This window comes from Paenibacillus sp. MY03, from assembly GCF_002165585.1.
GTDB classification, from domain to species: domain Bacteria; phylum Bacillota; class Bacilli; order Paenibacillales; family Paenibacillaceae; genus Pristimantibacillus; species Pristimantibacillus agaridevorans.
On record NZ_MXQD01000064.1, the window covers coordinates 1 to 47,269 of the forward strand.

A 47,269-nucleotide genomic window follows, 5' to 3' on the forward strand; every position below is an offset into this window, starting at 1 on the left:
GTCGGACTCCGCAACGGGGACACGTTCCCGGTATCTTATTCGACTACCGCTACCGAGGTCAGTGGGGTCGGGACCTATGCAATTACGTCAAACGTGACGGATTTGGACAATAAACTCAAGAACTACGAGGTGCAATCCGTTCCCGGCACGCTTGCCGTAACGAAAGCGCCGCTAACCGTGACGGCTGATAATCAAACGCGAGAATACGGCGAAGTTAATTCCGACTTCACGGGCACGAGCGTAGGTCTTCGCAACGGGGATACATTCCCGGTGTCTTATTCGACTTCCGCTACGTCGGACAGCGCCGTCGGCAAGTACGACATTATCCCGTCCGTCGCGGATCAGGGAGGCAAGCTGGCGAATTACGAGGTCCAGACGGAGAAGGGACAACTGACGATCACGAAGGCGCCTTTTACGGTGACGGTCGATGATAAAACGCGCGAATACGGAGATCCGAATCCTATCTTCACAAGTACTAGTGTTGGTCTTCGCAACGGGGATACATTCCCGGTATCTTATTCGACTTCCGCTACGGCGGACAGCGCCGTCGGCGAGTACGACATTATCCCGACCGTCGCGGATCAGGGAGACAAGCTGGCGAATTACGAGGTCCAGACGGAGAAGGGGCAGCTGACGATCTCCAAGGCGCCTTTTACGGTGACGGTCGATGATCAAACACGCGAATACGGAGATCCGAATCCCGTCTTCACGAGTACCAGTGTCGGTCTCCGCAACGGAGACACGTTCCCGATAACTTATTCGACCGAGGCTGCGGCACGTAGCGCCGTGGGTCAGTATGACATAACCCCGACCGTTGCGGATCAGGGGGGCAAGCTGTCGAATTACGTAGTCCAGACGGAGAAGGGGAAGCTCACGGTTACCCAAGCGCCGCTAACGATTCGGCCTGCCGATGCCAGTCGGTTATACGGCGAAGTTAACCCTGCGTTCACGGGAACGCTCGACGGGCTGAAAAATTCGGATGACATCCCCGTCGCTTATACGACGGCGGCCACTGCCGAAAGTCCCGTTGGGGATTATTCCATTACATCGGCTGTGACGGAGCCGGACGGAACGGCGAGCAATTATCGGATTACGTTGCAGCAGGGGAGTCTTGCTGTCGGGAAGGCAGAGCTCAGCTTTGCCGCCACGGATGCGGAGCGTGTATACGGACAACCGAACCCGTCATTAACCGGAACGTCTTCCGGGCTTAAGAACGGCGATGCGATCACGGCCGACTATACCACCGCCGCCTCGGAGGCCAGCTCCGTCGGCAGCTATGAGATCAAAATCGGCCTGAACGATCCGGATGGCAGGCTGGCCAATTATAACGCAACGCTCGTTCCGGGCACGTTGACCGTTACGAAAGCGAGCTTGCTGGTCACTCCTCATAACGCTGTCCGCTGGACCTCTCACCCGAATCCGGATCTGACCGGGGCGCTATCAGGCCTGGCCAATCAAGACGAGATAACGGCGCGGTACCGTTCAATCGCGGTCGAGGACAGTCCTGCAGGGGAATATCCGGTCACGGCGGAACTCGACGATCCGGACGGCAAGCTGAGCAATTATGACGTTCAATTGATGGAAGGAACGCTTAAGGTATACGATCCGCCGCGCATCGGGTTCTCGGGTTCGGACGGACCGCATGAGGTGACGGGAGATATCGCGCTGCCTTCGCAAGACGCCGAAGGGTACGAGGTCGTCTGGACGTCGTCCTCCCCTGATACGGTGGTCACCGCTACCGGGAAGGTCAATCGTCCTGCATTCGTGCCCGGAGATTCGGGCGATGTCCGCGTTATAGTAACCGCGGAGACGAGGATAGACGGTTCGGATTACTCGGTCGAGTATGAGATCGTAGTCAAAGAAGCCGATTTGACGAATGAACAAGCAGTGGAGTGGGACTTGGATGCATTAGAAATCGGCTATGCGGATGGTGATAGCACGGATCAGGTGACGGGTCCTCTGCAGCTTCCGGTTACCGGAGAATGGGGCAGCGACATCATTTGGACATCATCCCGTCCGAATATCGTAAATGCGGAGTCCGGAGAAGCGAGCCGGCCCGCTTACACGGAAGGAGATGTTTCCGTCGAGCTGACGGCGACCGTAACGAAAGGCACGGTAAGCGGGACGAAGAAGTTTGCGGTCCGGGTGCTTCGCCTCGATCCCGTCGCGGTGAGCTTGCATACGGATCTATCCCGGTACACGATGATTTACGGTCAAGAGAAAACCATTGAGGTTACGGCAACGTATTCGGACGATACCGTCAGGAGCCATCTATCCGGGGTAACCTATACCGTGCTTGACGCTTCGATCGTCGAGGTCGATTCGAACGGGCGAGCGCAAGCTAAGACGCCAGGCACGACCAAGGTGACGATAGGCTATGAAGGGCTGACCATCGAGGTCGAGCTGACGGTTTACCTGCCGTATACGGGCACGCCTCAAAATCGTCCGACCGCAACGATCATCCGGCCCGACGGGACGGAGACGACCGTCGACATCGGAATCGACCGGATAGAGGAAGGCGTCGTGACGATTAAAGAATCCGGCATGGTTATACTGGGTCAAACGACAGTCGACAAATTGCTTGCCATGAATCCGGAGGCGGCGCTCCTCCTTCAAGGAGACAGCGCGACGATTGGCGTAAAATTGGCGGGCCTTCAGTCGGCAACGGAGTCGGAAGCTCGGACGACTTGGACGTTCGGGGCGGAACGACTAAGCGAGGCTCCCGAATCCGTTAAGGCGAGCGGATCGCGCAGTGACTTGCTTACGGATTACGTACGTTTCTCGGCCGGCTTGAACGACGAGGTGCCTTTCCAGATGCAAACGCTGCTGCTTGGCGATGGCGAAATGCCGGACGGCGCGGTTCTCGTTCGCATCGACGAGCAGACGGGACAATTCCGATTCGTGCCGGCGAGCTTCGCGATGAAAGACGGACGGTCGGTTGCCGAATTCAAGGTGACTGGCCCCGGCATCTATGCCGTCTTGAACCATCAGGTTTCCTTCAAAGATATGGACGGACATTGGGCGGGCCGGGAAGCCGAGCTCTTGGCTTCCAAATTGATTGTTCAGGGACGTGGCGACGGAGGTTTCGATCCGGAGGGTCGGCTGACTCGCGCCGAAGCCGCGGCGCTGCTCGTACGGGCGCTGGGGCTTCGTCCTACTGCATCGGGCCAGGGGGATGGAACGTTCTACGACACGGCCGGGAAGTGGTACGAGGACGAGGTTGCGGCGGCTTATGGCGCCGGTTTGATTCAAGGTTACGCAGCCGGGGAGTTCCGCCCGGACGAAGGCGTCTCCCGCGAGCAGCTGGCCGTCATGATTATGCGTGCCGTTCGTTCGGCGGGAACGGACTTTGGCAATGCCCGTCAGGGAGTCCGGCTTACCGATGCCGCCGACGTTTCCGATTGGGCCGCGAATGCGGTCCGGGAGGCGGCGGAAGCGGGTATCGTGCAGGGCAACGAGAGGGGAGAATTTCAGCCGAATCGTTCCGTTACTCGGGCCCAAATGGTTGTTATGCTCTACCGGATGTTATCCGGCATGCAGTACATTTAGAATGCCTATGAAAGAGGAAAGGGCCCTGCGCGTCAATCATGATGACGCGCAGGGCCCTTTTGCCATTCTGACTGATCGCAGCGCCTTATCCATGAACCCCTGAATCCTATCACCACGGAATCGAAAATCGGTAGCGGGCGTTCATCCAGGTCAGCGTCCCCGTCAAGATCAGCGCGGCTAGATAGATTAGCAAAGAACAGAGGATCGAAGTGATGACGGACCAAACTTGCGGCATACCCTGGCCGACAACGTAAGTATAGGTCCAGTGTCCGCCGATCGCCATGAGCATGGAGCAGATGCCGACCTTGATATAAGGGCGAATGCTCCAATAAAAGCCGATCGAGCTTGAGATGGACGCAAAGTTCAGGAGCGTCTGCATCACAATGCCGATACCGATGCCGTAGGCAACGCCGCTGATGCCGAATTGGCTGCCTAATACGAAGATCGAGATCCCTCGGAATACGGTGGCGATGACATAGTTCCATAACATCGTTGTCGCGCGGCCGAGTCCGAGCATGATGGCATGAAGCGGGGCGTCGAAATAATGCAGGAAAAACATCGGCGCCAAAATGGCCAGAAGCACGCCTGCTTCGGGCGCGTTGTAGATCAGCGTCGTGAGCGGAGTAGACCATTCGTAGAGGATAACGGTGGCCGGGGCGCCGATTAGAAGTCCCAAGTTGATCGCCTGATTCATCCGTTCATGGATGAGCAGACTGTTTCTGTTCGCCGCAGCCTCGCCAATCGCGGGGATGAGGGCGGTGGACAAGGACTGCGTAATGAAGCTCGGCATAAAAAGGAGCGGGAACGCATAGCCGGCGAGCAGGCCGAACTGCTTCGTCGCCGCAGCCGTCCCAATGCCGGCCAGCGCCAGGCTGGTCGTAATCAGCAAGGGCTGGAACGTGTTGTACAGCGAATGGACGACGCCGTGCCCCGTCGTCGGCAGTCCGATCTGCAGCAGCTCTCCGAGCGTGCGCCGGCCATGCTTGAGGTGGCGCGCCCAGGTCTCGCCCGGCAGCTTGGACTCGCCGTACAACTTGTAGCTTAGAGCCAGGAAAGAGAGGCTGATCAACTCGCTGACGACCGAAGCGGCCATGGCTCCGGCAGCCGCATAAGCAACTCCGTATGGCATCAATAGGTGAACCAATGCAAGTACGATAGCGATCTGGACGGTATGCTCCAGCACATCGGAAGCGGCAATGGTTTTCATCTGCTGCATCCCGCGGAAGTAGCCCTTTAATACGGCCGATACCGCAACGATCGGCGCGATTGGCGTGATCGCAAGCATCGCGTAATAAGCGCGCTGATCGCTTAACAGGATGGAGGCGATCCACTCCGATCCAAGCAAGACGACGGTCGTGAGCGTGACGCTCAAGAAGCCTGTGACAGCAAGCGAAACATGCAGGATGCGCCTTACTTTCTCGCGTTCGCCGCGAGCGTGCGCTTCTGCGACCAGCTTCGAAATCGCGACCGGTAATCCAAGCTCCGTAATCGTAATGACGAGCGGGACGAGCGGATGCGCCATCATCAGGATGCCGATGCCTTCCGCGCCCAGTACGCGAGCGATATACATGCCGCTGATAAAGCCAAGAATGCGGTTGATAAAGGCAGCGGCAGACAAGACCAGCGTACCTCTCATAAACGATTGCCCGTGTTGTGACATGATGGATGTCCTCCTGTTTCTCGAATATTCTAATGTATTCAAAAATCGGAGAAGCATGCGAACAAGCCGGTTGCCGGATAAGCCCGGCAACGCCAAAAGCACCGTACCTTCAGCAGGGACGGTGCTTTTGGGCTGCATATTTATGGGAATTCTTTATTTCGACACGGATTGGAACCACTCGTTAACTTCCTTCGTCACTTGCTCGCCGCCATTGGCTTTCCAATTGGCAACGAATTCGTCGAAGGCGTCAACCGGCAGTTTGCCGTAGATGATTTTGTTAAACGTCTCCAGCTCGGATTGGCGGAGCAAGTTCCACTTCTCGATCATCGCCGGCGTAGCCGCACCAGTAAAGTAGTTTTGCTTGCGGATGTCGATTTGGTCCATGACGACTTTCGCCGCGTACCAGTTCTCAGGTTTGCGGAATGTCTCCTGCTGCTTCTCGTAAGGCGTCTCCGCCTTCTCGCCGTTCGCGAGCTTAACAAGCGACTCCATGTAGAGGCCGGGAATACGTGCCGGTCCGGTGATGAACGGGAACTTATCAAAGAAATCTTTGATCTTTTCTTTGTCGTTGGTTGGCTGGCCATCGATGATATCCCAGTCGTAGCCTTGGGCGAAACCGTATTCGTAAGGGCTGCCTACTGCTGGATTGGCCAAGTTGTCGAGCAAATAGTTGTAGTACAAAATAATGGCTTCCGGATGTTTTGCGTCTTTATTGATCATAAAGCTGCTGTTGACGCCGGAGTTCTGCCATTTGGTGCCGATCAAGCCGTCCGGTCCTGCAGGAATCGGGTATGCTTTGTATACCGATCCCGGCACGTTATTAATCAAATCCGGTGCCGGCCAGTCCGGAACCCAGTTCGCGCCAGGCAAGACGCCGGCGTTGCCTTTGGTCCAGATTTCAGCCGATTTGCCTTCGTCCCATAGCGCGGAGTCCGGGTGAATGTAGCCTTTGTTCATCCATTCCTGCAGCTTGGCCAGCGCCTGCTTGGCGCCAGCATTCACGGAACCGTATTCCAGGTTGCCGTTCGCGTCCAGGTTCCATTGCTCTTGCACGGCGCCGTAGGCGCCGAACAGCCAGTCCAGTCCGCCCATCCAGGTATTGGTGTTGTTTTTCAAGGAGATCGCCAGCGGATAGACGTCTTTCGGAGCCAATCCGTCCGGGTTCTCGTTTTTAAATTTATCCATAATGACTTCGAGCTCGGCAATGGTGGTCGGAGCCTGGAGCTTCAGCTTCTGCATCCAGTCTTCGCGGAGCCATAGCAGCGTGTCGTCATTGTCGGTGTATTCCATGATCGGAAGGTTCCACTTCTTGCCGTCCTTCGTGAACGGGTACCACAGCTCAGGATTGTTCGCGGCATGCTCCTTCCAGATCGGGCTGGCGTATTTTTCGAACAGCTCGTCGACCGGAATGAACTGCTCGGAATCGATTAGTTGGTTCGTCAATACCGGGTCGGTAGGGACGAATACGAAGTCCGGCAGCTTCTCGCCCGATGTCAGGGCAAGCTGAAGCTGCTGTTTGTATTGATCCGCGCCGGCAGGATACCAGGTGCCCTTGTGCTTCATGCCGAGCGTCTCTAGCATCCAACGGTCATGAACGTTGTTTTCGTTGGTTTCGCCTTTCGTATATTCCTTCGGCATAATAACCGTGCTGATCTCGATCGGCGGATCGTATTTGCCTTTGTCGAATGCGGCATCGGATTCGGACGTCGCGGCGCCCGGACTAGCCTTAGGGTCGGCCGCACTCCCGCTGTTATCGGCATTGCTGCTGCATGCCGATGCGATGAGCGTCATCGCGACAAGCGGCAGCCATAACTTCTTCATGTTCCCCATTTCGAATATCCCCCTGCTGTGTAAGATGTGGTTACAATAGCTACTTTACCAACAGGCACGCGGGGTCTTCTATAGGATTTTCTCAGTTTCCATAGGACTCTGTCATGTTGTTAGTGACCTTCGCGGAATTCTTGCGGCGTCTGTCCGTACTGCTTCTTGAACACTTTGATGAAGTAGGCGGGGTCCAAATAACCGATCTCCATGCTGATCTCGTACACCTTCTTATCGGTCGTCTTCAGCTTGTGGCAAGCCGTCTCCATGCGGAGTCGGTAGACAAAATCGCTGACCCCTTCGCCGGTCTCGATCTTGTACAGCTTGGAGAGATGCGTCGGATGCAGATTGACATGATCGGCAAGGGCGCGCAGCGAGACGTCGAGATGCAGATTCGCTTCGACGAAGCTCTGAATTTTCCTGACGTAGACGGAACGTATGTCCTTGACATCGTTCGAAGCCGTCTCTTTCAGCTTGCCCAGCGCGCCAAACGCCCAATTGCGGAGCTTGCCGATCGAAGCAAATGCTTCTCCGGTACGCAGGAGCTCGATGTCCCCGCCAAGAAGACCTTGCAGCGTATGGCCGTGGCGATGGCAGTAGTTCGTAAAGGAGGAGGCGATCAGATACCCGGCCTCCAGACAATGCTCCCAGGAATCGGACCATCTCTCGTCGAGCTCCGCGAATACTTCCGTCAGCTTCTCCTCGGCGGACTCCCATCTTCCGGCCTCGAGCAGGGCCCCCAGAACTGGCGGCGCATGGATGACATCAAGCACCCCGTTTGTCGCTCCGCCGCCCAAGTCGCCCGCGCGGATAACGAATTCTCTTTCGTCCCCGACAATCTGCCTGAAGTAGGCCAGCGCATGGCGGTACCGATCCGACAGCTTGTTCGGGAAGTCGAAGGAGTCCGTCATGACGATGGACAAGGAACCGTTTAAATATTGTTTCACCTTCGCTTGCAGGTGCATGGCAGCCTTCTCCAGACTGCTTTCTTTGCCCGCAATCGCCGGATTCTCTTTGAACTGAAGCAGGAAGGCCAGATAACCGTGTTCTTCCTTCACGCCCCACGCGTGCGCGAAATCGCCGAATATCTCCTCGGCTATATTCATGATGGCGTATTCCATCAGATGCTGGCCGTTGTTGCGGTATTGTCCGAATTCCTCTTCCATGCGGACAAGCATGAGCGCGCATTCCCCGAAGCGGTAGGGAAGCCCGTAACTATCGAGCCGCCGCTCCCACTCGTCTAGCGGCAGTCTCTCTCCGCGAAAGGCGCTCAGCAGAAGCTGCCCGCGCAAGAACGGCATATTTTCCCGCAGAATATGCCGGGTACGCTCGAGCGAACTGACCGTTCCCCACTCGGTTTCCAATTGCTCAATGGCCAGCTTGACCGCTCCGAGCAATTCTTGATCCGTAGGAGGCTTGAGCAAATAATCCACGGCTTGGTTGCGCAGCGCTTCCTTGGTATATTCGAAGTCGGAATATCCGGACAAAATGATGCATTTTACCCTTTGATCGGACTCGCGGATTTTCTCCATGAGCTCGATTCCGGTCATCTCCGGCATAAGCACGTCGGAGATCACGATATCGATGGGATGCGACTCCATGATTTGCAGCGCCTCCTGCGCGGAATACGCTTTATGAACGACATCAATGCCCAGCGTATGCCAAGGCTTGGTCGTGGATAGATTGTCTACCCAGTGGGCTTCGTCGTCAACGATGATCATTTGCATGTACTTGTTCTCCTCCTTGTGCGTATGGAACCGGCCCCGCGTCAGCGGAAGGAAGCTCCCATATCATCTCCGTCCGGAGTCCGCCCAGCCCCGATTTCGTAAATGCGATCCGGGATTTCCCGCCGAATTGATGCATGATCCGCTGATTCGTATTCCAGAAGCCATATCCCGTATCATCCTGGAGCGGCTGCCTCATCTTGTGGTTCAGCACGTCTAATTGCTCCTCGGACATCCCGGGGCCGTCATCCTCCACATAAAGCTTGCAGAACCCGCCCGACATCTCGCCGGTGATGCGAATCTCTCCGGACGAGTAGGTTTTGCCGACGCCGTGGATGACGGCGTTCTCGACGATCGGCTGAAGCATGAGCCTTGGAACATGCTGCTTAAGCATCTCCTCGGGTATATCGATATGGTAATGAATGCGTCCATTGCGGAGCTTCTGAATATCCAGATAATTGACGATCAACTGAACCTCCTCGCTCAAGGAGGCGGTGGGACGTTCCAAACGGGTCATATACCGGTAGTAGGCGCTTAAATTGTGACCCATCGAAACGACGGCCTCTTCTTCCTTCATTTGGGCCATGTTAATCATGTATCCGATGCAATTGTACAGAAAATGCGGGTTAATCTGGGCCTGCAGCTGCTTTAACGTTGCTTCCCGCGCCTGCAGCTTCTCCTTCAGGACGTTTTCGATCAACTCTTGAATTTGGTTGGACATATCGTTGAACCGGTAAAACAGGAAGGCGAATTCGTTGTTGACGTTCGAGTTCATCCTGACCGAGAAGTCGCCCCGCTGCACGCTTTGCAAGCCGAGTATGAGCTTGCGGATGGGACGCTGCACGTTGCGGTACAAGAGCACGGAAGCGGATATGCCTACCGCGAATAGCAGCGCCATCGCCGCGTAGAACAGGTTGCGGCTAAACGAGATCGGTCCGAGAATGCGGTCGAGCGGCACGATGTCCACCAAATGCCAGCCCAATGGGGCGGACACTACCGAGCTGACGAGGTACCGCTTATCGTCGAGCTCCACGACTTCCTGCATGGTATCTCCCAGCTCCTGTTCGTCCAGCAAGCGGACCAACTGATTCGCGAGCTCCGCATCGGCGCTTCGATTAAGGATTAAAGCCTCGCCCTTGCGATAGAGCATGGGATCGCCTTGCCCGCCCGCCTTATAGGTATCTAGCATATTCTGGATGTTGGCTGGATAGAAGCTGGCTTGTACGACCAGATTGCTGCCGGTAAGCGAGCCTTGCTGCCCGAACGAGTCGGCATAGAACCAATGAAATGCCTTCGGCTGCTCGGGTGTTGCGGTCGTCCCGTCTCCGTACAGCCATCTGCCCGTCCCGTTCCGTCTCAAATAATCTTCGTCGTACACCGCTATGCTGTCCGTATTGGAGAGCGCCTCTTTGTTCTGCTGCGAGTAGACGGTGAACTGCACCGGCCAAATGTTCATGACGCCGGATTGCAGCGCCATTTTCTCCTGAATGACATATCTCGTCTGCATGCGGTCGTACAGATCGTCCCAGACATTAAGACCATTAAACTTCTGGACGTTCGGGTCCTTCGAGAAGGTCAGGACGAAGTCCATCGTCTGGTCGACGCGCGACTCGATCTGACTGGACAGGAACGAAAGCTGCTTAATATTCGACGACTTGAGCTCCTTGTCGATAACGTTCGAGGAGACGCCGTTGGAGTAGGCAAAAAAAAGGATAACCGGGACGAACAGGATGATAAGCAGCCCGTTTATTTTTGCGAACAAACTCATTTTGGAACTTACTTTTTGTCTGACCATGCTTATGCCTCTTCCGAGCCCCATTACCGATACTCCCTCCGCAATTTCCATAACAAAACCCTATCGATCCTAACAATGTCCTATAGTTCGGTTATCGTACCTGTTGCTATTATATAAAGCAAGACTACGACCCGGATACAAGAAATGTTTAGAAAGGGAGAGAACCATGGACTCAATGACTTCAACAGATCCCAATCGCAGGGCCAAAAGGAGAGCGGGAAAAAGAACGGGATACCGGGTGCCTTGGGTATTGCATCTGATGGTGCTGCCTGCCGTGCTGTCCGTTTTCGTCTTTTCCTATCTGCCGATGGGAGGCATCGTGATGGCCTTCCAGGACTACAAAGCGAGCTTGGGGTTTACCGGTTCTCCGTTTGTCGGCCTGAAGCACTTCCGATACATGTTCGAGAATGATTATTTTATGAAAATAACGATGAATACGCTCATATTCGCCTGCTCCAAGATCGTATTGAACCTCATTATTCCGTTCTTGTTCGCCTTGCTGCTGAACGAAGTGAGGAATATGGGCTTCAAACGATCGATTCAGACGCTGGTGTACTTGCCGCACTTTCTATCATGGGTGACGCTTGGCGGCATCCTGATCGATCTGCTTGCGCAGACAGGCATCGTCAATCAACTGCTCATGTTTTTGTTCGGCACCAAACCGATCTTTTTCCTCGGAGACGGCACCTGGTTCCGCCTGACGATTATCTTTAGCGATGTCTGGAAGGAGTTCGGCTTCAATACGATTATTTTCCTCGCTGCGTTATCCGGCATCAACCCGGCTCTGAACGAAGCGGCGGAAGTCGACGGCGCAAGCCGGCTTAAGCAAACGCTGCATATTACGATTCCGTCGCTCACGCCCATTCTTATCGTGGTCGCCACGCTGGCGCTCGGCAACGTGCTGAACGCGAACTTCGACCAGGTGTTCAACCTGTATAGCCCGATGATCTATCAGCAGGGCGATATTATTGACACGTTTGTTTACCGCGAAGGTCTGCTCAGCGGCCAATTCAGCTTTGCGACGGCGGTCAGCCTGTTCAAGTCGATGATCAGCCTGGTGCTTATCGTCATATCGTACCGCTTGGCCTACCGATACGCGGGTTACCGCATTTTCTAGCTATGAACGACCGAATTTGCTTAATTGGGAAGGGTGATCCGCGTGTACCATAAAACGCTGTCTTACCGTATCTTCAGCGTATTCAATTACATTCTGCTTGCGATAGTCTCCATAGGCTGCTTGCTGCCGCTGTACCATCTGCTTATGGTGTCCTTCAGCGATACTTCCGCGGCGAACGCGGGACTCGTGACGCTCTGGCCCATCGGATTTACATGGGATGCCTACGCCCAGACGTTCGGCAACGACAACTTCGTCACATCGCTTTGGGTTTCGCTTAAGAGAACGGTTCTCGGAACGGCGCTTGCTCTGGCCGTGAATTCGGTTGCCGCCTACGCGCTCTCGAAGGACAACCGCGTATTCCGCGGCAGGAACGTTTATCTCTGGTATTTCGTCATCACGATGCTCTTTAGCGCGGGACTCGTGCCCGGCTACATCCTGATTTTGAAGCTGGGCTTGCTTAACAACCTGCTTGCGCTCATCCTGCCGGGTCTCGTGGCGGTCTACAATATTATTTTGCTGCTTAATTTCTTCCGGTCGGTGCCCAAGGAGCTCGAGGAAGCAGCCTTTATCGATGGAGCGGGATACTTCCGCAGCTTCGTCTCCGTCTTCCTCCCGGTATCGTTGCCGGCGATCGCGACCATCGCTTTGTTTACGATGGTAGGCCATTGGAACGCTTATTTCGACGGCCTCATCTATATGAAGGGCGTGGAAAATCTGCCGCTTGCGAGCTTTATGCAGACGTTAATCGTGCAAGGGAGCACGACGGGATTCGATCCGAGCGTCATCGCCAATATGTCGCAGCGAACGCTGAGAGCATCCCAGATCTTTATCAGCGCCTTGCCGATTCTGCTCGTCTATCCGTTCCTGCAGCGTTTCTTCGTAAAAGGCATCGTCATCGGCGCCGTCAAGGAGTAGACAGGTTCTACTATCCAGAGATAACGCAAGGGTGACCGTTCGTTCAAGAGCGGTCTATAGATCGCAAGAAGAGCCGCTTCCTTGACAGGAACGGCTCTTCTTGCGATTGTTCCGTATATTATGTACGCTATCCGATATACTTTCAGGTAGGAGATGAACAAGGATGGCGGACCAAAGCGTATTGCAGACGCTGCGTTTGAACTATTTATTTTCGGAGCAATATTCGTTTCCTATTAATTGGACGTACTTCGAATCGACCATACCGTACGCGATGATCCGGTTGATTCGCAAAGGAAACGCTACGTTTGTCATCGATGATACAGTTTATCAGCTGCAGAAGGACGATATTATCTATATCCCGCAAGGCTGCAAGCTTCAGTGCGAGGCGCATACCGATGATTTTACTTTCATCAGCATCCGGTTTACGGCGGCGTTCCCGTCCAGCGACATCGATATGTGGTCCAAGCTGGTCGGCTACGATATGAAGACCCAGTGCCAAGATCCGCAAATCATCTACTATTTTAATTGCATCATTCGGGAAAGGGACAGCTCGAAGCTAGGCAAGTTTTTGTTGCTCAGAGGGTATTTGGAGCTCATCCTGGCTTATTTGATCGACTCCTCGGACGGATCTGCTCCGGAGAGAACGGCGAAGCCGAGGACGGTCAATACGGACAATAAAAATGATAATCGAGCCCAGTTTATTGTTGATTATATGATCAATCATTATGATACGGCTCTTAACATAGAGGAGCTTGCCAGGATGGTCAATGTCAGCTCAACGACGCTCAGAAGACTGTTCAAGCAGCACACCGGCAAGACGCCGAGCGAGTTTCTGCTGGATTTGAAGATGATGGTTGCCGCCAAAAAAATCGTGGAAACCAACGAGCGGATATCCGATATCGCGTATATGGTCGGCATTCATGATCCGAATTATTTTACTCGGATATTCAAAAAAAATTTTGGAGTTACTCCCTATACTTACCGCGAACGTGTGAGAGGCTTGTAAGGATTCCATCAATAGTGATCGATTTGTGCTACTTATGGTCGGTTTGCTATGTTTAAACTCCTCTTTTTTTTCGTTATTGTTAATAGTGTAAGCGGTGCCGAAAATTGTTGAATGAGGTAATGACGCGGGAAAAAGGGGTGTTTTCGAGCGGCCGAAGGAGATGCCTTTTTTTTAGGCTACTTTTCCGGATTTGGAAAACCAGCATTTTTCGGTAGTGCGAATGATTGGAAATCTGTTTGATTTGTACGAATCCATAACAGAAAGAGGTCATGATTGATGAGAAGAAAAATGACGATGATGATGTTCGCCTTCGTAATGGCGTTCAGCGCAGCTTGCGGCAATGGGGGCGGCAATGGCGGGGAGTCTTCAAACGCTTCCGGTGATCATGCGGAAGCCGAGCAAGAGCTGAAAGGCGAGATCGTACTGTGGCATTCCTTCACTCAGGGTCCCCGCAATGACTTCATGAAAAAAGCAGCTGATGAATTTATGGCGGCGCATCCGGGCGTTAAAATTACGATTGAAACATTCGCTTGGGCGGAGTTCTATACCAAGTGGACGACTGGACTGCTGTCAGGCCAAGTACCGGACGTTAGCACGGCGCTTCCGAACCACGTCGTAGAGATGCTGGATGCCGATGCGATCATCCCGATTGACGACGTTATAGACAATATCGGCAGAGACCGCTTTTACGAAGCGCCGCTTAAGGAAGGCAGCATGGACGGCAAAAGCTATTCAATCCCGTTATACTCCCATGCGCAAGTCATGTGGTACCGCAAGGATCTGCTGGAGAAGGCCGGCCTCGAAGTTCCTAAGACATGGGCCGAGCTGAAGGAAGCGGCCGTGAAGCTGAGCAGCCCGCCGGACGTGTACGGTATGTCAGTGCCTATGGGAATCGGCGACATGTTGTCCACGCGCTTCCTGAATTTCTATGTCCGTTCCGCTGGCGAAACGCTCATAACGGAGGACGGAAAAGCGAATTTGACGAGCCAGGCGGCGATCGACGGCATCAAATATTGGACGGATCTGTACAAGGCCGTATCGCCGACGGGTGCCCTGAACTTTAAGACGCTGGATCAATCGACGTTGTTCTACCAAGGCAAGACGGCATTCGACTTTAACAGCGGCTTTCATATCGGAGGTGTAGAGACGAACTCGCCTGCGCTTCTGGATCATATCGATGCGGCGCCGATTCCGAAGGTGAACGCTTCCGATCCTGACCAAGGCATCGAGACGTCCAACATTCCGATGGTCGTATGGAAGGAAAGCAAACATCCGGAGATCGCGAAGGCGTTCGTGGAGAGCCTGTACGAGAAAGAGGAGTACATCAAGTTTCTGCATTCAGTACCGGCGGGCATGCTGCCTGCGCTGAAAGATATCGCGGAGGAGCCGGCGTATCTTGCCGATCCGACGATCGAGAAATTCGGCAATGCCGTAAAGATTATCGGCGAAGCCGTGGATAAAGGGACGGCTATCGGCATGGAGAACGGTCCGACGCTGCAATCCGGCATCATTACGAGCCAGAGCATTATCGAGACGATGTTCCAGGATATCGTTCTGAAAAACGAAAAGGTGGAGGAAGCCGCGGCCCGCGGAGAGAAGCAACTGAACGACCTCTTCCGGGTGGCTCAATAACGTATAAGCATAACGGAATAACGGAGGATGCGCATCCTCCGTTTCCTCCCTACACCGAGGAAAGGAGAGCGAGTGATGAAAGGCAACAGCTTGAAGCCCAAAAGCATAAACGTCACGGGACTGCTCTTCATCTTGCCGGCGGTTCTCATCGTCGTGCTCCTGCTGATTTACCCGATATTCTCCAGCATCTATTTCAGCTTCACTTCGAAGCACTTGCTCAGAGCGACCTATGACTGGGTATGGCTGGATAACTTCAAGTTCGTATTGACCAACTCCGATTTCTATATAGCATTCGCCAATTCCATCAAGTGGACGGCGTTTTCCATCGTAGGACAGCTGCTTATGGGCTTTGCCCTTGCGCTAGCACTGAACAAAATTCCGAAGTATTCCGGAGTATTCCGCACGCTTCTTATTATTCCATGGGCGTTCCCGGCGATTGTCATCGCGTTCTCATGGAAATGGATTTTTAATGACGTATACGGCTTTGTGCCGAATATGCTGACGAAGCTCGGCGTGACCGAGCACAACATAAATTTCTTCGCCGATCCGAACTTCGTATTCGGAGCGGTCGTATTCATCAACATTTGGTTTGGCACACCGCTCTTCATGGTGAACATCCTGTCCGCGCTCAAGACGATTCCGATGGAGCAATACGAAGCGGCCGTCATGGACGGAGCTACTGCATGGCAATCGTTTTGGTCCATTACGGTCCGCCATATACGGGGTGTTATCGGCCTGCTGCTCATCTTGCGCACGATCTGGATATTCAATAACTTTGACCTGCTCTATCTGATAACGGGCGGAGGTCCATCGAACTTGACCACAACGCTTCCGATCTTCGCGTACAAGGCGGGATGGGGGATGAAGCAGCTCGGCGTCGCTTCGGCGATTACGGTCATCCTGCTCATATTCTTGCTCATGATCTGTATGCTGTTATTCAGGCTTCTTAACAAATGGGAGAGGGAGGATCACTAATATGAGAACAGTAGGCAGAAGCAGAATGGGCATTAGCATGCTGTATGTCTTTCTTATCTTGGCATCTATTGTTGCGGTCTTCCCCCTCCTATGGATCATTCTCTCGTCGTTTAAAACGTCGGGCGAGATGGCCAGCAATCCGCTCGCCTTCTTCCCGGAGAAGTGGACGTTCGACTATTACAAGAGAGTCATGACGAATCTGAATTTCGGCACCAATATTAAAAACAGCGTGATCGTCTCCCTGCTGGCGACGGCTATCACGATTGTCATTTCATCCCTCGCCGCTTACGGCATCGTACGTTTTTTCCCGCGTGCGGGGAAAAAGATGACGAAGCTGCTCATTACGACGTATATGTTCCCGCCGATCCTGCTCGCAGTTCCATATTCCATCATTATCATAAAAATCGGTCTGGTGAACAGCTTTACGGGACTTGTCATTACGTACTTGTCCTTCTCGATTCCTTACGCGATATGGATGCTCATCGGGTTCTTCCAAACCGTTCCGCTGGAAATCGAGGAAGCAGCCAAAGTGGACGGAGCGGGCAAGATGCGCGTATTCCTGCAGGTTGTGCTGCCGGTCGTATCACCGGGCATCGTGGCGACGGCCATCTATACGTTCATCAATACCTGGAACGAATTTCTGTTCGCATTGCTGCTTATTAACACTTCCGCCAAAATGCCGATTTCCGTTGCCCTCTTCTCATTGACGGGCTCCGAAATATTGGATTGGGGCGAAATGATGGCAGCATCGGTCATTGTCATATTGCCTTCCGTCGTGTTCTTTATGATCATCCAGAAGAAGATTGCTGGCGGTCTGGCGGACGGATCTGTCAAGTAAGACCTATACACCTAAATAGAGCGTGCATCATGGAGAGGAGAAGTTTGACATGAAAACAATTAAATACGGGATCGTAGGCACAGGATATTTCGGAGCTGGACTGGGCAGGCTGCTGCATGCTCAAGAAGGGGCAGAGGTTGTGGCGGTATACGATCCCGCTCATGCTGGACCTATCGCTGAAGAGTTGGGCTGCGACATGGAGGCGAGCGTTGAATCGTTATGCCAAAGAGCGGACATCGACGCCGTCATCGTAGCTTCCCCGAACGGTTACCACAAACATCCGGTGCTCTGCGCGGCAGAGAATGGCAAGCATGTGTTCTGCGAGAAGCCGATCGCTCTAAGCTATGACGATTGCAACGACATGATCGCGAGAACGAAGGAGAAAGGGCTGATCTTCATGGCCGGCCACGTCATGAACTTCATGGATGGCGTACGTACGGCCAAGAAGTTGATCAACGATGGCCGAATCGGCGAGCTCCTGTTCTGCCACGCGGAGAGAAACGGCTGGGAGGAGCCGCAGCAAGAGGTAAGCTGGAAGAAGCTGCGCCATATTTCCGGCGGACATTTGTACCATCACATCCATGAGCTCGATTTCATCCAGTTTCTAATGGGGCCTGCGGAGCGCGTCAGCATGATCGGCGGCAACGTAGCTCACCAAGGCGAGCAATTCGGCGATGAGGACGATATGTTGTTCATCTCGCTTGAGTTCGCGGGCAACCGCTTCGCGACGCTGCAATACGGTTCCGCCTTCCGCTGGAGCGATCATTACGTAAAAATACAAGGCACCAAAGGCGCCATTTTAATCGATATGCAGGATGTAAAAGTCGTGTTGAAGACGCCCGAAGGCGAAGAGCGGTTCCTGTTGCATGAGAGCAAAGAGGTGGACGAGGATCGTACCCGCATCTACAAAGGACTGGAGATGGACGGAGCGATCATGTATGGTAAACCTAGCGCGACGCCTCCAAAGTGGCTGCATGGCATTATGAAGAAGGAAATGGCGTATTTCCACGGGATTATGCAAGGCGTCGAAGCGGAGGAAGAATTTAAGCCGTTGCTGGACGGCACGGCTGCCAGAGCGGTCATCGCGACAGCGGACGCCCTCACGAAGTCGCTGCGGGAAGACCGGAAAGTCAGCGTGAAGGAGATTATGGAGAAGGAAGCCGTGGCGAAATGATCTACGATAAAATGACGAACGCGGGGATATATGCCTTCCAACATCCTGGACTCGCAAGCGCGATGGAGGATTTGAGATTCAATCTGCTCGGACAAACGGATTCGGATGCCTTCAGCAAAAATACCGCGCAGTTCGTTACGGTTCCGAAGGAGCGGAAGCAATACGAAGCGCATAAAAAATATATCGATATCCACATTGTGCTGGAGGGCAAAGAGTATATCGAGGTTAGCCACATCGGTGCTCTCGTCAATGAAACGGCTTATGACGAAGAGAGAGATATTTGGTTCGGCGAAGTACAGGCGGATTCAAAGCTGAAGGGAATGCTTGAGCCCGGCTACTTCCTGATCTGCTTCCCGGAAGACACGCATTTGGTCGGCGCGCATGAACAGCATGAAGAGGAAGTTAAAAAGATCATCTATAAGATCTCTGTGTAGAGGTAACCGATATATTCAGAATTTTCTTGAAATAAAGGAAAGGCCGTGACGGGAAATGCAACGATATATTGCGCTTGATGTTGGAGGTACAGAGATCAAGTACGCCGTTATTGACAATAACGCAAACCTAATCGTACACGACCGGATGATGACGCCTCAGGGGAATGCCCGTCTCCGGATCACGGCACAGGCGGCCGGTATAATCGCGCATTTGCTCCAGCATTACAAGGACGTGCAAGGCGTTGGAATCAGCACCGCCGGGGTTGTCGATCCCAAGAGCGGGGAAATTGTGTTCGCGGGAGGCACGATACCCGATTATAAGGGGGCCAATCTCAAAGCGATGGTGGAGGATCGGTTCGGTTTGGCGGCGCTTGTGGCCAACGACGTGAATGCAGCAGCTTGCGGAGAGAAGTGGATGGGAGCTGCCAAAGGCTGCGACAGCTTCTTCTGCCTAACACTTGGTACCGGCATTGGCGGAGCTTTGTATTGGGGAGGCTCCCTCGTCATGGGCGAGCATTACCGGGCGGGCGAGCTAGGGCACTCTCTGTACGACAAATCCACGGGAACAACGTACGAGCAGCGGGCTTCCATGTCCGCCTTGATGCGTCGGGCAAAGGATGAGCTTGGAGGGTTCTCCGGCTGTGGGCATGTGCTGTTCCAAGAGGCGCGAGGCGGCAATGAGGCGTATGACGCCTTGATCGAGAGCTGGGCGGAGGAGATCGCGAAGGGTATCGCCCAAGTAGCCCTTATAGCCGATCCGGCTATGATCGTGATCGGCGGCGGCGTATCGGAGCAAGGCGATTATTTGATAAGCAAGATTCGCCGGCATACCCGGAGTTATTTGCCGGAGGGAATATCCGAGACGCCGCTCCGAATGGCCGAGTTGGGCAATCGCGCGGCTTTGTTCGGGGCCGTATATCCTTATTTCATACAAGAACGAGGGAGTTGAGCAAGATGACGGCAGTAGCTGATTTTAAAGGCATATACGTCGCGATGTATTCGGCTTACGATACTGCGGGAGAGGTTAACCGTGAGCGGGTCAAGAAGCTGGCGCGTTATTACGCAGGCAAGGGAATCAAAGGATTGTACGTCGGGGGGAGCTCGGGAGAAGGCATCCTGCAATCGGCGGAGGAGCGCAAGAAGACGCTTGAAGCCGTGATGGAGGAAGTGAAAGGCGAGCTGAAGGTTATCGTGCATGTCGGCGCGAATTCTACCCGCGAAAGCGTGGAATTGTCGAAACATGCCGAGCGCTGGGGCGCGGATGCCATATCGGCGGTGCCCGCGATCTATTACCGGCTGCCGGAAGCGGCCGTGGAGCAGCATTGGCAGCAGATGATCGACAGTACGGGACTGCCGTTCATCATTTATAACATCCCGCAGACGACGGGGTTCCATCTCAGCGCGAGCCTATGTCGCAAGCTGGCGAAGCAGGACAAAGTCATCGGAGTCAAAATGTCAGGCGAAAGCACATTCGAGCTGCAGCAGTTCAAGGAAGCGGGAGGCGAGGACTTCCTCGTGTTCAACGGTCCGGACGAGCAGTTTCTGGCAGGACGAATCATGGGTGCCGACGGCGGCATCGGCGGAACGTATGGCGTTATGCCTGAGCTGTTCTGCGCTTTGAACGAGCTTTACGAGCATGAGAAACTGGCAGAGGCGCAGATCCTGCAAGTGACCATTAACGGCTTCATCAAGAAGCTGCTGGGTTATCCGTCCCTCTATGGAGCATGCAAATATATTTTAAGCTTGCGGGGTATCGAGACGGGCGAGCCGCGCTTGCCGCTTCTGCCGGTTACGCCGGATCATCATGAATCGCTTGCCGCGCTGAATGCCGAGATCGAGGCATCCATCGCAGGCTGCAGATAAGACCAATCTCAGGGCAAGGGAGTCGAGGGCCAATGTTGGAACAGATTAAAGGCGGCCTCGTCGTATCGTGCCAGGCGCTTCCGCATGAGCCGCTCCACAGCCCGTTCATTATGGGCAAGCTGGCGTTCGCGGCGGCGCAAGGCGGGGCGCTTGGCATCAGGGCCAATACGAAAGCCGATATCGCCGCGATCAAACAAGAAGTGTCGCTTCCGGTCATCGGGATCGTCAAGCGGGATTACCCGGGCAGCGATGTATTTATTACCGCAACGGTTAAGGAGCTCGACGAGCTGCTGGAGAGCGGCTGCGAGATGATCGCGATGGACGCTACGGAACGCGGGAGACCGGGGGACTTGAAGCTGAGCCAACTGGTCGCTTATTGCCGAGAGATGAATCCTTATGTTCAGCTCATGGCGGACATCTCGACAGTCGAGGAGGCGATGAACGCGGAGCGGCTGGGCTTCGATTGCGTATCGACGACGTTGTATGGCTACACATCTGATACGGCTGGCGGCAAGCTATATGACGAGGACTTTGTTTTTCTGAAATCGGTGGCTGACGCGGTTGGCATTCCTGTCATAGCGGAAGGAAACGTATTGACGCCGGAGATGTACAAGCGCTGCCTGGCCGTAGGCGCCGCATCCGTCGTGGTCGGCGGAGCCATTACCCGGCCGCTCGAGATTACGAGACGGTTCGTAGAAGCCGGGACGAGCAAGCAAGCCACTGCAAAAGCGTATGAAACGTACTTTCAAGAGCCGATGAACCGGCATCAGTAGCCAGCTGTATTTGAGAAAGAAAATACCAGTCGCCGATAAAAGTGGCGACTGGTATTTGCTATGATTCCAGAAAAAGTCGACGACTGATGACCTGCATGCCCAGCTGTGGAGAAGGCAGCATGATGCAAGCGAGTGGCCTGTGCTATAATTGAATCAAAGTTTCGATTTATGAATTCACCATAGAACAGGATGGGATCCTTTGAATAAAAACGAAGTGGAAAATGAGTTGCCTCCCCATTATGATCAATTAAAAACAGCCGCGAACCGGACGTCCAATTGGAGAGAACGACTAGCTGCCGTTGAAGAGTTAGGTCAGTGGAAAACGAAACAAACCATTGATGTGCTATTGCATAGACTGAATAACGACAGCGTGTATAAGGTTCGGGAAGCTGCCTTTGGCAAGCTCAAACAATTCGGTGAAGATGTCCAGCTTCCGCCAAGAAAAAAAGGCGCCTTAAGCAGAGAGGTTGCCAAAATTCTGGTAAGAATAAAGAAAAGCTTGCCGAAAGGTCATGCTTATCCAGATTTCAAAGAGAAGTTCAAAAAGATGAGACTTGATATTTATGATACCTGCGAAGGCGAAAAGGGCGACGACTTCGATAAGTGGCTTGAAGACGCGTGGGCTTCGTTAGCGACAAGGTAGTCCGGAACTGAGTATGCGGGATATTACAGAAATGCTGGAAGCAAGAGCGGCGGAGTAACAGGAAGTGCAAATAGCGGTGCAGGGATTTCCAATCCTGCACCGCTATTTGCATGTAGGCGATTGGCGAACCAATCAACTTCGTATTAATTGGGTTGAGACAACGCGACAGAACGTTTCTCCGCGCTCGAGCGGATGACGGCATCCAGCACCTCTTGATTGCGGTACCCGTCCATGAAGTCCGGCAGGCCGTCCGGGGCGAGGCCGTCCAGCAGCGACAGGAAGTCGCCGTACTGCGACACTTTGCATCGTTCGGGAACGTCGATGACCGCCTTGGCAAGCTGTCCCGGAGCTTCTTCGCGAATCCATACGAGCTGATCGGGATTTAGCGTGGACGCATGCAGCGTTCCGAGATCGCCATAGACCGATACCTCATGCTGATTGCCCGAGCCGATCGCGTTGCGCGACGATTGGAAGATGCCGACGGCATCGCCGGTCATCCGCGCCTGAAAGCTTACGAAATCATCGACCTCGACCTTGACCATCTCCCCGGTAGCGGGATCCCGCCGCTCGGGAACGAAGGTGCGCAGCTGCGCCGACAGCTCCTGAAATTCACCGAACAGAAACCGCGCCAGATCGATCATATGCGAGCCCAGATCGCCGAGCGTTCCCGTGCCGGTGATGTCCTTGTCGAAGCGCCACAGATACGGCGTGTCGTTCGGAACGGCTCCCCAGCTTTGCAAGTACTGGATCGAGAAGCTGCGCACCGTGCCCAACTTGCCTTCCCGAACGAGCTCGCGCGCATAGCGGAAGGCCGGCGTGTAGCGATAGCTAAAACCAACCATGCCGGGCACCGGCTCCCGTTCGTACAGCTCCAGAAGCTGCTCGGCCTCCTCAAAGACGCGGGTGAACGGCTTCTCGGCGAGATAAGGTTTGCCTTCCGCAAGACAAGCGCGCAGAATATCCGAGTGGACGTTGTTCGGTGTTACGGATACGATCGCGTCGACTTCGGGGTCCTCGATGAGACTAACAAAATCAAGGTACCTTTTGCCGTCCTCAATGCCGAGCTGTTCTCCCTTCTCCGCCAACGCCCGTTCATCCACGTCGCTTACCGCTACAACTTTATAGCGGCGCTCATCCGCCATCCAACGGATATGCGAATGCGCCATGCCGCCGAGTCCGATCAATCCGATTCGATATGTCCTCATAGCTGCTCCTTTAACTGGTTGAGTATTTTCATTACTGTATATTGTCGTAACGCTCGTAAGCATCCGTATAAATCTTTATCAGCTTCTGCAAGCCCATGTCGTTCAGCTTTTCGACGTAAGCGTCCCATTCTTGATCGACGCCGCCTTTGGTGATCCACTTGGCGCGCGTGCTCTTAATATAGCTCTCGATATCGGTGGTCAGCGTCGGAAGCTCCTCGTACTCCTCGACCGTGTACATGACTTCCGGATAGGGCTCCGTCACATAGTCCTTGCTCAGGCCGTCGAGCTGCAGCTTCAAGCCGTCGCCGCTTGACGGGTCGAGCTTGATGTTTTTCTCGAACTCGGGGCTGACGTATTTCGGGCCGAAGTCGCGCAGGGAGCTGTCCCAGTACCAGGCGTCCGCGCTTGTGCCGTCCGGCGGATCCATAAGCGTGTACGTGCCGTCGGCGTTTTTCTCGATTGAGGTGCCGATGGCGCCCCAGAAGTTCTGGATGCTGGCTTCGCCGGTGTAGAACTGATCCGCCCAGCGCGCGGAAATTTCGGGATATTTGTTGCTTGTCGTAATGAGCACCTCGTTGCGGCGGAAGCTGAGACCGTTGGGGTCGCCAATCTGATATTTATTGCCGTCCGGTCCGGTAATCGGCACGATCGTTTCGTATTGATCGCTCCACTGGCCGAATACGGCATCCGGCGTCCACTGGTAGGAGAAGCCGACCAGCGCCGCGTCGGGATTTTGGCGTTTGGCCGTCAGCATCGTGTTGTCCTGAGTAAATGTTTCCTTATCGATCAGCCCTTCGGAGAACAATTTGTTTGCCCACTCGATTCCCGCTTTGTACGCTTCGGAGGTTGGGAAATATTCCAGCTTGCCGTCCCTGACGATCATATGATTGCCGCGCATGTCGGTTATGCCGAACGGTGCGAACAGATTCATGTCGACATCCTTGGAGTCGCTGTACGGAATTTCGTCCGCCTTGCCGTTGTCGTTCGGATCCTGCTCTTTAAACGCCTTCAGCACATTGTACAGGTCGTCAAGCGTCTCCGGCGCCTTCAAACCCAATTTGTCCAGCCATGCCTTGTTGATGACCGGCTGTACGGAGGAGTAGGGGCGCGACGGCAGCCTTGCGGGCAGCGAATAGATTTTGCCGTCCGGGAATGTGCTCAGTTTTTTCATATCCGGCATTTCGGCCATCGCGGCTTTCAGATTCGGCATATATTGCTCGATGTAGTCGTCCAGCGGACGGAACAAATTGAGGTTGTTTACGATATCGGAATCGCCGAAGGCCATGTTGCCGATAATGATGTCCGGCATTTTGCCGCTTGCCAGCATGACGGATTTTTGCGTTTCCCAATCGCTGTTGGAGATGACCTGCCAATTGATCTTGACGTTGGAGTTTTTCTCGAGCTCTTGCAGCCAGGTATTTTTCGTAAACGTATCTCCCATGTTGCCCCACCGAATCGTCAGCGCATTCAACGTCACCGGTTTGTCCGTAATCGGCAAACCTTCTTTGTTAAAGCCGCTTCCGGGCTCGCTTGTCGATTTGCCTCCAGCCTCGTTCGATCCGCCATTGTCGGGATCCGCTCCGTTGCTGCAGCCTGCAAGCACGGCCGTTCCCAATACAGAGATTAGAGCCAAGCCGGATAACATTTGTTTCATCTTCGCCATGTCGAACTCCCCTTTAATAGAATTAGTGTAACACGCCATGCATTCCTGTTAGTTCGAGTTCAAAAAGTCCGGTTTTCAGCACCGAGAAGATTGAAAGAAGGTAGAAACTGAGGAGCGGAGCGTAGTGGAAGCTACGTGAGCACCGGAAGTTTCGCCTGAATTCAAGATTCGATGCCGAATAAGCTTCTTGGCATACTTCGTGATGGGAAGCGGGCTTTTTGAACTACCTCTATTGCTGTTCAACTCTTGACGGCGCCGATCATCACCCCCTTGTTGAAGTGCTTCTGCACGAACGGGTAGAGGCACATAATAGGGAGCGTCGCGACGATAATGACGGAGTAACGAAGCAGATTGGCCAAGCGCAGCGCGATCTGGGCCGCTTCTCCCGTTCCCAGCGCGTTCTGCATCTGATTGGTGACCAAAATGTCCCGCAACACGAGTTGAAGCGGATGGAGATCTTTATTCTGCAAGTAGATAAGCGCGTTGAAGTAGGAGTTCCAATGGCCGACCGCGAACCATAAGGCGAGCACCGAAATGATGGCTTTGGACAGCGGCAGCACCATGAGCGCAAAGAAACGTAGATTGCCGCAGCCGTCGATCTGCGCGGCTTCCCATAGCTCGGCGGGTATGCCCGTGCGGAAGAAGGTGCGCGCCACGATGATGTCGAATACGGCGACCGAGAAAGGAAGCACCATGACCAGGAACGTATCATACAGATTGAAATCGCGGATCGTCAGAAAGGTGGGCACCAGGCCGCCGTTGAAGAACATGGTGAAAATAAAGAAAAACGACAGCGGCTTGATGCCGACCAGATCCTTCCTTGACAAGGCGTAGGCCGCCGACAGGTTGACCGCGAGCCCGATCGCGGTGCCGACAACCGTGTAGGCTATCGTGTTCCGGTATCCGATCCATATATTCGAATGATTGAACAGCTCCTTGTAGCCGTCCCATGTAAATCCTTGAGGCCAGAGCCACACTTTCCCGTTGCCTACGGCCGACGGATCGCTGAAAGACGCGATAACGATAAAATAAAGCGGATATAATACAAGGATAAGCACAATGACGGACCAGGTATACAATAACGTTTCCAGCAGCTTGTCGTTATCGCGCTTTCTTTTAATAGGCAGAACATGATTCGTTGCAGTCTCCATGGCTGTCTGTCCTCCTTTCTGTTACCAGAGACTATTCTCCGAATATTTTTTGGCTATTTGGTTGACCAGGATGAGCAGCGCAAAATTAATGAGCGTATTAAAGAGATTAATGGCTGCCGAGAAGCTGTACTGCGAGCTGAGCAATCCGATTTTGTACACGTACGTCGAGATGACCTCGCTGCCGGAAATATTCAAATTGTTCTGCAAGAGGTAGGCCTTCTCGAAGCCGACGCCGAGCAATCCGCCGACTCGCAGGATCAATAGGGTAACGATCGTCGGGATGAGCATCGGAATGTCGATATACCATATTTTCTGCCAGCGCGTTGCGCCGTCCACCGTCGCCGCTTCGTACAGGCTTGGACTGACCGCCGACAACGCCGCAAGGTAGATAATGCTGTCCCAGCCCGTATGCTGCCAGACGTCGGACCAGACGTAGATGCTGCTGAACAGACTCGCCGAGCCCATGACATTTGGCGCCTCCGCGCCGAATAGTCGGAACAGATTGCCCATGAGACCGTTGCCGGGAGACAGCAGAATCATCATGAGACCCGCGATTACAATGGTAGAGATGAAATGCGGCATATAAGTGATCGTCTGGAATACCCGCTTGTACCGGTTCGCTCGCAGTTGATTCACCAGGATGGCGAATATAATCGGAATCGGAAACATCGCGAAGCTGTACAAGCTGATCAGTACCGTATTTTTGATCGTGATCCAGAATTGATAGGACTGGAAAAACTTTTCGAAGTATTTGAGTCCCACCCAGGGACTCTCCATAATCCCCAAAGCCGGCTTAAAATCCTTAAACGCGATAATAACCCCGTACATCGGCTTATAAGTAAAACATAACAGCAGCGTGACTGCCGGGAGCAAAAGCAAGTACAGCCCCCAGTTTTTGCCGATTCGGAGCATATACCGCTGCAGATGGGCCTTCGATGAACGATTGATCAAGTGTCCGAACCTCCTATTGCTGTGTGATGGGTCATCCCTGTTCAATTTCTTCCCCTCGCCCTTGATTATACGGACCCCTGGCGATACGATTTGGACCATCTTAAGGGGATATCTGGACCTTTGCGGAGCCGGAGTTCCTTTTCTCGGGACGGTTCGGCATGAAATATAGCCTAATCCAGACTTTTTACTGTCCATTCCGGACATTTCGCGGCAGGGGCGGAGTAGCCGGGTTGCATTTTCGATTTCCGGTATTATAATCATCTGACAACGCTATACATGGCGGTGACGCGAGGACGATCGAAGGGAGCTGCGGAGCAGGTGGCGGAACGGGCCGAGAACAAGCTGTATCCGATCAAACATTATGTCAGGATCATTATTATCATCTCCATATCCGCGCTGATTCTGGACCTTATCATCAGCTTCGCGACGATCGCGATCGTCAAGCAGCAATCCGCGCGGGATTTGCGGGACACGGCGTATTTGTACATCAACAGGATTAACGGAGATTTCTCTTATATCAACCACTTCATGGGATGGACGCTGGCCAACGACGATAATGTCAATATCATGAACACGCATGAGTTGAACGACACCGAATTCATCAAAGCCAACGATATGTTATTCCGAAGATTCGTCGAGCTTCAAAAAAGTTACGACCGCAATTACAACTTTTTTCTCTTCTTTAGCGAGAAGGACATCATGCTCAACGTGGCGCCGATGGGCTTGACGTACAAGGAATTTCAAGAGCTGAAGGGGCAGATGAACACTTACATGGATAAGAGTGTAGGTTACGATCCGTTTTATTCCCGCTGGTCGACTGTCCAACTGGACGGGACATTTTATATCCTTAATGTTTTCCTTTACCACGGCAACTATATGATCTGCCTGATCGCGGCCGACGATCTGATTGAGCCGCTGCGCCAAATCAATCTGGGCGAAAAAGGTTACGCCTCCCTATGGACCGAGGACGGGAGCCTCGTAACGAGTCCGATGTCGAACAACGGAAAGCCTGCCCATATCGAGCAGGATCGTTACGCTTGGCTCATGCCGTTCCAGACCAAAACGACCGTTAAAGGCGAGTTCGACAACGCATCGTTTTTCGTCAGGCTGGTCATTCAATTCGGCGCTTTCGAAAAAATCATGATCGCCCAGCTGCTCATCATGTTGATGGCCGTTATTGTGGCCTGCTCCTTAAGCTTCATCATGCTTTATTTCCGAAACAAGGTGCTGCAGCCGATCAAGAGCTTCTCGTACAATCTGGCCTTTTGGACCGAGGATGGCGAACCGATCGACATCGCGAGCAACAATATCGCCGAGCTGGAGAAAGCCAATAAACAGTTCACGGGGCTGGTTCAGCAAATCAAAACGTACAAAATCGACATTTACGAACGGGAAATCGAGAAGCAGCGCATTCAGCTGGATTATATGAAGCTGCAGATCAAGCCGCACTTCTTCCTGAACTGTCTGACGACCATACACAGCATGGCGCAGATGGACATGACCGAAGAGATCCAGCAGATGGCGATGTCCACGTCGATCTACTTCCGATACATCTTCCAGAACGGCCAGGACTTTGTCCGCATGGAAGACGAGATCGAGCATGTCCGCATCTATCTCGAAATTCAGAAGAACCGTTATCGCGACGCCTTTCTTTACCGAATAGAAGGAGCGGAGCATGTGCCGGATCTGCCGATACCGCCGCTTGTACTGCAAACCTTTATCGAGAATGCGATCAAATACGCGGTCTCGCGGGATCAGAAATCGCTCATAACGCTGATCCTCAGACGCCGCCGGATCGGGGGCGAGATCGCGACCGTCATCCGGATCACGGATACGGGTCCCGGATTTCCGTCGCATGTCCTGGAGAAGCTGCGCCAAAGACTGCCGCTCGACCAGACGCATGGAACGCGGATCGGCATCATGAATACGATTCAGCGACTGGAGTCCTTGTACGGCGGACGCGCGCATGTGCGCTTCCGCAACCGCGCCGGCGGAGGAGCCGGCGTCACCCTGTACCTGCCGGAGCTTCCGGCCCATCCATCCGAGACAGGAGGTTAGCCGAATGCAAGCATTGCTCGTAGATGACGACTACTTTGTGGTGACGGCGCTGGAGAAGAAGGTCGATTGGGCCTCGCTTGGCGTCGATACGGTGCACACGGCCCATAATGTGGCGCAGGCGCGCGACATTTTGCAGCGGCATCCGATCCAAATTCTTATATCCGATATCGAGATGCCGCAAGGGAGCGGGCTTGAGCTTCTTGCATGGATTCGCGAGGAGCGTTACAACGTGCAGGCTATTCTGCTCACCAATTACGCCGATTTCAACTATGCGCAGAAGGCAATCGAGCTGCGCAGCTTCGAATATTTTCTAAAGCCGATTCAATTCGACAAGCTTATGCTTATTATTGGAAAAGCGGTCGAACGGGCCAAGGAGCAGCAGCGGGAGGAAGAGGCCATTCAGGAGGGGTATTACTGGAAACGCAATCAGGCGAAGATGCTGGAGCACTTCTGGCGCAAGCTGATCAGCGACAGCGTCTCCGCCCCTTTGAGGCCCGCCGACGTCGCCCGCGCAGCCCGGGAACAAAATCTGTCATACGGCATGGACGATTTTGTTCAGCCGCTGTTGCTTAATTTTTTTCATGCGGCGGGCAGTATGGGGATGGAAGAAAAAAATCTGTTCGATTTTGCGCTGCTAAACGTTTTATACGAGCTTTACCAGCATGCGGAATTTACGGTGGAGACGGCGCTGGAATACAGCGAAAATAATTGGATTGCCGTGCTGAAATGGAAGGGGGCGCCGAATTCTCGATTGCTCGAGGAGTTATGCGCATCGTTTATCCAGCAAGCCAATCGCTCGCTGAAATGCGATGCCTGCTGCATCATCGGCATGCCGTCAAGGCTTGGGGAGTTCGGCGCAAGCATTAGGCAATTGCTGCAACTGAACAAAGGGATTGCCAAGCGGCGCAATCAGGTTTTTGCCGCGAGTGACGTTATTGATCCGGCTGAGGAAGGCTACGCGCCTCCGGATCTGCCTCGGCTGGAGGGGCTGCTGGAGATGGGCCAGCCCGATGTTTTTTTGCGGGAGACGTCCTCGTATTTAAGCTTTCTATCGTCTCGCAACTATATCACTGTCTCCACCCTGGGCCTGTTCCAGCTCGATATGATGCAGCTCGTCTACGCCTTTCTCAAGTCGAAGGGCATTCAAGCGCATCAATTGTACAAAGGCAAGACAGGCGAGCGGCTTTTGGCCGAATCTTTGCACTCGATCGAGGATATGGAAGCTTACCTGCAGCATTTGGTGACGACGGCCTTGTCCTACCGCGATTTCGCCGAGCAGCCTACAACCGTAGCCGAAGAGATCAAACAATATATACATTCGCATTATGGCGAGGACTTGACCCGCCTCAGTCTGGCGGAGGTTTTTTACCTCCATCCCGACTATTTGGCGCGGATCTTCAAAAAGGAAACGGGCGTATCGCTGGGTACCTATGTCATCGGCGCCCGAATCGCGGCAGCCAAGCAATTGCTGCGTACGACGACGATGTCGGTGTTCGCCGTAGCGAAGAAGGTCGGTTATGCGAACTACTCCTATTTCGCCAAGGTGTTCAAGCAGGAGACCGGCATGTCGCCGAACGAATATAAGCAGGGAGGTCGAGAGGGCTCGATTTGAAATCCCAAGTCTCTTTATCATAATACCTCTTCATAAAGAATAGATTAGGGAAGGCATGTCTTATTTCTATTGAAGAGGGGTTGAAATACGATGCATCTTTCTGCGGCAACGATTGCGATGTTAGGCATTGGCACGGCCGTGCCCCGATATGTACTCGATCAGACCGACACGGCGCAGCGTTTGACGCACGCCCTTAGCGGGGCGCCGGACGCCGCACGCTGGGCCAAACGGATTTTCAAGAAATGCGGGGTGCAAACCCGCTATACATGCGAGCCCGATTTGCTCGAGCCAGCCGAGAACAACCGTTATTTCGCCCAATTGTCCGGATTGCCGGTTCCGACTACGGCCGATCGAATGGCGATCTATAAGCAAGAGGCGATTCCGCTGGCGCTGCAGGCGGCCAAGAAGGCCATGACCGATGCCGATATCGGACCGGAGGCCGTTACCCATCTGCTCACGGTCAGTTGTACCGGGCAATTTCTGCCTGGACTTGATGCGACGCTCGTTCGGCAGCTTGGACTACCCCTTTCGGTCAACCGCATTCCGCTGACCTTTCTCGGCTGCGCGGCCGGTCTTAAAGCGATCGACATGGCGCGGGATATCGTCGCCGGACATCCGGACGCCGTTGCGCTGATCGTCAGCGTAGAGCTGTGCACGATCCATATGCAATCGACATCGGATCGCGAGGCGCTGTTTGGAGCGTCCTTTTTTGGCGATGGAGCCTCCTCATGCGTCATCGGGAGAGCGGAGCAGCGGGATGGTCCGGTCTTCGCGCTTGGCGAAGCGCGCAGCAGCCTGATGCCGGGTACGGCCGGCGAGATGATATGGGAGGTCGGCAATCACGGATATGATCTGTTTTTGTCCCCTCGCATCTCCCAGCTGATTGGGGAGAAGATTCCCGGCCAGCTTGCTCCGCTTTTGCGGGATGAGGATCCTTTTCCGGGAGTTTGGGCTATCCATCCCGGGGGTAAGGGCATTATCGACGAGCTTGAAGCAGCGCTTGCATTGTCCCCGGACCATACCCGGTTTAGCCGCGACGTGCTGCGCGATTATGGAAACATGTCCTCAGCGACCATCTTGTTCGTGCTGAAGGCGATCCGTGACACGTTTATTCGGGAAGGGGCCGATAAAACGGAGGGATTTTGTCTGGCCTTCGGTCCGGGACTTTCTTGCGAAATCGTACCGATTGCCTATCTGCCTGCTTCGGAGGACGGTGCGGCGATCGGCGCGAAAGCAGGGATGAGCGCCTATGTTTAGGACGTTTCGCGAACGCGCCTCGGCTTACGAGCTGATGGACGACCGGTCGCAGGGCGGGGAGGAGCTTAGGGAGGCGCTGCGGCATCTGCGCAGGTTGAACCGACTCTTTAGCGCGGCGGCCCCTACCTTGTTCGGAGTTAGCCGCTTATGGGCGGAGGCGGGCAAGCCGCGGCGATTGGAGGTGCTCGATATCGGGGCGGGCTCCGGCGACGTCAATGCGGCTTTGCTCAGGTGGGCCGATGCGCAGGGCGTCGAACTGACGGTGACGCTGGTCGATCGGACGCCGGAGGCCTGTGCGGAAGCGGCCGCTTATTTTGCGGACGAGCCCCGGGTCTCGGTGATGTGCCGCGACTTGGCGGATCTCGATGCGCGGGGGGCCGACATCGTGACGGGCTCGCAGTTTCTGCATCATTTTGCATCCGAGGAACTGCCGGACGTTGCTTCCGCCATGCTGCGGGCCTCCAGGATCGGCATCGTTATTCAAGATATTCATCGTCACTGGCTGCCTTGGGCTGCCGTATGGCTCGCGGCCCGACTGGTGTCAACCAACCGGTATATTCGCAATGATGGTCCGTTATCCGTTGCCAAAGGGTTCCGCGCGGAGGATTGGGAGCAATTGGACAAGGCGCTGGGCTCGCCCGGGCTGACCTGCAACTGGCGGCCCTTGTTTCGCTATGTCGTTACCATTGCGGCACAACCGGGGGGCGTTGCGGATGAGTGATCGCGGGACGTTGGACGTTGCCATTCTCGGTGCGGGCATAGCCGGCAGCTGCATGGCGATTCTGATGGCGCGGCGAGGCTGGAAGGTGGCGCTCATCGATCGCCGGACGTTCCCGCGCCATAAAGTCTGCGGGGAGTTTCTATCTCCCGAGGCGGTCGACTCGCTGATCGCCTTGGGACTTGGAGACTGCCTGCAGGCGCTGGAGCCGGCAGTTATTAGTCGTGCCCGGCTGATCCTCGGAAACGGCGCTTCGATTGTCGCTCCCTTGCCTGGTCCGGCATGGGGCATCAGCCGTTACCGTCTCGATAAAGCTCTGCATGAAGAAGCAAGGCTTGCAGGAGCCGAAGTCGTGACGGAAACCGCCGTTACTGCGGTTGGCTTGGCGAACGATGGGTACGAACTGCGGACGAGGCGAGGCTCCGAGGCGGCTGCGATTTCATCGAGGACCGTAATCGGCGCATGGGGAGGAAACGGGCGCGTACCGGATTTTCCGGATGCGGTGCGCCGGCGTCCTGCCCCATGTCCGTACATGGGCATCAAGATTCATGTGTCCGGCATCGAGATGGACGGGGATTTGGAGCTTTATTTTTTCGAAGGCGGTTATTTGGGGCTGTCTTCTGCCGGGCAGGGTATCGTTAACGCAGCAGCGTTGTTTGACCAGCGCGCCTTTCGGCAGTCGCCCTCAACGGTGATCGGTTGGCTTAAGGAGGCCGAGGCTCGCCACCCCTCGTTAGCAAGAAGGATGGAGGAGGTCCTCCCCCTTGAGGAATCGCAAGCGGCGATTGCGCCCGTGCGCCTCTATGACGCTCCGCTCGCCTGGAACGGCATCCCTTTAATTGGCGATGCTTGCGTGACCATACCGCCCCTGTGCGGGGACGGCATGTCGATGGCGATCCGTTCCGCGCAGCTCTGTTCGGAGTCGGCCGATCTATTTTTGAGAGGCGAAGCGACGCGAGAGCAATGGAGGCGCGATTATGAGGGAGCGATCGCCCGGCATTTTCGAGGCCCGCTCAGGTGGGGGCGACTGCTTCAGCGCACGGCAGGCCATCCCGCGTTTTCGATGCTGGCCGCCACGGCCGCAAGTCGATTGCCTGGCGTCGTCAATCGTCTTGTAAGAGCCACGCGGCTAGGAAAGATGAATGCGTCTCCATGGTAAGCTTGTAATCCGCAAGCGCCGCCGCGCCAACCGTACAGACTGCCGCCGATGAGTATTTCGGCGGCTATTTATATGATCCTGATCCTGCGGAATACAAGTTTCTATATTGAACAGTTAAGATCATTCGCTGTGAACCGTACCAGAAGTGACAGCGAAAAATTTGGTTAAAAGAAGGGTATGTGCTGTAAGAGTGTTGAAGGACGGAGCTATAGAGATATGATTATCCCTTTGGAGGAGGATTTCAGGGGGATTTTTTACGCGACTAAAAACGACAGCCCTTGTCATTTTCTTTTGTACAAGACAGATTGATGTCTGATTACTTGCTATAATGAATTTACAAAAATGATAAATAAATGAGGGATTATGATGTCAATCTCAATCGTGAGCCTATTAGCTTCTCAATTAAGTCGGAACGATGAGGAGCCGAACATTGAACTGGCCCACAGGTTAGCTAGCGAAGAAGATCATGCGGGTATAGAAGTTATAATCGAAAACCTGTCTGGCAAGGACAAAAAGATTCAAAACGATTGCATTAAAGTAGCGTACGAGATCGGACAGGTTAAGCCCGAACTCATAAGCAAGTATGCATCGACTTTCGTAGAGCTGCTGAAGAGCCGCGATAACCGTTTGGTATGGGGCGGCATGACAGCGTTATCCACGATTGCAGGGGTAGCTTCGGAATCCATAATGGCTCATCTTGACACTTTAAAACAAGCCATGAAATCAGGCTCGGTTATTACAATTGACAAGGGCGTCCTAACGCTTGCGAAGCTGGCAGCCGTCAGTAAGAAAAACAATGACGAGATATTTCCGTTCTTGCTCCAACACCTGGAAGCTTGCAGAACGAAGGAAATTCCACAGCATTCCGAAAGCACGCTTGTTGCAGTAACGGATGAGAATAAAGAGAAATTTTTGAATGTTTTACGAACAAGAGAACCATATTTAACGGCTCCTCAACTCAAAAGAGTCAAACGAATTTACAAAAAATTAGGTTCTTGATTCAATACCCTCATGATCCTAACAGACACCAGGAGGCTGTCTATTCATTGTGCAAAGGTGAAATTGCGGGCAAGAGTCAGGTAAGAAATGAACGGGAGCAACTGTAACGGAAATGAAAGGCGTTATTTCAGCAAAAAGCGGCATTTCGCAAATCTAATGGAACTGACAGCCCTTATAATGGGCAAAAGTCCGTGGTTTGCCTGGATTTCTCACGAATAACGTCGCAGAGTTCCGTTAGACTTTAAAATCACGCCAAACGATCCATATAAGGGCCCTCAATTCCGTTAACTCGTTGGCGATGATTGATTGCAGCTTTATTTCCAGTTTTGCACACAATGTATCGACGGCCTCATTATCGAACCTTAACCGCCTGTTTTTCGTTAGTCGCAATTGTAACGGATATACGCGACTCTTAGAAGCTAAAAAGGGGAGAAATGCCTCTGATTTGAGCTGTAAGAGTCGAGGTGTGACCGTCACTTTCAAAAGGGACAGTAGTTCCATACCGAGGTCGAGGCTAATCGATAGGTTTGTTAATGTGATCCCGATAGTAGTCAAAATACAACTGATGTTGCGTACCTCTCACGGCATAAAACACGTCGGATACGGACTTGTTCCGCTGCCGCAGCACCTGCTCCAGCCATTGGACGGTCAGCCCGTTTTGGGCAAGATTGTCTTCCATGATTTTACCGTCCATAATCAGCTCAACAGGGAACGACTTGACGGCCGCGGTATGCAGCTTCAGATCCTTGCGCGTCACCCACTCATACTCGCTTTTTTTCTTGACGGACAACTTCCCGTGATCCTCCAGGCACGCGTACTCGACCTCCTCCATATTGAAAATATCTTTTTCACGCAAAGATTGGGCCAGAGAGTCCAATGTGTAGCGGATTTTTCGCATGTTGTCCTCGAGAATTTTGCCGTTCTCGATCACGACGGTCGGAGTACCGGATACTACCCGGTTCCATGCCCGGTTTTTGAGCGCGATCTTGGACACGAGGAAAGAGATGCCGAAGAACATCAAAAGCGATACGATGATGAGCCAATGGTTGAGCTTATCGTTAAACGCCAAATTCGCCGCAATGGCGCCCAGCGTGATGCCGCTCACGAAGTCATGGAAGGTCATATTGGATATCGTCTGCTTGCCTAGAATTCTCGACGTGATCATGAGGAGGATAAAAGCGGCGATCGTTCGAAAAATAACTTCTACGTATGCTTGCAATGGGAGGACTCCTTGTTCCGATTTGTGGGAGCTGTCGTAAGGCTCGATAATAACACTATTGACGATTATAATGAAAGGTAATCATGGTTTACGGAAAGGTTGCCGGCATCATGCGCAAAAAAAGCTTGCTTAAAAAAATGATTCTTCTTGGAAGCGTACTCAGTATTCTGCCCGTCGTCGCGATCGGGCTGTTCGCCTATATCCAGTCCTCCAAACAAGTACAAGAGAGGGTCAATCAAGCCGAGGTTCAATACTTGAGCCAATTAAACGCGAGCATCGAGCAAGTGCTCAAAACGGTGGAGCATACGCTGACGAATCTTTCAGAATCCCGCGTTATGGAGGATGCGATGTACAGCGAGATGGAGGCGCCAAGCTTCCAACTGTACAACAATCTCAAGAGCGAGATTACTCACCTGCAGTCCTTTGATACGAAGGTAGAGGACGTTATCATCGTTAACAAACAGCGCAACTGGCTGATCAAAAACTCGGGCATCAAGAGGCTGAACGAGCATCCCGACGAAGCAACGTACCTTGCGAAATTCGATTTGACTCCGCATACCTCGTGGCAGCTTGTGGCCAAAAGCGACTACAAGGATCCCATCTCGAGCCAAAGCTGTCCCTATATGATTAGCCTGGTTAAGCAATTGCCCCATATTACGATTCACAAATACGCCCTGGCCATCGCGAATATCCCGGCGTGCAGCATTACGGGTCTTATTACGGACGGAGAGGGACAAGAGGAAATCCTCGTGGTAAACGAGGACGGTCAAATTATATTGCACAAGGACAGGACGATGATCGGCCAGCCGCTCTCCGGGCATCCCGTTGCCCAGGCGGAGCTTGCGATGAAGGGCGTTTCCGGCCAATTGCATGCGGAGCTGGACGGCCGCCCCTATACGGTGACGTATATGAAATCCGCCTTTAACGGCTGGACGTATATGTCTGTCGTATCCATCGACCAGTTGACGTCGGAATCGCGGCAGATCGGCTGGTTTACGCTGGCGGTCAGCCTGTTCATCCTGCTGCTGTGCTTCGGCATCGTCTGGTTGTCCACGAACAAGCTGTACAGGCCGCTCAACCGTTTGGTTACCGCAATCGAAGGCGGAAGCGAGGGCAGCGAACCCTCGTCGCGCAATGAAGTCCAGGTTATCGAGGATCATATCAAGCAGTTGTTCAACTCCAACTCCAAGCTGGAGAACGAGATGCGCAGCCAGGCGCAGCAGGTCGGCGCGCTTTTCTTGCACCGGATGCTCAGCGGCAGTCTCAAGGAGACGGAAATTCGAGAGAAGCTGGAGCATTTCGGACTGAGCCGCGCTTGGGAGCATATGGCGGTCCTTGCCATTCAGGTCGACACGCTGGAGAATACGCATTACGAATCCAAGGATCTGGAGCTGCTGCTATTTGCCGTGTCCAACATGACGGAGGAGGTCGTGCCGAAGGAGCAGCGTCTTCCCGTCCTGTTGATGGACCGTTCCGTCGTTGTGGTCACCGGCTACGAAGGTGGAGGGCGCGAAGCGGCAGACGAGCATGTCTATCGGCTGACGGAGAAGCTGAAGGATCTGATCGCCCGTTATCTCGGGTTGTCCGCCAGCATCGGCATCAGCGGCATCTTCTTCGATATGAAGCATGCCGCGCGCGCCTACGAGGAAGCGCTGGAGGCGCTGACTTACCGAATTCGGCTCGGCAAAGGGATTATCGTGCCGTATGGCAGCCTGAACGCGGGCAAGTCCTCGATCATTGCGGAGTATCCGGTCCGGACGGAACACGATTTGGTGCAGGCGATCAAGCTCGCGGAGCAGGAGGAAGCGCTGACGCTGCTGCGCGGCTGGATGTCGGATGCCATCCACCAGATCGAGCTGCCGGATCACTACCAGCTGTCTCTGGTTCGGCTGCTCAACCGCATTCTGCTGCTTGCCCAGGAAGAGGGAATCACGCTCGGCAAAAGCGGCGCATACCGGATGTCGTTATACGAGGAAGTTCTGGCGCTGCATGTCAGCGAGGAGATCGAGGAGTGGTTCAAGGAGAAGCTGGTGCTTCCGATGCTCCGTCAATTCGGCGAGCGTCGCAGCTCGCAGGATCAGAAGCTGTCGGAGCGCATTATCGATTTGATCCGGAATCATTATGAATCCGAGTTCACATTGGAGGATTGTGCCGCGCGCCTGCATTATAATGCAAGCTATCTTAGCAGCGTCTTCAAGAAGGAGACCGGCCACACGTTCAGCGAGTATCTGGCTGGCTACCGGCTGCAGATCGCCAAGCAGTGGCTGACGGAGACCGATATGACCGTCAAGGATATCGCCGAACGGCTGAAGTACAACAATTCCCATAACTTTATCCGGGCCTTCCGCAAGCAGGAGGAGATGACTCCGGGGCAGTATCGCTCGCAATACGGAGGCAAGTAAACGGGAGGCGCCATATCCGGCATAATCATTTCATTGGAAAACCCCGCAATCCCTTGCGCGGCAAGGGAACTGGCGATATGAGTATAGGCGATATGCCTCTCGGCAGCTTACGATGACGGAGCAACAACCACTACAGATCGAGGAGTTGAAGAAGCGTGAAGCGGAGAGCTGCAATCGGCATGTTTATGACGCTGACGCTGCTTGCCAGCGCATGCGGCAACAGTAATGGCAACGATTCAACGGGGGGAAGCAACAACGCGGGAACAGGAGGTACGGAAGGAAAGGCCGCGCCGGCCAAAATATCCATTATGACGCCGCTGCATATGGCAGAGACGCCGGATCCGAAGATCGAGCAGCTCATTGAAGAAAAGCTGAACGTCGATCTGGACATTCAGTGGATTCCGGCATCGACCTTCCAGGACCGGATGAACGCGGCGTCCGCGACAGGCAGCTTGACGGACATCGTCAACATCACCATCACGGGCGCGAACAGAGAGGCGATCCGGGACGGGCAGTTCTGGGATATTGCGTCTTACATCGATCAATATGAAAACCTTAAGAAGCTGAAGCCGGAAGTATTGAACAATACGAAGGTGGACGGCAATCTGTACGCGCTGTATCAAGGACGTCCGCTCTCCCGTCAGGGCATGATCTATCGTCAGGATTGGGCGGAGAAGCTTGGACTGTCCGCGCCGCAGACGCTGGACGAATTGTATGCCATGATCGAGAAGTTTACGAACGAGGATCCCGACGGCAACGGTCAAAAGGATACGCTGGGTCTGGCCGATCGAGGCGATCTTGCTTCAGGCGCCTTCAAGACGGTCGCTTCGTGGAACGGAACGCCGAACGAATGGGGTGTACTCGAAGGAAAGCTGGCGCCTGCCTTCCTGTTCCCTTCTTACAAGGAAACGATGAACTTCTTCAAGAAGCTTAGGGAGAACGGCTACATCAATTCGGACTTCCCGGTAACGAGCAAAACCGACCAGCAGAATATGATCAGCAACGGCAAAGCCGGCGTGTATATTGGATGCATGTGCGATGTGCAGCAGCTGTATACGGGCTTGTCGCAGGTGCAGCCGGACGCCAAGCTGGACGTTCATAATCAGGTGAAGGGATCAAGCGGCGAGTTTACCGTATTTTCCGGACCGGGCTTCAACCACCCGTATCTGTTCCCGAAATCGGCGATCAAATCCGAGGAAGAGCTCAAGCAGGTGCTTGCTTTTATGGACGGTCTGATGAGTCCGGAAATCGCCAATCTGCTGTATTGGGGAATCGAAGGGGAACATTATACCGTCACAGACGGCAAAGCGGTGCCGGTATCCGATCAGGCCAAGATCGATCGCGACGTCAAACCTTACAATACGATCGAAGTAGGCGATCCGGCGACGAACGGACGTCTGGAGGGAAGCTACGATTATGCGCCGATGCAGAAGGCGCAGGACCTGTTCGCGGACAACGATTCGTATGTCGTGTCAGACCCGACGCTTACGCTGGACTCCGACACGTTTACGAAGCATAAGGACCGTCTCGCGCAGATCATTACGGACGCCACGTACAACTATATGCTGGGTTCGCTGGACGAGGCTGGCTTCGATAAGGAAGTGGAGCGCTGGAAGTCGGAGGGCGGCGCTCAAATGATCGAAGAATTTAACGCCGCGTACGAACAGAGCAAGTAAGAAAACACACTAACAGTTTTGAACTCGCACTACCGGTTTGCCGCGGCTGCTCCGCCCGGAGCGGCCTGCGGCAAACCGATTCATCAATCGCTATATTTAAACCATGTTTTCCGGACGGATAACACGGGTATTTGTTGTGCGGCATTAACGCATTACGGCGACACTAGCGGCAATTGGGAGGGCGGAAGAGATGAACAACCAGCTGACGGCGCCATCGGGCGGGAGAGGCCGCTTTATGCGAAGCCTAATGAAAAACAAATGGCTGTACCTGATGATTTTGCCCGGCTTGCTCTACATTATCATCTACAAATACATTCCGATGTACGGCCTAATTATTTCGTTCCAGAACTACAAGCCTTATCAGGGCATTATGGGAAGCGAATGGGTCGGCTTCGAGCATTTCGAACGATTGTTTCAGTCTCCGGATTTTTGGATGATTTTCTCCAACACGATTATTTTGTTCGCTTTGCAGCTCGTTATATATTTCCCGATTCCGATTATCCTGGCCCTTATGCTGAACGAGCTGAGATCAGAGGGCTACAAACGGACTATTCAGACGCTGGTTTATTTACCTCACTTCATGTCGTGGGTCATCGTAGTTTCGATCAGCTTTGTCATCTTTACCGTTGACGGAGGCATCGTCAACAGCGTGCTGGAGATGCTAGGTTTCCAAAAAATCAATTTCCTGCTTCAGGCGGAGTGGTTCCGTCCGATGTACATTCTTCAAGTGATTTGGCGCGAAGCGGGCTGGGGCACGATTATATTCCTCGCGGCGATCGCGGCGGTGGATCCGCAGCTGTACGAAGCGGCCAAGATGGACGGAGCGGGCCGCATCCGACAAATGATTAGCATCACCTTGCCGGCGATTCGGAGCGTGATCGTCGTGCTGCTCATTCTGAAAATAGGCGATGTGCTGGAGCTGGGTTTCGAGCATGTATATTTGCTGCTCAATTCCGCCAACCGGCATGTTGCGGAAATATTCGATACGTACGTGTACGTATCCGGCATTCAGCAAGGCCAGCTCAGTTATTCGACGGCCGTCGGCTTCTTTAAGGGCTTCGTGGGACTTGTCCTGGTCATCGGGGCGAACAAGCTGGCCAAGAAATACGGCGAGGACGGCATCTACTAGAAGCTGTGCGGTAACCGGGAGGAGGAAATCATATGGTTGGCGACAAAACTTTGAGCGGCCGATTGTTTAACGGAGTTAATATGGTGCTGCTGGGCCTGATTGGGCTCGCGACCGTGCTGCCCTTCGTTCACGTATTCGGCAGTTCCTTCGCGACGGCGGGAGAGATCGCCTCGAAGAAATTTTTGCTGGTGCCGACGGAATTTACGCTGGATGCGTACCGGTACATCTTTTCAACCAGTACGCTGCCGAAGGCCATGCTGGTATCTCTTGGAGTGACGGCGGCAGGCACGCTTTGGAGCATGCTGATCTCCGTATTGACGGCCTACGGGCTGTCGCGCAAAGATTTGATGGGACGCAACGGCATCATGTTTTTGTTCGTGTTTACGATGCTGTTTAACGGCGGGATGATCCCGACGTTTCTGGTCGTCAAAGAGACGGGACTGCTGGACTCTTATCTTTCTTTAATTGTTCCCGTTTCGATTAATGTGTTTAATATGATTATTCTCAAGACGTTTTTCCAGGGGCTGCCGGACGCCTTAGAGGAATCGGCGAAGATCGACGGCAGCAACGATGTCGGCATCCTGTTCCGGATTATTATCCCTTGCTCGTTGCCGGCGATTGCGACGATCTCGTTGTTCTACGCGGTAACGTACTGGAATACGTACATGCACGCCGTCCTCTACTTGAGCGATGCCGGCAAATGGCCGGTGCAGGTGCTGTTGCGTCAAATTATCGTGCTGGCGAGCGGGTTAAGCTACGACAACGCGGTATATACCGACGCGCCGCCGCCGTCCCAGGCGGTCAAGATGGCGGTCATCGTCGTCGCGACCCTGCCCGTGCTCGTGGTGTATCCGTTCCTGCAGAAGCACTTTGCCAAAGGCGCGCTGCTGGGCTCGGTTAAGGCTTAAAGAGGTTGTTAAAGGAGGCGAATAAATTGTCCGCAAGAGACTGGGCTGTCCGCACGGCAGATTCGATCATGAGGCAGTATCCGACGCTGTCCATGCATCCTCATTTGAGCGACTGCTGGAATTACGAGAGCGGCTGTCTGCTGCTCGCGATGGCGCGGCTCTACGAGGTAACGGGCTCGGAGGCGTATTTGAACTATATCCGAAGCAATATCGACCTTTTCGTGGATGAGGAGGGGCGCATTCGCAGCTATGCGCTGGAGGACTACAACCTTGATCAGGTCAATCAGGGCAAGGTGCTGCTGTTCTTGTACCGCGCGACGGACTCGGAACGTTATCTAAAGGCCGCGCTTGTATTGCTGCGGCAGCTGGAGGGGCAGCCGCGAACCGACGAGGGCAGCTTCTGGCACAAGAAGATTTATCCGTACCAGGTATGGCTGGACGGGCTGTATATGGCGGGGCCGTTTCTGGCCGAGCTGTCCCGCCTGCTTAATCGCCCCGAGCTGCTGGACGACGTCGCTCGGCAACTGCTGATTGCCGAGCGGCGCACGCGCGACCCGAGAACGGGCTTGCTGCATCACGCCTACGACGAGAGCCGTGAGCAGGAATGGGCGCATCCAGAGCATGGAAGGTCGCCCCATCCGTGGTTGCGCGCGATCGGCTGGTACGGCATGGCGGTCGTGGATACGCTCGATTACATGCCCGAAGAGCATCGGCTGCGCGGACAACTGATCGGCACGTACGAGCGGCTGTTCGCGGCGCTGGCCAAGGTGCAGGACCCGCCGAGCGGACTTTGGCATCAGGTGCTTGGCCAGGCCGGGCGAACCGGCAATTACGTGGAGAGCTCCGGCTCGGCGATGGTTCTGTATGCGGCTCGCAAGGCGCTGAAGCGTGGATATTTGAGCCGGCGCTACGAGGAGGCCGTCGAGCGCGGCTTCCACGGCTTGCTGAGGCACGCGGCATCCGTCGATGGCGACGGGAACGTCCATGTGAGCGGCATCAACCGCGTGGCGGGGCTTGGAGGAGAGCCTTACCGGGACGGCTCCTACACCTACTATATAAGCGAGCCTGTCGTTGCCGACGACGCCAAGGGGGTTGCTCCGTTTATTTATGCGTGTCTGGAGACGGCCCTTTGCGAGGTTTCGACAGTTATTGGAGAGGAAGGTAGTCATGACAACAAACATAGATGAGACAGAGCTTGCTTCCTTCCGGGCCGCCTTCGCCGATCTGGATGCAGCGGAACGGGTCGGCAAGCTTAACACATCTGAAGACAAGGCGACGCTGGGATACTTCGTCGATACGGGCGTCAAGTTCTCGGCCTCCTCGCCGCTGCTGGAGAACGCTTATTACGAAGCGGTGCGCAGGCTGCTGGATTGCGTCAAGCCGAACGGAGAAGGGCGGCCGATTCTTCAGGAGGGCGGCGTCTATTACGGATGCTGGCTGGAGAGCACGGGCACGATCAACGCCGAGCTGTGCGCGCGGTTCATGCCGGCCGTGACAGAGGCGACGTACAGGCAGTTCGCGGAGCTGCAGCGCGAGGACGGTCTGCTGCCGTACAAAATAACGGAGGCGGGGGCGGTGTTCAAGCAAATACAGCTTGTGACCCCGCCTGCGAGAAGCGCATGGAACTATTACGCTCTCCATAAGGGGCGAGTCGCGGACGACTACCTGCCGCTCATGTACGGGGCGCTCTCCCGTTACGACGACTGGCTCGCACGGCATCGCGACACGAGGGGGAGCGGCTGCGTGGAGGCGTTCTGCGCATTCGATACGGGCCATGATCTGTCGCCGAGGTTCTGGCATGTGCCGGATACGCCGCATCTTGACGATCCGGCCTTGCCGTACCCGGACTCGCCGCTGGTGCCCTTTTTGGCGCCGGATCTTACGGCAAGCGTCTATTGCAGCCGCCGTTATCTGGCGCTCATGGCGCGCGAGCTTGGGCTGCCGCATGAGCCATGGCAAGAGAAGGCCGAGGCTAGCTTTGCCAGTCTGATGAAGCATTGCTTCGAAGAGGAGGATCATTTCTTCTACGACGTTGACAAGCAAGGACGTCACGTAAAGGTGCAGTCCGACGTTCTGCTGCGGGTCATGGCAAGCGAAGTGGGGGACCGGGACTTCTTCGATCGCATGCTGAGGCTTTATTTGCTTAATACGTCGAAGTTTTTCGCCAAATATCCCTTTACGTCGCTCGCGATGGACGATCCGCGCTTTGATCCGTTCGCCAGCTACAATACCTGGGCGGGAGCGACGAATTTCCTGAGCTTAATCCGGGCGCCGCATGCGTTCGAGCATCATGGACGCTACGTCGAGCTGACCTGGGTGCTGCAGCCCATCGTTTCCGCGCTGGCGCGGATGACCCGGTTCGGTCAGGTTCTAAGTCCGTGGACGGGCAAGGAAGGTTTCGCCGAGTCGTATTCGCCGTCGCTGTTGTGCATGCTGGATTATGTGGAGCGGCTTAGCGGCATCCTGCCGACGACGTCGGGGGAGCTGTGGTTCACAGGGCTGCTGCCGTATCCGTTCGACCACGGCGAGAAGCTGGCCGAACGTACCGCCTACAGCCGGGAGGTTGACGATAAGAGTTTCGAACTGATAAATGGGGAGGAAGAATGCCGCGTCTATATTGACGGCAAGCTCGCCTTCCGTTTCCCGGCGGGCATCCGGCTTATTACAGATCGCGCCGGACAGCTCACGGGCCTTATCGGCATGAGCGCAAGACGGATAGAAGGCGCCATCCAGATCGGCGGCGCCGGGGAGGGAGTCCCGTTCGGCGCGGACGGAAACGAGGAGCTGGCGTTTGAGGCCGGCGCGTTCCGCTCCGTATCGGCACCCGGAATTGTCTACCCGACTTACCGGTGACTGCGTGCGCGGATGTCGCTCTTGGATACAACTTTGATTTAACAGGAAGAACATGCGATAATGTTCCGACATGATTCCTGGAGGCAGAACCAACTTTGAAACAGTATCCTTTCGAATACGATCATTCCCGTCCCTTTCTTCAGCAAGTCGGAGAGTGGGTTGCGGATGTGTTCTACGACATATTGCCGGAAGCCGGCTTCGAGGTTCGCGACGAACAAATTTATATGGCTTACCAATTGGAGCGGGCATTTGCCGAAAAGCAGACGATCTTCGCAGAGGCAGGCGTAGGAACGGGCAAAACGCTGGTGTATCTGTTGTATGCGATTTGCTACGCTCGTTATACCCGTAAACCTGCGATTATTGCCTGCGCGGACGAGTCTCTCATCGAGCAACTTGCGAAGCCGGAAGGCGATCTTGCCAAGCTGGCTCGTCATTTGAGCCTTACGATCGACGCCAGAATGGCGAAGTCCGCGGACCGTTATCTATGTTTGGCCAAGATGGACCAAGTGAAGACCGGCGACGAGGATTACGATATGTATAGCGCGGTACGGGCCGAATTGCCCGATTTTGTTCATCAATATAAAGCGATGCAATCCTTCTATCCCTATGGAGACCGCAAACAATATCCGCACTTGGACGACCATCAATGGAACAAAATCAGTTGGGACACGTTTCAAGATTGTTTCTCTTGCGATCAAAGACATCGCTGCGGACAGACGTTAACCCGCGAACACTATCGGAAGTCTACGGATTTGATTATTTGCTCGCATGATTTCTATATGGAACATGTATGGACATACGAGGGGCGGAAGCGGGAAGGCCAACTCCCGTTATTGCCGGATCACTGTGCCGTTGTATTCGACGAAGGACATCTGTTGGAATCGGCAGCGCAGAAGGCGTTGACTTACAGCTTGAAGCATTCGGGGTTCGAAGAATTGGTCTGCCGCTTGTTGAAAGGCGAAATCAGGGAGTCTTTGGCCGTGTTGATTGACGAAGCGATTGACCGCAGCGAGTCCTTATTCTACACGCTTTCGGCACATTGCGAGGATATTCCCGGCTCCGAGCGCAAACGGATTATTCTGGGCGAAACTTTGCAAGAAGAAGTGCGCCTGTTTCGTCTAGTGATCGAAGCCATCGAAGAAGAGCTGGTTTTCGAGAGCGATCTTTATACCTTGAACGAGTATCAGCTGCGGATCGTCGAGGAGCAGTTGGAGACGATCCAGAAAGCCCTGAGTTTGTTCCAGAGCTCCGACGCATTGATAAGTTGGGCAACCGAAGCAGAGGATGGACTCACCTTGGTCATCATGCCCAGAGCGGTTAAGGAAGTGCTCCGCGAGAGGGTATTCGCCCTGAATATGCCGATTGTTTTTTCGTCCGCGACGTTATCGGTGGGCGGTTCATTCGACTATATAACAAGCAGTCTGGGAACGGATCGTTATTTGTCCTTTAGCACCCAATCTCCTTATGATTATGAGAACCAAATGAAAGTCGTAGCTCCGCAATGGACGCAGGGGGCTTCGGGCGAGGAGAAAATGAAAGCTGCGGCGGGCCTGCTGGCCGAAACCGGCGGCAGGGCGTTGGTTTTATTCAATGGCAGGGAGGACATGCTCCAGTTCAAGGAGCTGCTTCCTTCCTATCCGGAACTCGCGAACATGCGATTTTGGTTTGAAGGGGACGCGGAAATCAGCCACCTTATCGGCTATTTCCAACGGGACGAAACAAGCGTGCTGTGCGCTTTAACGCTGTGGGAGGGCCTCGACATCCCAGGTCCTTCTCTGTCGAACGTCATCGTCTGGTCTCTGCCATTCCCGCCTCAGGACCCGGTGTTTATGGCGAAGCGGGAAGCCGCGGCGGCTCCGTACGAAGAAGTAGACCTGCCTTATATGCTGCTTCGTCTGCAGCAAGGTATGGGACGATTAATCCGCTCAAGCGCCGATCGGGGTATCGTAGCGATCTTAAGCGAGGAAATCCACCATGACGCGAAGCTTCGAGAGGCGATCGAGAAGTTATTGCCGCAGGGAGTTCAGTTGCAGGATGTGGAGCCGGGACGCGTATATTTAACTTAGACTAGTGAGTTATAGGGACTGTCGGTTAATTGTGCAGAAGTTAAATTATAGGCATGTGTCCGGTAAGAAATGAACGGGAGCAACTGTAACGGAACTGAAAAGCTTTATTTCATCCAAAAGCGCGATTTCGCAATTCTAACGGAACTGTTAGCCCTTAAGAGGGGCAAAAGTTCGCGGTTTGCCTAGATTTCTCACGAATAATGTCGCCCAGTTCCGTTAGATTCTACTATCACGCCAAATGATCAAAATAAGGCTTCTCAGTTCCTTTACGGGTCACGGGTGTCCATGATCGACTATAGCTACATTTCCAGCTTTGCACCCAAT

Annotated in this window: 35 protein-coding genes; 26 read left to right on the plus strand and 9 right to left on the minus strand. The window is 54.1% G+C overall.

Going from position 1 to position 47,269, the window contains the following annotated elements:
• On the plus strand, positions 1-3,549 hold a 3,549-nt coding region (locus B1748_RS32520), incomplete at its 5' end, for an MBG domain-containing protein (protein ID WP_143810426.1).
• Between the two features lie 109 nt (positions 3,550-3,658).
• Here B1748_RS32520 and spoVB read toward each other — a convergent pair.
• The 4 genes from spoVB to B1748_RS32540 form a co-directional block, all read right to left on the minus strand.
• The gene (gene spoVB, locus B1748_RS32525) at positions 3,659-5,209 is read right to left on the minus strand and encodes a stage V sporulation protein B (protein ID WP_087572133.1); all 1,551 of its coding nucleotides are present in this window, start codon (positions 5,207-5,209) and stop codon (positions 3,659-3,661) included.
• A gap of 153 nt (positions 5,210-5,362) precedes the next feature.
• Positions 5,363-7,039, minus strand: coding sequence for a type 2 periplasmic-binding domain-containing protein (locus B1748_RS32530; protein ID WP_087572134.1), 1,677 nt, complete (start codon positions 7,037-7,039; stop codon positions 5,363-5,365).
• Between the two features lie 110 nt (positions 7,040-7,149).
• Entirely contained in the window at positions 7,150-8,757 is a 1,608-nt protein-coding gene (locus tag B1748_RS32535; protein WP_087572135.1) for a response regulator transcription factor, read from the minus strand.
• Positions 8,738-10,549: a sensor histidine kinase gene (locus B1748_RS32540; RefSeq protein WP_256976083.1), complete on the minus strand. Its 1,812-nt coding sequence runs from the start codon at positions 10,547-10,549 to the stop codon at positions 8,738-8,740. Before B1748_RS32540 ends, B1748_RS32535 begins: the two co-directional genes overlap by 20 nt.
• A gap of 259 nt (positions 10,550-10,808) precedes the next feature.
• Here B1748_RS32540 and B1748_RS32545 point away from each other — a divergent pair, with 259 nt between their 5' ends.
• The 12 genes from B1748_RS32545 (at position 10,809) to B1748_RS32600 (ending at position 21,919) form a co-directional block, all read left to right on the plus strand.
• Positions 10,809-11,666, plus strand: coding sequence for an ABC transporter permease (locus B1748_RS32545; protein ID WP_256976089.1), 858 nt, complete (start codon positions 10,809-10,811; stop codon positions 11,664-11,666).
• A 42-nt stretch (positions 11,667-11,708) separates the two neighbouring features.
• On the plus strand, positions 11,709-12,581 hold the full coding sequence (locus tag B1748_RS32550) for a carbohydrate ABC transporter permease (protein WP_087572138.1): 873 nt from the start codon (positions 11,709-11,711) through the stop codon (positions 12,579-12,581).
• Between the two features lie 163 nt (positions 12,582-12,744).
• On the plus strand, positions 12,745-13,587 hold the full coding sequence (locus B1748_RS32555; RefSeq protein ID WP_087572139.1) for an AraC family transcriptional regulator: 843 nt from the start codon (positions 12,745-12,747) through the stop codon (positions 13,585-13,587).
• A 276-nt stretch (positions 13,588-13,863) separates the two neighbouring features.
• Positions 13,864-15,219: an ABC transporter substrate-binding protein gene (locus B1748_RS32560; RefSeq protein ID WP_218781683.1), complete on the plus strand. Its 1,356-nt coding sequence runs from the start codon at positions 13,864-13,866 to the stop codon at positions 15,217-15,219.
• A 75-nt stretch (positions 15,220-15,294) separates the two neighbouring features.
• Complete coding sequence (locus B1748_RS32565; protein ID WP_087572140.1) at positions 15,295-16,194, plus strand: carbohydrate ABC transporter permease; 900 nt, start codon at positions 15,295-15,297, stop codon at positions 16,192-16,194.
• 1 nt (position 16,195) lies between these two features.
• On the plus strand, positions 16,196-17,032 hold the full coding sequence (locus B1748_RS32570) for a carbohydrate ABC transporter permease (protein ID WP_087572141.1): 837 nt from the start codon (positions 16,196-16,198) through the stop codon (positions 17,030-17,032).
• 49 nt (positions 17,033-17,081) lie between these two features.
• A complete protein-coding gene (locus B1748_RS32575) occupies positions 17,082-18,206 on the plus strand; it encodes a Gfo/Idh/MocA family protein (protein ID WP_087572142.1) in 1,125 nt (374 codons plus the stop codon).
• Positions 18,203-18,640, plus strand: coding sequence for a NanQ anomerase/TabA/YiaL family protein (locus B1748_RS32580; protein ID WP_087572143.1), 438 nt, complete (start codon positions 18,203-18,205; stop codon positions 18,638-18,640). Before B1748_RS32575 ends, B1748_RS32580 begins: the two co-directional genes overlap by 4 nt.
• A 55-nt stretch (positions 18,641-18,695) precedes the next feature.
• A complete protein-coding gene (locus B1748_RS32585) occupies positions 18,696-19,589 on the plus strand; it encodes an ROK family protein (protein WP_087572144.1) in 894 nt (297 codons plus the stop codon).
• 5 nt (positions 19,590-19,594) lie between these two features.
• Positions 19,595-20,503 (plus strand): dihydrodipicolinate synthase family protein, encoded by a 909-nt coding sequence (locus tag B1748_RS32590; protein ID WP_087572145.1) that lies wholly within the window; start codon positions 19,595-19,597, stop codon positions 20,501-20,503.
• A gap of 32 nt (positions 20,504-20,535) precedes the next feature.
• On the plus strand, positions 20,536-21,276 hold the full coding sequence (locus B1748_RS32595; protein WP_087572146.1) for an N-acetylmannosamine-6-phosphate 2-epimerase: 741 nt from the start codon (positions 20,536-20,538) through the stop codon (positions 21,274-21,276).
• A gap of 199 nt (positions 21,277-21,475) precedes the next feature.
• Complete coding sequence (locus B1748_RS32600; RefSeq protein ID WP_087572147.1) at positions 21,476-21,919, plus strand: HEAT repeat domain-containing protein; 444 nt, start codon at positions 21,476-21,478, stop codon at positions 21,917-21,919.
• A gap of 143 nt (positions 21,920-22,062) precedes the next feature.
• Here B1748_RS32600 and B1748_RS32605 read toward each other — a convergent pair whose 3' ends face one another.
• The 4 genes from B1748_RS32605 to B1748_RS32620 all read right to left on the minus strand — a co-directional run bounded on the left by B1748_RS32605 (position 22,063) and on the right by B1748_RS32620 (position 26,850).
• Entirely contained in the window at positions 22,063-23,124 is a 1,062-nt protein-coding gene (locus B1748_RS32605; RefSeq protein WP_087572148.1) for a Gfo/Idh/MocA family protein, read from the minus strand.
• A 31-nt stretch (positions 23,125-23,155) separates the two neighbouring features.
• Complete coding sequence (locus B1748_RS32610) at positions 23,156-24,778, minus strand: extracellular solute-binding protein (RefSeq protein WP_373271320.1); 1,623 nt, start codon at positions 24,776-24,778, stop codon at positions 23,156-23,158.
• A gap of 248 nt (positions 24,779-25,026) precedes the next feature.
• Entirely contained in the window at positions 25,027-25,938 is a 912-nt protein-coding gene (locus B1748_RS32615; protein WP_087572149.1) for a carbohydrate ABC transporter permease, read from the minus strand.
• A 21-nt stretch (positions 25,939-25,959) separates the two neighbouring features.
• On the minus strand, positions 25,960-26,850 hold the full coding sequence (locus B1748_RS32620; protein ID WP_087572162.1) for an ABC transporter permease: 891 nt from the start codon (positions 26,848-26,850) through the stop codon (positions 25,960-25,962).
• Between the two features lie 357 nt (positions 26,851-27,207).
• Between B1748_RS32620 and B1748_RS32625 the strand changes: the two genes are divergently transcribed.
• From B1748_RS32625 to B1748_RS32650, 6 genes are all read left to right on the plus strand, one after another.
• Positions 27,208-28,947: a sensor histidine kinase gene (locus tag B1748_RS32625; RefSeq protein ID WP_256976085.1), complete on the plus strand. Its 1,740-nt coding sequence runs from the start codon at positions 27,208-27,210 to the stop codon at positions 28,945-28,947.
• 4 nt (positions 28,948-28,951) lie between these two features.
• A complete protein-coding gene (locus tag B1748_RS32630; RefSeq protein ID WP_087572151.1) occupies positions 28,952-30,559 on the plus strand; it encodes a response regulator transcription factor in 1,608 nt (535 codons plus the stop codon).
• Positions 30,560-30,649: 90 nt separating this feature from the next.
• Positions 30,650-31,816: a type III polyketide synthase gene (locus B1748_RS32635; protein WP_087572152.1), complete on the plus strand. Its 1,167-nt coding sequence runs from the start codon at positions 30,650-30,652 to the stop codon at positions 31,814-31,816.
• On the plus strand, positions 31,809-32,537 hold the full coding sequence (locus B1748_RS32640) for a methyltransferase domain-containing protein (RefSeq protein WP_087572153.1): 729 nt from the start codon (positions 31,809-31,811) through the stop codon (positions 32,535-32,537). Before B1748_RS32635 ends, B1748_RS32640 begins: the two co-directional genes overlap by 8 nt.
• Entirely contained in the window at positions 32,530-33,693 is a 1,164-nt protein-coding gene (locus B1748_RS32645) for an NAD(P)/FAD-dependent oxidoreductase (RefSeq protein WP_179215938.1), read from the plus strand. The genes B1748_RS32640 and B1748_RS32645 overlap by 8 nt, the downstream gene beginning before the upstream one ends.
• Before the next feature lie 366 nt (positions 33,694-34,059).
• Entirely contained in the window at positions 34,060-34,692 is a 633-nt protein-coding gene (locus tag B1748_RS32650) for a hypothetical protein (protein ID WP_256976086.1), read from the plus strand.
• Positions 34,693-35,206: 514 nt separating this feature from the next.
• Here the strand turns inward: B1748_RS32650 and B1748_RS32655 are convergent.
• Entirely contained in the window at positions 35,207-35,911 is a 705-nt protein-coding gene (locus B1748_RS32655; RefSeq protein WP_087572155.1) for a DUF421 domain-containing protein, read from the minus strand.
• A gap of 83 nt (positions 35,912-35,994) precedes the next feature.
• Between B1748_RS32655 and B1748_RS32660 the strand changes: the two genes are divergently transcribed.
• From B1748_RS32660 to B1748_RS32690, 7 genes are all read left to right on the plus strand, one after another.
• Positions 35,995-38,313, plus strand: a complete 2,319-nt coding sequence (locus B1748_RS32660; RefSeq protein WP_087572156.1) for a helix-turn-helix domain-containing protein — start codon at positions 35,995-35,997, stop codon at positions 38,311-38,313.
• A gap of 179 nt (positions 38,314-38,492) precedes the next feature.
• A complete protein-coding gene (locus B1748_RS32665) occupies positions 38,493-39,989 on the plus strand; it encodes an extracellular solute-binding protein (RefSeq protein WP_087572164.1) in 1,497 nt (498 codons plus the stop codon).
• Positions 39,990-40,179: 190 nt separating this feature from the next.
• Positions 40,180-41,118, plus strand: a complete 939-nt coding sequence (locus B1748_RS32670) for an ABC transporter permease (RefSeq protein WP_087572157.1) — start codon at positions 40,180-40,182, stop codon at positions 41,116-41,118.
• 32 nt (positions 41,119-41,150) lie between these two features.
• The gene (locus tag B1748_RS32675; RefSeq protein ID WP_087572158.1) at positions 41,151-42,026 is read left to right on the plus strand and encodes a carbohydrate ABC transporter permease; all 876 of its coding nucleotides are present in this window, start codon (positions 41,151-41,153) and stop codon (positions 42,024-42,026) included.
• A gap of 26 nt (positions 42,027-42,052) precedes the next feature.
• Positions 42,053-43,213 carry a glycoside hydrolase family 88/105 protein gene (locus B1748_RS32680; protein WP_256976087.1) on the plus strand — a complete coding sequence of 387 codons (1,161 nt, stop codon included), beginning with the start codon at positions 42,053-42,055 and terminating at the stop codon, positions 43,211-43,213.
• Positions 43,194-44,879: an MGH1-like glycoside hydrolase domain-containing protein gene (locus B1748_RS32685; protein WP_256976088.1), complete on the plus strand. Its 1,686-nt coding sequence runs from the start codon at positions 43,194-43,196 to the stop codon at positions 44,877-44,879. Before B1748_RS32680 ends, B1748_RS32685 begins: the two co-directional genes overlap by 20 nt.
• A 95-nt stretch (positions 44,880-44,974) precedes the next feature.
• Positions 44,975-46,945 carry an ATP-dependent DNA helicase gene (locus B1748_RS32690; RefSeq protein ID WP_087572159.1) on the plus strand — a complete coding sequence of 657 codons (1,971 nt, stop codon included), beginning with the start codon at positions 44,975-44,977 and terminating at the stop codon, positions 46,943-46,945.
• Positions 46,946-47,269: the final 324 nt, after the last annotated feature.

Bases quoted from the DNA above. Each gene is read 5' to 3' on its own strand.
- spoVB (WP_087572133.1), bottom strand. From the start codon at position 5,209: ATGTCACAACACGGGCAATCGTTTATGAGAGGTACGCTGGTCTTGTCT.
- B1748_RS32530 (WP_087572134.1), bottom strand. From the start codon at position 7,039: ATGGGGAACATGAAGAAGTTATGGCTGCCGCTTGTCGCGATGACGCTC.
- B1748_RS32535 (WP_087572135.1), bottom strand. From the start codon at position 8,757: ATGCAAATGATCATCGTTGACGACGAAGCCCACTGGGTAGACAATCTA.
- B1748_RS32540 (WP_256976083.1), bottom strand. From the start codon at position 10,549: ATGGTCAGACAAAAAGTAAGTTCCAAAATGAGTTTGTTCGCAAAAATA.
- B1748_RS32545 (WP_256976089.1), top strand. From the start codon at position 10,809: ATGGTGCTGCCTGCCGTGCTGTCCGTTTTCGTCTTTTCCTATCTGCCG.
- B1748_RS32555 (WP_087572139.1), top strand. From the start codon at position 12,745: ATGGCGGACCAAAGCGTATTGCAGACGCTGCGTTTGAACTATTTATTT.
- B1748_RS32560 (WP_218781683.1), top strand. From the start codon at position 13,864: ATGAGAAGAAAAATGACGATGATGATGTTCGCCTTCGTAATGGCGTTC.
- B1748_RS32565 (WP_087572140.1), top strand. From the start codon at position 15,295: ATGAAAGGCAACAGCTTGAAGCCCAAAAGCATAAACGTCACGGGACTG.
- B1748_RS32570 (WP_087572141.1), top strand. From the start codon at position 16,196: ATGAGAACAGTAGGCAGAAGCAGAATGGGCATTAGCATGCTGTATGTC.
- B1748_RS32575 (WP_087572142.1), top strand. From the start codon at position 17,082: ATGAAAACAATTAAATACGGGATCGTAGGCACAGGATATTTCGGAGCT.
- B1748_RS32580 (WP_087572143.1), top strand. From the start codon at position 18,203: ATGATCTACGATAAAATGACGAACGCGGGGATATATGCCTTCCAACAT.
- B1748_RS32585 (WP_087572144.1), top strand. From the start codon at position 18,696: ATGCAACGATATATTGCGCTTGATGTTGGAGGTACAGAGATCAAGTAC.
- B1748_RS32590 (WP_087572145.1), top strand. From the start codon at position 19,595: ATGACGGCAGTAGCTGATTTTAAAGGCATATACGTCGCGATGTATTCG.
- B1748_RS32595 (WP_087572146.1), top strand. From the start codon at position 20,536: ATGTTGGAACAGATTAAAGGCGGCCTCGTCGTATCGTGCCAGGCGCTT.
- B1748_RS32605 (WP_087572148.1), bottom strand. From the start codon at position 23,124: ATGAGGACATATCGAATCGGATTGATCGGACTCGGCGGCATGGCGCAT.
- B1748_RS32610 (WP_373271320.1), bottom strand. From the start codon at position 24,778: ATGAAACAAATGTTATCCGGCTTGGCTCTAATCTCTGTATTGGGAACG.
- B1748_RS32615 (WP_087572149.1), bottom strand. From the start codon at position 25,938: ATGGAGACTGCAACGAATCATGTTCTGCCTATTAAAAGAAAGCGCGAT.
- B1748_RS32620 (WP_087572162.1), bottom strand. From the start codon at position 26,850: ATGCTCCGAATCGGCAAAAACTGGGGGCTGTACTTGCTTTTGCTCCCG.
- B1748_RS32630 (WP_087572151.1), top strand. From the start codon at position 28,952: ATGCAAGCATTGCTCGTAGATGACGACTACTTTGTGGTGACGGCGCTG.
- B1748_RS32635 (WP_087572152.1), top strand. From the start codon at position 30,650: ATGCATCTTTCTGCGGCAACGATTGCGATGTTAGGCATTGGCACGGCC.
- B1748_RS32640 (WP_087572153.1), top strand. From the start codon at position 31,809: ATGTTTAGGACGTTTCGCGAACGCGCCTCGGCTTACGAGCTGATGGAC.
- B1748_RS32645 (WP_179215938.1), top strand. From the start codon at position 32,530: ATGAGTGATCGCGGGACGTTGGACGTTGCCATTCTCGGTGCGGGCATA.
- B1748_RS32650 (WP_256976086.1), top strand. From the start codon at position 34,060: ATGTCAATCTCAATCGTGAGCCTATTAGCTTCTCAATTAAGTCGGAAC.
- B1748_RS32660 (WP_087572156.1), top strand. From the start codon at position 35,995: ATGGTTTACGGAAAGGTTGCCGGCATCATGCGCAAAAAAAGCTTGCTT.
- B1748_RS32665 (WP_087572164.1), top strand. From the start codon at position 38,493: ATGTTTATGACGCTGACGCTGCTTGCCAGCGCATGCGGCAACAGTAAT.
- B1748_RS32670 (WP_087572157.1), top strand. From the start codon at position 40,180: ATGAACAACCAGCTGACGGCGCCATCGGGCGGGAGAGGCCGCTTTATG.
- B1748_RS32675 (WP_087572158.1), top strand. From the start codon at position 41,151: ATGGTTGGCGACAAAACTTTGAGCGGCCGATTGTTTAACGGAGTTAAT.
- B1748_RS32685 (WP_256976088.1), top strand. From the start codon at position 43,194: ATGACAACAAACATAGATGAGACAGAGCTTGCTTCCTTCCGGGCCGCC.